Annotated in this window: 45 protein-coding genes, 2 tRNA genes and 1 pseudogene (2 of these 48 running past the window's edge); 13 read left to right on the forward strand and 35 right to left on the reverse strand. The window is 31.6% G+C overall.

Features of this window, described 5'->3' with window-relative positions; all coding sequences use genetic code 11:
• Positions 1-955 carry the 5' portion of a gliding motility lipoprotein GldJ gene (gene gldJ / locus ACSIGE_RS06830; protein WP_440882019.1) on the reverse strand. 752 nt of this gene lie to the left of the window's left edge, so the window shows 955 of its 1707 coding nt (coding positions 1-955); its start codon is at positions 953-955; its stop codon lies off the left edge, out of view.
• A gap of 234 nt (positions 956-1189) precedes the next feature.
• Between gldJ and porU the strand changes: the two genes are divergently transcribed.
• The 6 genes from porU to ACSIGE_RS06860 all read left to right on the forward strand — a co-directional run bounded on the left by porU (position 1190) and on the right by ACSIGE_RS06860 (position 11075).
• On the forward strand, positions 1190-4543 hold the full coding sequence (gene porU, locus ACSIGE_RS06835) for a type IX secretion system sortase PorU (protein WP_440882020.1): 3354 nt from the start codon (positions 1190-1192) through the stop codon (positions 4541-4543).
• 49 nt (positions 4544-4592) lie between these two features.
• Positions 4593-5672, forward strand: coding sequence for a type IX secretion system outer membrane channel protein PorV (gene porV / locus ACSIGE_RS06840; protein WP_440882021.1), 1080 nt, complete (start codon positions 4593-4595; stop codon positions 5670-5672).
• 114 nt (positions 5673-5786) lie between these two features.
• Complete coding sequence (gene cdd, locus ACSIGE_RS06845) at positions 5787-6269, forward strand: cytidine deaminase (RefSeq protein WP_440882022.1); 483 nt, start codon at positions 5787-5789, stop codon at positions 6267-6269.
• Between the two features lie 119 nt (positions 6270-6388).
• Positions 6389-7450, forward strand: a complete 1062-nt coding sequence (locus ACSIGE_RS06850; RefSeq protein ID WP_440882023.1) for a 3-oxoacyl-ACP synthase III family protein — start codon at positions 6389-6391, stop codon at positions 7448-7450.
• Positions 7451-7667: 217 nt separating this feature from the next.
• On the forward strand, positions 7668-9203 hold the full coding sequence (gene guaA, locus ACSIGE_RS06855; RefSeq protein WP_440882024.1) for a glutamine-hydrolyzing GMP synthase: 1536 nt from the start codon (positions 7668-7670) through the stop codon (positions 9201-9203).
• A gap of 42 nt (positions 9204-9245) precedes the next feature.
• Positions 9246-11075: a LysM peptidoglycan-binding domain-containing protein gene (locus ACSIGE_RS06860; protein WP_440882025.1), complete on the forward strand. Its 1830-nt coding sequence runs from the start codon at positions 9246-9248 to the stop codon at positions 11073-11075.
• Positions 11076-11152: 77 nt separating this feature from the next.
• Here the strand turns inward: ACSIGE_RS06860 and rfbB are convergent, their stop codons facing one another.
• From rfbB to ACSIGE_RS07025, 33 genes and pseudogenes are all read right to left on the reverse strand, one after another.
• On the reverse strand, positions 11153-12202 hold the full coding sequence (rfbB, locus tag ACSIGE_RS06865; protein WP_440882026.1) for a dTDP-glucose 4,6-dehydratase: 1050 nt from the start codon (positions 12200-12202) through the stop codon (positions 11153-11155).
• A 185-nt stretch (positions 12203-12387) separates the two neighbouring features.
• Positions 12388-13245 carry a dTDP-4-dehydrorhamnose reductase gene (gene rfbD / locus ACSIGE_RS06870; protein ID WP_440882027.1) on the reverse strand — a complete coding sequence of 286 codons (858 nt, stop codon included), beginning with the start codon at positions 13243-13245 and terminating at the stop codon, positions 12388-12390.
• Between the two features lie 2 nt (positions 13246-13247).
• Complete coding sequence (gene rfbC / locus ACSIGE_RS06875) at positions 13248-13802, reverse strand: dTDP-4-dehydrorhamnose 3,5-epimerase (RefSeq protein WP_440882028.1); 555 nt, start codon at positions 13800-13802, stop codon at positions 13248-13250.
• Positions 13803-13806: 4 nt separating this feature from the next.
• Positions 13807-14679: a glucose-1-phosphate thymidylyltransferase RfbA gene (gene rfbA, locus ACSIGE_RS06880; protein ID WP_440882029.1), complete on the reverse strand. Its 873-nt coding sequence runs from the start codon at positions 14677-14679 to the stop codon at positions 13807-13809.
• Between the two features lie 920 nt (positions 14680-15599).
• Positions 15600-15878: a type II toxin-antitoxin system RelE/ParE family toxin gene (locus ACSIGE_RS06885; RefSeq protein WP_440882030.1), complete on the reverse strand. Its 279-nt coding sequence runs from the start codon at positions 15876-15878 to the stop codon at positions 15600-15602.
• Positions 15875-16111, reverse strand: coding sequence for a ribbon-helix-helix domain-containing protein (locus tag ACSIGE_RS06890; RefSeq protein ID WP_440882031.1), 237 nt, complete (start codon positions 16109-16111; stop codon positions 15875-15877). The genes ACSIGE_RS06885 and ACSIGE_RS06890 overlap by 4 nt, the downstream gene beginning before the upstream one ends.
• Positions 16112-17130: 1019 nt before the next feature.
• Entirely contained in the window at positions 17131-17682 is a 552-nt protein-coding gene (locus ACSIGE_RS06895; protein ID WP_440882032.1) for a sugar transferase, read from the reverse strand.
• Between the two features lie 10 nt (positions 17683-17692).
• A complete protein-coding gene (locus tag ACSIGE_RS06900) occupies positions 17693-18619 on the reverse strand; it encodes an NAD-dependent epimerase/dehydratase family protein (RefSeq protein WP_440882033.1) in 927 nt (308 codons plus the stop codon).
• Positions 18609-19790: a glycosyltransferase family 4 protein gene (locus ACSIGE_RS06905; RefSeq protein ID WP_440882034.1), complete on the reverse strand. Its 1182-nt coding sequence runs from the start codon at positions 19788-19790 to the stop codon at positions 18609-18611. The genes ACSIGE_RS06900 and ACSIGE_RS06905 overlap by 11 nt, the downstream gene beginning before the upstream one ends.
• Positions 19791-19792: 2 nt before the next feature.
• Positions 19793-21376, reverse strand: a complete 1584-nt coding sequence (locus ACSIGE_RS06910) for a heparinase II/III domain-containing protein (RefSeq protein WP_440882035.1) — start codon at positions 21374-21376, stop codon at positions 19793-19795.
• A complete protein-coding gene (locus ACSIGE_RS06915; protein ID WP_440882036.1) occupies positions 21358-23478 on the reverse strand; it encodes a bi-domain-containing oxidoreductase in 2121 nt (706 codons plus the stop codon). The genes ACSIGE_RS06910 and ACSIGE_RS06915 overlap by 19 nt, the downstream gene beginning before the upstream one ends.
• A gap of 1 nt (position 23479) precedes the next feature.
• A pseudogene (locus ACSIGE_RS06920) lies at positions 23480-23644 on the reverse strand (DapH/DapD/GlmU-related protein); the annotation flags it as partial.
• A gap of 356 nt (positions 23645-24000) precedes the next feature.
• Positions 24001-25113 carry a glycosyltransferase gene (locus tag ACSIGE_RS06925; protein WP_440882037.1) on the reverse strand — a complete coding sequence of 371 codons (1113 nt, stop codon included), beginning with the start codon at positions 25111-25113 and terminating at the stop codon, positions 24001-24003.
• A gap of 20 nt (positions 25114-25133) precedes the next feature.
• Positions 25134-26300, reverse strand: a complete 1167-nt coding sequence (locus ACSIGE_RS06930) for a glycosyltransferase family 4 protein (protein ID WP_440882038.1) — start codon at positions 26298-26300, stop codon at positions 25134-25136.
• Positions 26301-27640: 1340 nt separating this feature from the next.
• Entirely contained in the window at positions 27641-28786 is a 1146-nt protein-coding gene (locus ACSIGE_RS06935; protein ID WP_440882039.1) for a polysaccharide pyruvyl transferase family protein, read from the reverse strand.
• A 5-nt stretch (positions 28787-28791) separates the two neighbouring features.
• Positions 28792-30132, reverse strand: a complete 1341-nt coding sequence (locus ACSIGE_RS06940) for an oligosaccharide flippase family protein (RefSeq protein WP_440882040.1) — start codon at positions 30130-30132, stop codon at positions 28792-28794.
• A 1-nt stretch (position 30133) separates the two neighbouring features.
• Complete coding sequence (gene wecC / locus ACSIGE_RS06945; protein WP_440882041.1) at positions 30134-31363, reverse strand: UDP-N-acetyl-D-mannosamine dehydrogenase; 1230 nt, start codon at positions 31361-31363, stop codon at positions 30134-30136.
• A 2-nt stretch (positions 31364-31365) separates the two neighbouring features.
• Positions 31366-32493 carry a non-hydrolyzing UDP-N-acetylglucosamine 2-epimerase gene (gene wecB, locus ACSIGE_RS06950; RefSeq protein ID WP_440882042.1) on the reverse strand — a complete coding sequence of 376 codons (1128 nt, stop codon included), beginning with the start codon at positions 32491-32493 and terminating at the stop codon, positions 31366-31368.
• Positions 32490-33812 carry a UDP-glucose dehydrogenase family protein gene (locus ACSIGE_RS06955; RefSeq protein WP_440882043.1) on the reverse strand — a complete coding sequence of 441 codons (1323 nt, stop codon included), beginning with the start codon at positions 33810-33812 and terminating at the stop codon, positions 32490-32492. The genes wecB and ACSIGE_RS06955 overlap by 4 nt, the downstream gene beginning before the upstream one ends.
• A gap of 90 nt (positions 33813-33902) precedes the next feature.
• Positions 33903-34331, reverse strand: coding sequence for an adenylyltransferase/cytidyltransferase family protein (locus ACSIGE_RS06960; RefSeq protein ID WP_440882044.1), 429 nt, complete (start codon positions 34329-34331; stop codon positions 33903-33905).
• A gap of 92 nt (positions 34332-34423) precedes the next feature.
• The gene (locus tag ACSIGE_RS06965; RefSeq protein WP_440882045.1) at positions 34424-35359 is read right to left on the reverse strand and encodes a Gfo/Idh/MocA family protein; all 936 of its coding nucleotides are present in this window, start codon (positions 35357-35359) and stop codon (positions 34424-34426) included.
• Positions 35360-35545: 186 nt separating this feature from the next.
• Positions 35546-36823, reverse strand: a complete 1278-nt coding sequence (locus tag ACSIGE_RS06970) for a nucleotide sugar dehydrogenase (RefSeq protein ID WP_440882046.1) — start codon at positions 36821-36823, stop codon at positions 35546-35548.
• Positions 36824-36982: 159 nt separating this feature from the next.
• The gene (locus ACSIGE_RS06975) at positions 36983-37219 is read right to left on the reverse strand and encodes a GIY-YIG nuclease family protein (protein WP_440882047.1); all 237 of its coding nucleotides are present in this window, start codon (positions 37217-37219) and stop codon (positions 36983-36985) included.
• Positions 37220-37258: 39 nt separating this feature from the next.
• On the reverse strand, positions 37259-37582 hold the full coding sequence (locus tag ACSIGE_RS06980; RefSeq protein ID WP_440882048.1) for a GIY-YIG nuclease family protein: 324 nt from the start codon (positions 37580-37582) through the stop codon (positions 37259-37261).
• Between the two features lie 48 nt (positions 37583-37630).
• Positions 37631-37705: transfer RNA gene (locus ACSIGE_RS06985), tRNA-Val, on the reverse strand.
• A 32-nt stretch (positions 37706-37737) separates the two neighbouring features.
• Positions 37738-37812, reverse strand: a tRNA-Val gene (locus tag ACSIGE_RS06990).
• A 138-nt stretch (positions 37813-37950) separates the two neighbouring features.
• Entirely contained in the window at positions 37951-39159 is a 1209-nt protein-coding gene (locus ACSIGE_RS06995; protein ID WP_440882049.1) for a bifunctional folylpolyglutamate synthase/dihydrofolate synthase, read from the reverse strand.
• Between the two features lie 23 nt (positions 39160-39182).
• Positions 39183-40001 carry an energy transducer TonB gene (locus tag ACSIGE_RS07000; RefSeq protein WP_440882050.1) on the reverse strand — a complete coding sequence of 273 codons (819 nt, stop codon included), beginning with the start codon at positions 39999-40001 and terminating at the stop codon, positions 39183-39185.
• Positions 40002-40005: 4 nt separating this feature from the next.
• The gene (locus ACSIGE_RS07005) at positions 40006-40398 is read right to left on the reverse strand and encodes an ExbD/TolR family protein (protein WP_440882051.1); all 393 of its coding nucleotides are present in this window, start codon (positions 40396-40398) and stop codon (positions 40006-40008) included.
• A 2-nt stretch (positions 40399-40400) separates the two neighbouring features.
• Positions 40401-41087 (reverse strand): MotA/TolQ/ExbB proton channel family protein, encoded by a 687-nt coding sequence (locus ACSIGE_RS07010; RefSeq protein WP_440882052.1) that lies wholly within the window; start codon positions 41085-41087, stop codon positions 40401-40403.
• Positions 41088-41209: 122 nt separating this feature from the next.
• A complete protein-coding gene (gene nhaB, locus ACSIGE_RS07015; RefSeq protein WP_440882053.1) occupies positions 41210-42682 on the reverse strand; it encodes a sodium/proton antiporter NhaB in 1473 nt (490 codons plus the stop codon).
• A gap of 19 nt (positions 42683-42701) precedes the next feature.
• On the reverse strand, positions 42702-43928 hold the full coding sequence (locus ACSIGE_RS07020; protein WP_440882054.1) for a Glu/Leu/Phe/Val dehydrogenase dimerization domain-containing protein: 1227 nt from the start codon (positions 43926-43928) through the stop codon (positions 42702-42704).
• A 308-nt stretch (positions 43929-44236) separates the two neighbouring features.
• A complete protein-coding gene (locus ACSIGE_RS07025) occupies positions 44237-45307 on the reverse strand; it encodes an anhydro-N-acetylmuramic acid kinase (protein ID WP_440882055.1) in 1071 nt (356 codons plus the stop codon).
• 100 nt (positions 45308-45407) lie between these two features.
• Here ACSIGE_RS07025 and ACSIGE_RS07030 point away from each other — a divergent pair, with 100 nt between their 5' ends.
• The 3 genes from ACSIGE_RS07030 (at position 45408) to ACSIGE_RS07040 (ending at position 47926) form a co-directional block, all read left to right on the forward strand.
• Positions 45408-46550, forward strand: a complete 1143-nt coding sequence (locus ACSIGE_RS07030) for an acyl-CoA dehydrogenase (RefSeq protein WP_440882056.1) — start codon at positions 45408-45410, stop codon at positions 46548-46550.
• A gap of 90 nt (positions 46551-46640) precedes the next feature.
• Positions 46641-47138 (forward strand): hypothetical protein, encoded by a 498-nt coding sequence (locus tag ACSIGE_RS07035; protein ID WP_440882057.1) that lies wholly within the window; start codon positions 46641-46643, stop codon positions 47136-47138.
• Positions 47139-47245: 107 nt separating this feature from the next.
• The gene (locus tag ACSIGE_RS07040; protein WP_440882058.1) at positions 47246-47926 is read left to right on the forward strand and encodes a GNAT family N-acetyltransferase; all 681 of its coding nucleotides are present in this window, start codon (positions 47246-47248) and stop codon (positions 47924-47926) included.
• Here ACSIGE_RS07040 and ACSIGE_RS07045 read toward each other — a convergent pair whose 3' ends face one another.
• Positions 47927-48709 carry a tRNA pseudouridine(38-40) synthase TruA gene (locus tag ACSIGE_RS07045; RefSeq protein WP_440882059.1) on the reverse strand — a complete coding sequence of 261 codons (783 nt, stop codon included), beginning with the start codon at positions 48707-48709 and terminating at the stop codon, positions 47927-47929. It abuts the gene before it with no gap.
• Positions 48710-49359: 650 nt separating this feature from the next.
• Here ACSIGE_RS07045 and ACSIGE_RS07050 point away from each other — a divergent pair.
• From ACSIGE_RS07050 to ACSIGE_RS07065, 4 genes are all read left to right on the forward strand, one after another.
• Complete coding sequence (locus ACSIGE_RS07050) at positions 49360-50640, forward strand: ammonium transporter (protein ID WP_440882060.1); 1281 nt, start codon at positions 49360-49362, stop codon at positions 50638-50640.
• A 172-nt stretch (positions 50641-50812) separates the two neighbouring features.
• Positions 50813-55324, forward strand: a complete 4512-nt coding sequence (gene gltB / locus ACSIGE_RS07055; RefSeq protein WP_440882061.1) for a glutamate synthase large subunit — start codon at positions 50813-50815, stop codon at positions 55322-55324.
• A 3-nt stretch (positions 55325-55327) separates the two neighbouring features.
• Positions 55328-56785: a glutamate synthase subunit beta gene (locus ACSIGE_RS07060; RefSeq protein WP_440882062.1), complete on the forward strand. Its 1458-nt coding sequence runs from the start codon at positions 55328-55330 to the stop codon at positions 56783-56785.
• 83 nt (positions 56786-56868) lie between these two features.
• Positions 56869-57671, forward strand: partial view of a phosphoenolpyruvate carboxylase gene (locus tag ACSIGE_RS07065; protein ID WP_440882063.1) — the 5' portion only. 1783 nt of this gene lie beyond the right edge of the window; 803 of the gene's 2586 nt are visible here — the first part of the coding sequence; it begins with the start codon at positions 56869-56871; its stop codon lies off the right edge, out of view.

Below are 57671 nucleotides of genomic sequence, written 5' to 3' on the forward strand. Positions count from 1 at the left end.
TAAAGTTAGCTAATTGATCACCTCTTCTTCTCTTATCTCTGTCACGTGTATACTTACCGTCCCAAGCATATTTCTTTCTTCCTCGAATATTATTATATTCCCTGTTTTCAAAAATTGCTTTCGCAGCGTATTCCCATTCAACTTCCGTTGGTAGTCTAAATTTCTGAGATAAAATTCCGTCAGTAGATGTAACATGTCTTCCAGTAAATGCTCCTTTCTCTTTCTTAGGTTCACCCTTTTTTCTTGTAACAGGTAATCCGCGTTTATAAATAGTAGAGTCACCTTCAAATAAGGCATAAGGATTAGTTAAATAAGCGTCTGTATCAAAGTTATTTTTTCCTTTGAATTCCAATGAATCCTCTTTGAAAATATTCGATATAATTCCCTTATCCATTAATATTTTTAAGTTAACCGCATTAGTTCTCCACTTACAATATTTATTTGCTTGGATCCAACTAACACCAACAACAGGATATTCCGCATAAGAAGGATGCCTTAAATAACTCTCTGACAACAAATTAGTATTCCCTAAACCTTTTCTCCAAACCAATGTATCAGGTAAAACAGATGCGTAAATATTTTTAAATTGAGGTTCTTCTGGTGGGAAAATATCTTTTGTGTACTGCATGAATAAACTGTACTCAGAATTTGTTACTTCGGTTTCATCCATATAAAAAGAACGCACATGCATCTGCTTTGGAGTAGTATTCCAGTCAAACATCACATCGTCTTGAACTAATCCCATTGTAAAAGTTCCTCCTTCAATATGTACCATTCCAGGCGGCACATTATTACCTTCTTTGTACTTTCCTTTCAGGTAACCACCATAACTTGGATCATTAAAGTTCCATCCAGTGAGGGAAGATTGTCCTGAACCGCTTCTTTTACTACTACAAGAAGCAAATAGCAATCCTGAGATGGCTAATAAACTAAATAATCTTAACGTACTTTTCATGTATTTTTAACTATTTTAAGGGTGTTGCAATTTACAACATTTATCACTTCTAACAACTAAATTATCTTTTATTTAAAATACAAACTCAATTAAAAACAATGTTGTTCGCTTAGTCTCAAACGATTCTTTTTAAACTTTATTATTTCAAACTGAACAAAAAACTAAAAATTAATTCTTGATATTTTTATTAACTTGTATCAAATTATGAAAGTATACACAACTCTTTTTTACCTTATGATCGTAATATCAGGTTACGGGCAATCAAGCTCTGTTTTATCCAAGGGGAATTGGTATAAATTTTCAATTTCTACTACTGGTGTTTATAAACTAGATGCTAACTTTCTTAAAAAACTAGGAATCAACACCAAGAGCGTAGACCCTAAAAATATAAAAATATTTGGAAATGGGGGTAGTATGTTACCAGAAAAACTTAGTCTGAGCAGATTTAATGGTCTAAAAGAGAATTCTATATATATAAAAGGTGAAGAAGATAGATCATTTGACAATGATGATTATATTTTATTTTACGGCAAAGGAGCTCATGATTGGCGTATTGATATAGCAACCCGAAAAGCAAATCACAACCAAAACATTTATTCTGACAAATCTTACTATTTCTTAACGATTGATACTACTCCAGGAAGAAGAATTCAAATATTAGAACAACCCAACCAAAATAGCACCAAAACCTTTTCATATTACGATGATTTTATTTTTTATGAGAAAGAATTGAAAAACCTTTTTGCTTTGGGAAGATTATGGCTTGGAGAGGATCTAAGTTTTCCGAATTCACAAACATTTAAAATTCCTTTTCCAAATCAACTAGAAAACTCTTTTTTAAGGATAAAAATCAGTGCTGTAGCCATTTCTTCGTTACCTTCAAACCTTCAGGTTTCTAATGAAGAAACTTCCCTAACTACCCTAAACTTTCCTCCCGTTTCAAACTCAGGTGTAAGCGGTCTTGCTAGGCAGAAAATAAAAGAAGTCATTGTAAAAAGTTCCAACACCAACTCTATCCCATTAAAATTGACATTTAATAATAATGGACTAGCTTCAGCGAAAGCCTATTTGGATTATATCGAAATTTCCGGTAAAAAAAAATTAATAGCTAACGGAAAGCAGTTTTGTTTTAGAAATTTCGAAGCTGCCACAACAAACGGAACTATCGAGTTTGCTATTCAAACAAATAAAAAAATTGATTTTATATGGGATGTAACTGCCCCTTTAAATCCAAAAAACATCAAAAACAATGGTAATTCGGAGGTTTATAAATTTAAAACAAATGGAAATATCTTGAGTGAATTTGTCGCCACATCAATTGATGATTATTATATACCCCTAATTGAAAATTCTTCACCTATTACTAATCAAAACCTTCATGCTTTGAAGAATATAGAGTATTTGGTGGTCACTAATAATAGTTTATTCAGTGAAGCAAAAAGATTAACAAATTACCATGAAAACAACAATCTCTCTTCAAAAGTTGTCCTCCTTGATCAAATATACAATGAATTTTCCTCTGGTTCGCCTGACGTTACAGCAATTAGAGACTTTATAAAGCATCTCTATGACAGCTCCTCGCAATCAAAAAAATTGAAATATGTTTGTTTTTTTGGAGACTCTTCATACGATTTCAAAGATAGGTTAACTCATAATAACAATATAGTTCCAACTTTTCATTCAAAACAAAGTTTCGATTTAACATCCTCCTATGTAACAGATGATTACTACGCAATGATAGAAGCGTCTGAAGGAAATATGCTTATCGAGGATAGTATTGATATCGCCACCGGAAGAATTCCTGTAACCTCTAAGCTAGAAGCCAAACAAGTTGTTGATAAAATACTAAATTACTACACCCCTAAATCATTTGGTGATTGGAGAAATACCCTAACGCTGGTTGCAGATGATATTGATCAAAACGCTGATAAAACACTTCTAACTGGCCTAGAAGAAATTGCTGATTCAATAAAAAAAAATAAACCATTTTTTAATATCAAAAAATTATATGCTGATGCATTTAAACAAGAAACCACCTCAGGAGGCGAACGATATCCACAAGTAAAAAATGCTATAAGCGACGCCATCGAAAAAGGATCTTTAATCTTTAATTATTTTGGACATGGCGGTGAGGATGGCTTGGCTGATGAAAGAATTCTTGAAATCCCTCAGATACAAAAATTTAAAAACCTAAACACTCTTCCTTTATTCATTACGGTAACCTGTGAATTTTCAAGATTTGACAACCCCTTGAGAGATACCGCTGGAGAGAAATTATTTTTGAATAAAGAGGGAGGAGCTGTTAGTATGATTACAACAAGTCGAAATATTTACATCTCAAATGGTGCTATGTTTAACAATAAGTTAAATAAGTATGTGCTGGAATTTGAAAATAAAAACCTTAGCATAGCACAAAACTTAATGGTTACTAAAAACCTTTCTCGCACGCAACAGAAGTATTTCGTCTTTTATTTTGGTGACCCAGCTATGAAACTTGCTATTCCAAATCCAAATATTAGATTAACCAAAATTAATCAGAAAGCAATTTCTGAAACTTTAGATACCTTAAAAGCTCTTTCAAAAATTTCAATGGAAGGCATTATTACGGACAATTCAGGTAATATCATCCCTAGTTTTAACGGTATTCTGAGTGCTACTATTTTTGACAAATCTGTTAATAAACAAACCCTTGACAACGATGGCTTTGGCTTTATAAATAAATTTGACATACAAGAAAGTAAACTTTTTAAGGGAAATGCCTCTATCAAAAATGGTTATTTCAAATTTAATTTTATTGTACCCAAAGATATCAAAATAGCATTTGGAAAAGGAAAAGTAAGTCTCTATGCTCATAATAACAGCTATGACAAAAGGGGCGTAAATACTGATATTATCATTGGTGGTATTGAACAAAATGCTCCTGATGATACAACCGGCCCTGAAATTCGAGCATTTCTTAATGATGAGTCTTTCGTTGACGGAGACTTAACAAATACCTCCCCTAATTTAATTATTCATCTGAAAGATTCTAGTGGAATCAACACATCACTTACTGCAGTTGACCATGATATTGTTGCGATCCTTGACGACGACGAATCGAACCCAATTAACTTGAATGACTATTATCAAACTGAGCTTGACAATTTCACTAAGGGCAGTATTTCATACAAATTAAGAGAGCTATCAGAAGGAACACATCGTTTAAGAATAAAAGCTTGGGATACTTACAATAATTCATCTGAGATAACGTTATCGTTTGTGGTTGTGAGTGACTTAAAGCTAAACATCAGTAGAGTATTAAACTATCCTAATCCGTTTGTTAATTATACTGAGTTTTGGTTTAATCATAACAAACCGAATGAGCCTTTAAAAGTTCAAGTACAAATTTTCACAGTATCTGGGAAATTGATAAAAACAATAAATGGAGTGTCTCAGACATCAGGAAACCTATCCAATATTATAAATTGGGACGGATTAGATGATTTTGGAAACAAAGTTGGTAAAGGTGTTTATGTTTACAAACTAAGTGTTAAATCAACCGTTTCTAATGATACTTTTAAAAAATTTGAGAAATTAGTAGTAATGTAATATTAGAATGTAAAATTATATATTTGCACAATCAACAAACGAAATATAAATGAAAAAATTAACGACCCTTTTGCTCCTTTTATTAGGTTTCAACTATACAGTTAAAGCACAACAAGGAATAACAACTTCAACACCTTTTCTATTAATTACTTCTGATGCAAGAGCTGGAGGTATGGGAGACATTGGCGTAGCAACCTCTTCTGACGCTTTTTCTATTTTTCACAATGCTGCGAAAACAGCCTTCAATAAAAATGAAATAAGTGTTGGTTTAAACTACACACCTTGGCTAAGAAATTTGACAGATGATATTTTTGCTGGAAACCTTTCTTATATTCAAAGATTTAAAGAGAATGCTGCTTTCGGAGTTGATTTAAAATATTTTTCTCTTGGAAGAATCGATCTAACAGATAATAGTGGTAATTCAACAGGAAGCATTAGTCCTAATGAAATAGCTCTTACTGGTACCTACGCACTAAAACTGAGTGAAACTTTCTCTATGGGAGTAGGACTTAAGTACATCAATTCAAACTTGGATGTTTCTAACAATTTGGATGCCGTTAACTCTTTCGCTGTTGATATTTCTGCATACTATAGATCAGAAGAAGAAAATTTTGGCAGTTTTAATGGTCGTTACAGGCTAGGTGTAAACATTGCTAATATCGGTCCGAAGGTTGAATATACACCAGGAGATGCCAATTTTATTCCAACTAACTTAAAACTGGGTGGTGGTTTTGATTTTATTTTTGACGATTATAATCTTTTAGGATTAAATCTTGAATTCACTAAACTATTAGTTCCATCTGACCCTAAATCGGACAAAGGATGGTTTGAAGGAATGTTTACATCTCTTGGAGATAGAAGTTTTAGTGAAGAGTTGCAAGAAGTTACTTGGGCTTTGGGTGCTGAATATTTATACAACAAAGCTTTTGCTGTAAGAGCTGGATATTTTCATGAGAGTGACGAAAAAGGTAGACGTCAATTTTTTACACTAGGTGCAGGCTTTAAAGCGCGTGCTTTTTCTTTAGACTTATCATACTTGGTTAATGCCTCAAATGTAAATAACCCTTTAGAAAACACTTTGCGTTTCTCGCTATCTTTTGATTTAGGAGAAATCTATGATGACTATTAAAAATCAGTTAGTCATTAGTTTACCAAAAAATCATAAAGCTGCCACTTCTTGGCAGCTTTTCTTGGCTCTAAGGAAAATATTAATTATTTGAATCTTTAAATTAACGATATTCATATGAAAAAAATAACAGTTGACACTTCTGCTTTCTTATTTAATGATCTTTCAGAACTACCTAAAGACGATTTAGAGCTAATGAACAGCGCTATTAAAACCAGAAATAAAGCCTATGCACCCTACTCTAAATTTAGTGTTGGTGCTGCACTACTACTCAGTAATGGTAAAATTATTACTGGAAATAATCAAGAAAATGCGGCATATCCATCGGGTATGTGTGCAGAAAGAGTTGCCATATGGAAAGCTGGATCTGATTTTCCAAATATGATCGTTAAAAAAATAGCTATTACAGCTGCTTCATCAATAACAAAAGTTAGCAAGCCGGTAGGTCCTTGCGGAGCTTGCAGACAAACACTTTCAGAATATGAAATTAACCAAAAAGAGCCCATTGAAATAATTTTTATGGGTGAGGTTGGTCAAATTGTAAAAACTGAATCTCTTTTGGCGCTACTTCCTTTTTCGTTTGATAGTTCATATTTATAATTATTCTTGCTTTTTTTTACTAAAATCGCAAAAAAAACAAAAAGGTTAAGAAATACTAGTAAAAAAGTTAATTAAAGTCTTTTCTTTGTTCGAATCACATAAGAAAGGAAGCTAAGACGATGAATTCAATAATTACTGGAACGGGAACCTATATACCAAGTATAACAAAGGAAAACATTCAATTTTCAGGCAATCGATTTTTACATGTTGACGGTACACCATTTAAAAATAATAATGCTGTTATCATAGAGAAATTTAAATCAATAACTGGTATAGAAGAAAGACGTTATGCAAAAGACAATCTTAATGCTTCTGATCTAGGTTTTTTTGCTGCTAAAAAGGCAATAGAAGATGCTTCTATTGACCCTGAATTATTAGATTATATAATTTTTGCTCATAATTTCGGAGATGTCAAAGCTAATGCTATTCAGACAGATATTTTGCCCAGTTTAGCGACAAGAGTTAAGCACTTGCTTAAAATTGAAAACCCAAACTGTATTGCTTATGATCTACTTTTTGGTTGCCCTGGTTGGGTGCAAGGAATTATACAAGCACAAGCCTATATAAAATCTGGAATTGCTAAAAAAATTCTTGTTATTGGGGCGGAGACCTTATCTAGAGTCGTTGATCATTATGATAGAGATTCAATGATATATAGTGATGGTGCAGGTGCCTGTATTGTAGAAAAAACCGAAGAATTAGATACTGGTATTTTAAGTCATGCAGCTCAAACATTTGCAAAAGACGAAGCTTATCATTTATTTTTTGGAAGTTCACATAATGAAAATGATGATAAAGATGTTCGATACATCAAAATGCACGGTCGTAAAATTTACGAATTCGCCTTAACAAATGTTCCAAAAGCAATGAAAATGGCTTTGGACAATAGCGGCGTTCCTATAGATGCACTTAAAAAAATATTTATCCATCAAGCAAATGAAAAAATGGATGAAGCAATTATAAAGCGATTTTATCGCTTATACAAAATGCCTGTTCCCAAAGGAATTATGCCCATGTGCATTCATAAGTTGGGAAATAGCTCTGTTGCCACTGTACCAACGCTTTTAGATTTAGTTTTAAAAGGAGAAATTGAAGATCAAGAAATACAAAAAGGAGATGTTATTATGCTTGCTTCAGTTGGAGCTGGAATGAATATTAACGCTGTAATTTACAAATTTTAGTAACAATTTTAGTTTTACTAAAGTAGTAATATAATTCCCAAAGAAAACAAATTTACCTTTTAGTTCATAAAAACAAAGTCAACATTAATACTCACTTCAGTTTTCTACACGTATTAAAATCGTAATAGATTAAAAACAGCATCAAAATTAAAACTATTTGAAGTAAAAAACAGGATACAAATACCTAAATTCTAAAATGTAAATACTATTTTTGCGGATGCAACAACACAACGTACTTATTTTAGATTTCGGCTCGCAATACACACAGTTAATTGCTCGCCGCGTAAGGGAGTTGAATATTTATTGTGAAATTCACCCATACAACAAATTACCTGAAAACCTAGACAGCTTTAAAGCCGTTATTTTATCTGGAAGTCCAGTATCTGTAAAATCTGATGACGCACTGCATCCGGACCTATCGAACATCAGAGGCATAAAGCCCATATTAGCCGTTTGCTATGGAGCACAATACCTAGCACATTTTTCGGACGGATTGGTTGCTTCTTCAAACACAAGAGAGTACGGGCGTGCAAACCTATCTTACATCAAAGAAAGTGAAATATTCTTTGCTAACATTTCTGAAGGAAGTCAAGTATGGATGAGTCATTCAGATACTATAAAGGAATTACCAAAAAATGCTGTACTTCTTGCAAGTACCAATGACGTAAAAAATGCTGCTTACAAAATAAAAGGTGAAACGACTTTTGCTATTCAATTTCACCCAGAAGTATATCATTCTACTGATGGAAAACAATTGCTAGAAAACTTTTTAGTTTCAATTGCTGGTATTGAACAAAATTGGACACCTGATTCTTTTGTTGATGAAACAGTTACCAAACTAAAAGCTAAGCTTAAAGATGATAAAGTAGTTCTAGGATTATCCGGAGGAGTTGATTCCACAGTAGCTGCTGTTTTACTTCACAAAGCGATCGGAAACAACCTTCATTGCATATTTGTTAATAACGGTCTTTTGCGAAAAAATGAGTTTACTGATGTATTGAAACAATATGAAGGTATGGGACTCAATGTTAAAGGAGTTGATGCTTCGGCACGCTTCTTGAACGAACTAGCAGGATTAAAAGATCCTGAGGCCAAGCGTAAAGCCATAGGAAAAGTATTTATTGATGTTTTCGATGACGAGGCTACTAAAATTGAAAATGCTAAATGGCTAGCTCAAGGAACGATCTATCCAGATGTTATAGAGTCCGTTTCAGCAACAGGAGGGCCTTCAGCTACCATAAAAAGTCATCATAACGTAGGCGGGTTACCTGATTTTATGAAATTAAAAGTTGTGGAACCTTTGCGAATGATTTTTAAAGATGAAGTAAGAAGAGTTGGTGCTTCTATGGGAATAGATAAAGATCTATTAGGGCGTCACCCTTTCCCTGGTCCGGGACTAGCTATCAGAATTTTAGGAGATATTGATGCTGAAAAAGTTCGTATCCTGCAGGAGGTAGATGCCATCTTTATAAATGGTTTAAAAGAAAATAATCTCTATAATAAAGTTTGGCAAGCAGGTGCTATTTTATTACCTGTAAACTCCGTTGGTGTTATGGGAGATGAGCGCACTTATGAAAAAGTAGTCGCTTTAAGAGCCGTAGAAAGTACTGATGGTATGACTGCCGATTGGGTAAACTTACCTTATGAATTCTTGCAAAAAATATCCAATCAAATAATAAACAATGTAAAAGGTGTTAATAGAGTTGTTTATGATATTAGCTCAAAACCACCTGCAACAATTGAGTGGGAATAACGTTCTCTAAATAAAACATTTATTAATTTATAGATAAAGTAAATGAAGAAATTACAGTTTTTAATTTTAATAGGCATATTAACTATTTCGATTTCATGCGGGCAGCAAAAACGCTATGTTTCTTATAAAGTAAAAGACGGAGAAACAATGCGAGATATAGCAAAGCGTTTGGATATGAATTCAAAAGATTTGATGCGTCTTAATCCTGATGTTGGTAAACGTCCGCTACCTAATACCATTATTGTGATACCAAACCCTAAAGTTAAAAATGGTGACTCTTCATCTACTTCAAAAGAAGGCAATTATGCTATCATTGAAGAAAAATCAAAAGATGAATTAAAAAGACCTTCAGATAAAAATAATGAGCCTGTTTTAAAGAAAAAAACAATTACTAAGTACGAAACCCATATTGTTAAGGCAGGAGAAACTGTATATCGTATTACCAAGCAATACAATATATCCAAGAAGGATTTAATTAAATTGAATCCTGATCACCCTGAATTGATCAGTAACCAATTATCTATCGGTCAAATAGTAAAGGTAAAAGCTATTGAGGAAACTGTTGTAGTCAATCAAAAAGAAATTGAAAATCAATATGTGACCCATATTGTAAAAAGCAAAGAAACGGTTTATAGTATTACGCGATTTTATAACATATCGAAAGACGACTTATTACAATTAAATCCTGATTTTCCAACTATTAAAGACAATCAATTATCTGTTGGACAAATCCTTAAAATAAAACGTATTGATGAAGTAAAAGAAGATGAAAGCCTTATTTTTTATAGAGATAGCATTCAAGAAAATTCAACGATTAATCTTGCTTTGTTACTTCCCTTTGTAATAGAAAAAAACGATACGTTAGCCGCTAAAAAAATATTTGAAAATAGATTAGCAAATTTCGTTACTGACTTTTACATGGGGGCAGAAATAGCTATTGACTCCTTGAAAAAACAAGGTGTAACTGTTAATACTGATATTTTTGATACAGGAGCTAGAGGTAATAATATTTCTCAGATCGTAGAGAATGATGTATTAAATGATCGTGATATTATTATTGGACCTTTCTATTCCGAAAAAGTGTCTAAAGTTGCCAAAGCGACTGGTGGGATAGTTGTTTTTCCTCATTATTCAAAAAATCAAGACGAATTATCAATGTCTAAAATCATAAAATCAGCTCCTAACAAAACCTTGTATGCTAATTACCTAACCACTTATTTAAGCCGTGTTTTTAATGGAGAAAAAATTTTCGTCGTTGGTGACGATACTACCGAATCAAACAAGACAATGAACGCAATTAGTACTTCTTTAAAAAAGAATGACTCTATTACTGAAGTTGTCGAATTAAAACCAGAAAAAGGTTATATTAAAAGAGAGCGTTTTACCGATAAGATGAATGAAAAGCAACATAATTGGGTCATTATTGCTTCGGAAGATAAAGTTACTACTAAAGATGTACTAAATAGCATGATTGGTTTACCTGATGATATAACAGTGCAAGTTTTTACGACTCATAAAAATAAAATTTATGAAGATATTGATAATAATAAATTAGCAAATATTAACTTCACTTATGTATCAAACACTTACTTAGATGACAATTCGGAAGATGTAAACGTTTTTTATAAAAAATTCAAAAAACGAAATAATACACTGCCCTCAAATTATGCTATTAGAGGTTTTGATGTAACTTATGATATTCTTATGAGGTATGCTTCTGGTAATGATGTTTCAAAAACATTTAAAGAAGGAATATCATTAAGAGTAGAAAACAAATTTGACTATCATAAAAAAATGTTTGGAGCTGCTGAAAATAGAGGGCTCTTTATCATAAAATACAATTCAGATTTAAGTCTGCAAAGACTAAAGTAAAATAAAAAACCTCAAACAAAATGTTTGAGGTTTTTTATTTTAATCGTAAATCGTAAAGAAATAGAAATATTATTTTTCTACTCTCCATACATATCTTGGTAATACTTTTGATAATTTCCGCTCGTAACATTATCTACCCAATCTTTATTATCTAAATACCATATAACTGTTTTTTCAATACCCTCCTCAAATTGAAGAGAAGGCTCCCATCCTAACTCATTCTTTAATTTAGTTGAATCAATTGCATATCGATAATCATGACCCGCTCTATCTGTTACATAAGTTATCAATTTATCAGAGCTTCCTTCCGGTCGTTTTAAATGCCTATCCACTGTTTTTATAATTACCTTTATTAAGTCAATGTTCTTCCATTCATTAAAACCTCCAATATTGTAAGTATCTCCAACTTTTCCTTTATGAAAAACAACATCAATCGCTCGTGCATGATCTTCCACAAATAGCCAATCCCTAACATTTTCTCCACTTCCATACACAGGTAGCGACTTGTTATTGCAAATATTATTAATAAATAAAGGAATTAATTTTTCTGGAAATTGATACGATCCATAGTTATTTGAACAATTAGAAATAACAACAGGTAATTTATACGTGTCTAAAAAAGCTCTAACAAAATGATCGGATGATGCTTTTGAAGCAGAATATGGAGAATGTGGATCATAAGGAGTGTCTTCTGTAAAAAAACCTTCGTCATTTAAGGTTCCATATACCTCATCTGTAGATACATGATAAAATAATTTATTCTCAAAATCACTATTCCAGTACGTTTTGGCTGCCTGCAATAAACTCAGGGTTCCTAAAACGTTTGTCTTAGCGAAAGAAAATGGGTCTTTTATTGATCTATCAACATGGGATTCAGCTGCCAAATGAATAACGCCATCGATATTATAGTCAGAAAAAATAGATTCCATTTTTTCATGATCACAAATATCTGCTTTGATGAACGTATAATTCGGTTTATCCTCAATATCTTTTAGATTTTCCAAATTACCTGCATAAGTTAAAACATCTAAATTATAAATGTGATAATGTGGATATGCGTTCACAAATAATCTAACGACATGAGAGCCAATAAATCCGGCTCCTCCAGTAATTAATATGTTTTTCATCTGTTTATTTTTATTATTTTTCAATAGTCAGATGTAACCTTTGATATTTAAAGTAATCGTTTTTCTTTAAATTTAATACTTATGCCATTTGTAACTTGAAATTACCGTAATAAAACGTTTTTTTTCATTTTCTCTTACAATAATTTTAAGCTCCAAATAGTATTATTTTAAACATCTCGGTTTCATTAGTTCTGTTCTATTTTTTTTATACAATCTCTTAATGAATCCCTCCAGTAAGGAATTGTAATATTAAACTCTTTTTTAATTTTTGACTTATTTAATAATGAATAATTGGGTCGCTTCGCAGGTGTTGGATACTCTTTAGTTTCAATAGGATGTACATTACAAACAACGCCGGAAATTTCCATAATTGCCTTTGCAAAATCGTACCATGAAACTACACCTTCATTTGAGTAGTGATAAATTTTAGAGAGCTTCGAAAAGTCCTTATCTATAGCATTTAAACACACCAGTGCCAAGTCTCTCGCGTACGTAGGTGAACCAATCTGATCGAAAATCACATTTAATTCATCTCGTTCTTTCCCTAAACGTAACATTGTTTTTACAAAATTATTTCCAAAACTAGAATATACCCAAGAGGTACGTATAATTAATGATTCAACTTCGGAAGTTAAAATATGTTCTTCTCCTAAACGTTTCGTTTTTCCATAAACACCAATAGGATCGACATTATCTTCTTCTTTATAAGGCTCATAACTCTTACCGTTAAATACATAATCTGTTGAAATATGAATTAGTTTTCCTCTATCTTTTAATGCCGAAGTTAAATTTTTAACGCCTCGTAAATTAATATTTTCAGCATCTCGTTCTTCAATCTCTGCCTTATCTACAGCCGTATAAGCTGCACAATTTATAACAACATTTATATTGTTTTCTACTACAAATACTTCTACTTTATCAAAATCTGTTATATCTAAACTTTTAGAGTCCTCAAAAAAAAATTTATATTGAGAATATTTAATTGATTTTTCTCTTATCTCTGAGCCTAATTGGCCAGAAGCTCCTGTTACTAGTATATTCATTTTTAATAGTTAAATGAACTTTTTAAATCTTTAAAAACTAATAGATTTGAATCCTTTTCTGATAATTTAATCGAATCGTTCTCTAATTGCCAATCTATCCCTAAATCGGTATCATTCCATATAATACCACTATCATATTCGGGTTTATACCAATTATCAACCTTATAAGCAAAAATTGCTTCCTCAGATAACACTGAATAACCATGAGCAAATCCTCTGGGAACAAATAGCTGTCGTTTATTATCTTCCGATAATTCCACAGTAACATGTTGTCCATAAGTGGGAGACCCAACCCTTATATCAACCGCTACATCTAAAACGCAACCTTTAATACAACGCACCAATTTAGCTTGAGCATATGGTGGCTTTTGAAAATGCAAGCCTCTTAATACACCTCTAGAGGATTTAGATTCGTTATCCTGAACAAAGTCAGTTTTAATGACCTTTTCATTAAAAGTTTTTAAATTGAAAGACTCAAAAAAATACCCTCTATGATCTCCATAAATTTTTGGTTCGATAATGATCACATCAGGAATTTTTGTTTTTATAAAGTTCATAATTTTATTTAATCAAATTTAACAGGTATTTACCATAATTATTTTTCTTTAAAGGCTCCGCTAATTTCTTTACTTGCATCTCATCAATATACCCCATATAAAAAGCAATTTCTTCTAAGCATGCCACTTTTAATCCTTGTCTCTTTTCAATAGTTTCGATAAATTGTCCTGCCTCCATCAAAGAATCATGTGTTCCAGTATCTAGCCAAGCAAAGCCTCTCCCCATCAACTCAACCTTTAATGCTTTATCTTCTAAATATTTTTGATTCACAGAAGTAATTTCTAACTCCTCTCTATCAGATGGTTTTACTCCTTCTGCTATACCAGTTACATTATTCGGGTAAAAATAAAGCCCTACAACTGCGTAATTAGATTTTGGTTCGATTGGCTTCTCTTCTATAGAAATAACGTTTCCTGATTTATCGAATTCTGCTACCCCATACCGCTGAGGGTCTCCCACATAATAACCAAAAACCGTTGCTTTTTTCTCTTCTTCAACATTCTTAACAGCATTTTTTAGCATCTCCGGAAGTCCATGCCCATAAAAAATATTATCTCCCAATATTAAACAAACATCATCGGTACCAATAAATTCTTTACCAATAATAAACGCCTGCGCTAAGCCATCTGGTGAAGGCTGCTCTGCATAACAAAGCTGAATTCCTAACTCTTTCCCCGACCCTAATAATTGTTCAAAATTTGACAAATCTTGAGGAGTAGAAATGATTAATATATCTTTAATCCCAGCCAACATTAATACGGACAGAGGATAATAAATCATTGGTTTATCATATACTGGTAACAACTGCTTTGACACTCCTTTGGTTATAGGGTATAGTCGTGTTCCTGAACCGCCTGCTAAAATGATGCCTTTCATATGATTTTTTATTAGATTATAATTATTCTTTTTTTAATTGCCCAAAGATAAGAAAGTAATTAATGAGAAATATGTGATACAATTTTTAAATAAGTATTTCTTGTATTCATTATAATTTATAATTAGTATTTAAATAAAGTAATAGCGAAGCGTATTTTATTTGCTTTTTTCCCTTTCATAAAAAGAACCAAAAAATCTAGTCCTAACCAGTCGGCACTCAAAACTAAACATCTTCGAACCTAAATGAAAGAAAGTTTAGATATAACCCAACCTATAACCTTAACCTTTTATTAATCAATGTTTTTAACTAAAACATCAATAGCTACAAAACTCACATCACGAAATAAAATGTTTAGTATTTTTCTTTTTCCCTTTCATAAAAAAAAACAAAAAATATAGCCTTAACCAGTCGACGCTAAAAACTGAGCATCCTCGAACCTAAATAAAAAGAACTCGCTGTGCTCAAACATCTTTTAATCTTACCCCTTCTTGAGGTGTTATTTTCGATTTGCCTACTTATGACGGGTAATTTTCTTATTAAAATGCCTAAACAAAGAAATAGTGAACGAAGAAACGGAACTGCGATGCGAAGCATCAAGCATGTAGTTTAGAAAGTGAGCGTTACCAAGTAATTTCCTAGGTTGAACTTGATTTTTTGTTTCGTTTTGTATTCAGACAAAATGAAACAAAATTTAGATATAATCCAACATATAATCTTAGCCTTTTAATAATTAATATTTTTAACAGGAATATCAATAGCTACAAAACTAACACCACGAAATAAAATGTTTAGTGTTTTTCTTTTTCCATTGATGAAAAAGAATGGCTATAAAACTTTTTATTTAATCTTCACCTCGAGTTAAATTATTTGAAATGAAAAGCAATTTAACACTTCGACTGCACTAGTAACACCTAATGATTTACTCACAGAAATCTTGATGCCCCACAATAGCAATAATTTCAATTGTACTGTCATTTATTCTGAAATAAATAGTATCTGAACCTGAAACACAATATCGATACCCTTCTCGAATATGATCTGCTCTAGGAAATTGAAAAGGATTCGTTGCTATTCGATCAAAACTATCAAAAAAAGAAGCATAATATTTATCTGCTTGAGTTTCTCCAAACGTTTTATATCCGTAACGATAAATTCTAATCAAGTCTTCTTCCGCTTCTTTAGTTAGTTGGTATGTCATCTAACCCCCTTTTTAGCTTTGGCTAAGATGTCTTCCCTTGAATTTGAAGTAAACCCACTTTGCTCTCCTTTTTCAAGTTTCAATCTCAACCAATCAATTTTATGTTGCTGCCCCCTAGCTTGCCTGATTAAATCGTTTATTAATTCACTTTTACTGCTAAATTCTTTGCTAATAATTTGCTTTTTTAGCCATTCATCATTTGGCTGGGTTAACGAAATACTTTGTCTTGCCATACTAAAATATTTAAATTTTGATGTAAATATACACCAAAAAAACACCAATTACAATAATTTGCGCTATTCAAATATAAAAATTCAGACTATTTAAGTTCAAACACCCAAAAGCTTATTTTACATACCTTTTAAAACGTTTTTAATATAGTTCTCGATACATTTTTTACTTCGTTAACCCTCATTAAAAATCACTCGAACTGACATTTCAATTTTAGGAGAATTCTCAAGAACATGCACTACTTATTTTTTAAATCATTATCTTTTTCTGTTGATGAAAAAGAACCAAAAAATCTAGTCTTCACAAGACTGCGCTCAAAACTAATACCGATTATCATTTGATGCTACCCAATAAATTCACTTCGTTTTTTATTGGCTATCAAATGTATATCGGCATTAAACGGTGTGCACAAATAAAAGTTAAAATCGTTTAAGCATCCTCGAACCTAAGTAAAAAAAACTCGCTACGCTCAAACAGCTTTTCATTTAAACACTTCTTGCGGTGTTGTTTTTGGCTTGCCTGCTTATGACGGGTAATTCTTATTAAAATGTCTAAACAAAGAAATAGTGAACGAAGAAACGGAACTGCGATGCGAAGCATCAAGCATGTAGTAGTTTCAAAAGTGAGCGTTACGAAGTAATTTCCTAGGCTGAACTTGATTTTTTGTTTCGTTTTGTATCAAGACAAAATGAAAGAAAGTTTATACATAACGCAATACACAATCTTAACTTTCTAGTAATCAATATTTTTAAAACTTGAATATCAATAACTATAAACTCACATCACGAAATAAAATGTCTAGTATTTTCTTTTTCCGTTGATGAAAAATAAACAAAAATATAGCCTTAACCATACTTCGCTCAAAATTAAACATCCTCGAACCTAAATGAAAAGAACTCGCTACGCTCAAACAGCTTTTCATTTAAACACTTCTTGCGGTGTTATTTTTGGCTTATCTGTTTAGGACGAGACCATAAATTCAAAAATAAACTCAGAAAATTTCTGAGCTACGTTATTTTTATTATTCTTTAATTCTATCACCAGCCCCTTTACCTCCAACTGTAGCCAGTATATATTGAAAATATTTTTTCGTAGTCAAATTATCCAACATCTCTGCATCAACCTCCGCTAATTGCTTTGGTGTAGACATATCTATCTCATTTATTTGAGCTAAGCCAGTTATTCCCGGCAAAGAATTATATACACCCCTCTCGCCTCTTTCTTTTATTAATTCTTCTTGATTAAAAAGATTTGGTCTAGGGCCAACGAGACTCATGTCTCCCTTTAAAACATTAATTAACTGCGGTAATTCATCCAATTTAGATTTTCGTAAAAAAGATCCTAACTTGGTAACTGAGCTACTATTTGCTAGATGAGTTGCTACAGACTTTGTATTCACACTCATTGTTCTGAACTTTAACAAAGTAAATGGTTTTTTATTTTTCCCTACTCTTTTTTGTTTAAAAATTGGAGATCCAGTATCAAACAAACCTAAAATATAAACGATTAAGCCAAAAGGCCATAAAACTAATATTCCAAATAATGAGAATATAAAATCAAAAAGACGTATCATTATTATAATTCTATTTTATAAAACTTTTAATTGTTAAATGTATACCTTCTTCTGCAGATAATGGTAATTTTTTTATTCCAATAGCATCTTTAATTTTTTTATTGGATACCATATAGTTTTCCGTTAGTTTATGTATTTTTTCTGTATTTATTGGAATTGGTAATATATCCCCAATTTTACCTAAAATAATTAGCACAGACTTTGGTAAATTTAACACCCTCACTTCTTTTTCTATTGCTTTCCCTATATTTAAAACCAGTTTTTTTGTAGAAAGCGGTGTATCATCAGCAATATTGTAAACACCAGATGGTATTGTTTTATTTTCAATCAACTCTTTAATTACGAAACATAAGTTTTTCACCGATAAAAAAGATCGTTGATTTTCATATTTCCCAAATGGATAAGGAATACCTTTAGACACAAAATTATATAACAAATTCAAATTCCCCTTATTACTTGGGCCATGAATCATGCATGGCCTTAAAATGTAAACTCTTTTATTCTTAGGCACTTCTTTACTTAAAATATACTCTTCAGCGGCCAGCTTTGATTTCCCATAAGCCGTTACTGGATTTGACTCATGACTTTCATCCAAAACTCCTTCAACTTCACCCGCAATTGCTTTTACGGAACTCATAAAAATAAAAACGTCGCAGTCACTATTTAAAAATTTATCAAATACATTTTTGGTAAGCTCAAAATTAACATTAAAATACTCTTTCTCCTGCGAAGTATTTTTTAAATCATGCGCCTTGCCTGCTAAATGGATAAAAGCTTTATTTGCATTTAAAACTTCCTTATTTAAGACATCATAAGAAATGAATTTATCTGATGTTCTCCTTGAAACTCCCTGGATTCTGTAGTCTTCTTTTAAATAATTTGATAAGTTAAACCCAACGAAACCTGTAATTCCACTAATTAAAATATTATTGGTCATTTCCAAAACTTATTATTGACTCTGTCATTCTCTTATTAATTTCCGTTCTACTATACTTCTTCTTAAATTGTTTTCTTTCCTCATTTCTATATTTGAAATTCGTCAAACTATTATAAAGTTCATCTGCATTAGTTGGTTCAAACAAAATTAAGTTAGACATATTTTCTTTCAAAAATTGTTTCGCGTATCCATCTACACCAGCAATTATAGGTTTATTAAAAGTCCCATATTCAAAAAGTTTAGATGGTAATACTCTTTCAAATGCCTTATGCTTATTCAAGTGTAAAAATAGATAATCCGCTTTTTGGTAATAACTTATTAGCTCATTTCTATTGACCGGAGGAATCATTTCAACATTTTCGATATTATTTACTCTTAATTTTTCTTCCAGTTTTTCTCTAGCTCCACCATCACCAATAATCTGAAATTTATGTGTTCTAGATAGTTTCTTAGCTATATCTGGTATAATTAAGTCTAATCCTTGTCCTTCTCCAATATTACCGCCATATATTATGGTTTTAACTTCGCTCTTTTTTTCTTCAGTATTATCTATTGGGGAGGATAAAAACAATTCGTCAATACCATTAGTAAAAAATGAATATTCTGTTTTTTTATATTTTTCAAAATAACTCTTAAATCCTTTTGAAACTAAGTTTATATGTCCAGCTCTTTTAAAAGTAAAATTCTCAACGGGTTTTAAAAATAAGTTTAATCCTAGATTAATGATCTTATTCTTATATAAATCCGTAATAGTTTCTCTGAAGATATCTCTAATATCTAAATAAAGTTTAGCCTTTTTCTTTCTAGCAATTTTTGCACCGAGATATGCCGTAAATAAACGAGACGAAGAAGCATAAACTAAATCATATTCTTCGTCCTTTATAAGCTTTAAAGCTTTAAAATAAAACTCTTTATACGATTTAATTTGTCCTATAATTCCGCTTCCATGTTCGGGGATTTTAATTCTGTTAACCACTATACCTTCTTTAATTTCCTCTTTATCTTTAGCCTTTGCTTTGAAAGAGTCATATCTGTTAGGCTGCGTTGTAATTACATGAACCGTATCATTACTATCCAGGTGATTTAAAAGCTCCTTAAGTAACGAAGTGTTTCTAAAAGACCCTGCTGACAAGTCTGGTTCGTAATAAAATGTTAGGAATAATATTTTCATAATTATATTTCGGTAATACGAGTCTCTAATTCTCTGTTAAAAAACACCATTATTTTTTTTCCTTTTCTTGTTTTATTAAAACCCATGCTAAATTCATAATCTTGAATAACAACTTTATCATACTGGCCTCTAAGGTTCAATATTAGATTATTTAGTTGGAACTGAGATTTACTAATTTCGTTTATTTTAACGTCAGGATGAAAATGTAAAATCATTTTTTTGTCCAATGAAGACTTGCCTTCCAAGGAATCTTTTATGGAGAAAGTATTTCGGTCTAAATGAAATTGTCTCGAATGAATAACTCCTCTATTTTTATATCCATCATGTTTGGCAAGCACTTTATTCTCATCTTCAATTACACCAAAAACCTTAGCTCTTTTTGCTACCCTAAACCCTCCCCAGACTTGTGTTTGTTCTAAATTACCTAATTGTACAGTATTATGATAGTGGGTACCTCTCTCTTTCTGTCTTCTCTCATTTTTTTCATAAGTAGAAACACCAGGATCCACAATAATTGGGATATTCTGAGCGTATAATTCAAAACTAAAAGTGTCTGAATGTGCATGTCCTGGCTGGTAAGATGGCTGGATATCCCCAACATCTATAACAACTTCAAATATATCTGATTTGAAGTTTCTATAACCTGAATCAGATAATTTAATATTTTTCCAATTTAGATGTAAAGATTTAGCATAACTGAATAACTCTTTTGAAGCTGGTGCTATTCCTGTAGAACTATCATTTAATAATGGGATATTACCATTTTTATAGGTAAGATTATTTAACCACGACAACATGCTAGAAGCCTTTTCTTCTAGAAAACTCAATAAATTTCGATCATTAATCTGCTCATTTCGTCTCATTAATTGAATACAATCTAAAAGTCTTCCCAATAAGATCTGATGATACATTGGAGAGAGCTCATAATGCCCTCCATCTTTCAAAATTTGTTCCTCTAATTCAGACTTTAAAATTTTTCGAGCGGTATCTAATAATTTTTCATCTTGAAAATAATATCCCCCAAAAAGTAGAGAAAATCCATTCTCTAATAAATGATTACCTAAAAGATGATATTCCAAATTATCTAATAAAATTTCATAATGGTGATAAAGTGTTCCGTCAATGATTTTATCTTTTATAGTATTCTTTGACAAAAATTTAACCCAGTTAATTCCTCTTAATGAAATAACATAAGGTTCTTTACCATCTAATAATGTCGAATCTTGATTGATATAATCTTTGATCAACTCTAAACAAGAGTCAACAGAAATATTTTTTTGATTTAAAAAGTCAAAATAATTCAAATTATAAGTCCATAATTTTCCGAATTCAGAATAATTCCAATTTATTTTTTTATTGAAACTCACTGGAATATTTAAAAACTCAAATTTATTAGCTCCTAAATAAGATGTATTATTAAAAACTTCGTCACTCCAAAGTAAATCTATAACTCGATCTATTTCCTTATTAGAATATGATTTTTTATAAAATCGATTACGTAATAAATAGTAAAGCCTGTAATAAACTTGGACAGGCTTTAAGTATTTAATTGTATCATATAACGTAATTATTTTACTTCTATCCATCTTCCTTCTTTCAAAGATTCAATAGCAGCAAAGGATGCCTTGGTTGTATTTACAATCTCTTCAAAAGGGATGATTGATTCACCACCTAATTTTTGGCTATTAATCAATTCATTAAATTGATTATAATGACCTTTATCTTGTTTAGAAGAGCATTTTGAGAATTTCTTAAATCCAAAACCTGATAATTTTCGCCAATTATCCATTACTAAAGTTCTTTCCTGAGAATATACCTCGACTCTCTCCTTAGAATAAGCTTTTGATCCATTGGCGAAGTAGTTAATTACAGCATTAGTTCCGTTTTCATATTTTAAAAGAATGCTGGCATTATCCGTATTTTCTTCTGGATTAACCCCCATGGAATTCATACATACAGATTTTACTTTACTTCCAGCTAAATATGTACATAAATCAATATAGTGGCATGCTTCTCCAATTATTCTACCTCCCCCTACTTCCATATCATGCACCCAAACATCAGAAGGGATGAACCCTGCATTCATTGTTGCTACAATATTCAAAGGAGTATTATCATTACCTAAAACTTTCTTCATTTGTTTTGCTAAAGGAGCAAATCGTCTATTAAACCCAACAGAAATTGAAACATTTCTAGCATTATATTCTTCTATAATTTCACTAAGTTCATCTCTATTTAAAGCCAATGGTTTTTCAACGAAAACACTTTTATCAGCTCGCAATGTTTCTAGAACCATTGACGCATGCATATTATGTTTCGTTGTAATAAAGACCAAATCTGTTTCCGTATCAGAAAGTATTTCCTTGTAATTTGTTGTTGAGTTAGTAATACTATATTGTTTTGCCATAGTAGTAGAGGATAATCCGCCAGAACTAGCGATATATTTTATATCTGCATTTAATTTTTTTAGGCTTGGTAAAATAGTAGCACTTGTAAAATTCCCGGACCCAACAATTCCTATAATTCCTTTATTGCCATCAAACGTTTTCTCGTTTAACTTAACTGTGTTTTTGGGTTTTTCCGTAGAATTATATTCTAAGATTGATGCTATAGATTTAGAAGAAGACATGTCTCCATAAATAGTCTCAAACTCTTCAAGAGGAACTCTTTCTGTTATCAATGGATTTACGTCTAATGAACCGACTGAAATCGCATTTAGCACAGCTTCAAAGTTTCTCTTTTCTGTCCATCGAACATAGCCTATTGGATAATCATTACCTTTTTGTTCATACTCTTCGTCATATCTTCCCGGTCCATAAGAGCAAGAAACTTGAAAAGATATTTCCTTATTATAAAAGTCTGCTCGACTAATATCCAATCCTATTACACCTACAAGAATAATTCTACCAAGTTTACGGCACATTTGTGCTGATTGTGCTATAATATCATTACTTTTACTTGAAGCAGTAATAATTACGCCATCAGCACCTATTCCATTTGTAAAGGTTTCTACAAATTTAACCTGGTCTGTTCCTTCTGATGGGTTTATTGCTGTTATACCTTTTGACTTTGCTATTTTAATTTTTTCAGGATCAAAATCAAATCCAATAACATTACACCCATTGGCTTTAAGAAGTTCTGCTGTTACTAAACCAATAAGACCTAACCCTACAACTACAATTGTTTCGCCAAATGTCGGATTCAACAACCTAACACCCTGTAATCCAATAGCGCCAATTACTGTAAATGCAGCCTCCTCGTCCGATACGTTATCTGGAATTTTTGCAACAAGATTTTTAGGAACTAAAACATATTCTGCATGATTACCATTAGATGCAACTCGATCACCAATTTTAAATTCTGAAACGCCTTTTCCTACAGCTACAACTTCTCCTACATTGCAATATCCAAGTGGTAATGGTTGACCTAATTTATTAAAAACTGCATCTATTGTTGGTTTTAAACCATCGGTTTTTACCTTATCTAAAACCATTTTTACCTTATCCGGTTGTTGTTTCGCTTTTTGAATAAAATTTGCCTTTCCAAATTCTACTAACATTTTTTCTGTACCAAGAGATACCAATGTCTTTGTTGTTTTTATAAGTACATGCCCTTTCTTAACTAAGGGCACAGGAACTTCTTCTAATATTGTATCTCCTTTCTTAAGGTCTTGTATTATTTGTTTCAATCTAATTCCTTTTTTTAATTACTTTCGCTGGAATTCCTCCAACTATGGTAAATGGTTCAACATCCTTAGTTATTACAGATCCAGCTGCTACTACTGCACCTTCTCCTATTCTAGTACCTGCTAAAATGATACAGTTAGATCCAATCCACACATCATTTGCTATTATAACTTTTTTCTTTATGTGTCCTGATTCAAATATCCTTCCTCTGTTTTCAGGAATAACGTGATTTGCTGATAAAATATTGGTTCCATAGCCCACTAAAGTTCTATCTCCAATTTCAACCCCCCCCGTTGTAGTTATAAGAACTCCCCAGGCCAAATCTACATTATTCCCCAATTTAAGGTTAATGCATGGATTAATTTTAATGCCAGGATAATAAGTAATTCCTTTCCCTATTTCAGCCCCTTGAATTCTCATATAATTACTCTTAACAAAAGTAAAAACACGATGCCTTGGTAAAGCGAATACTATCGAAGAAATTAATTCATAAGTACAAACTAGAAAGTTTTTAATACTCTTTTTCATTCTACTTCTTTTAAAAAATCTAACTGTAAATCAACCTTTTCTTCAGGATTTGGGTACAACTTCAAAACTTTTTTCGCATTCTCTTTTATCGCTTTTTGTAAATTTGGATCTTTTCTATAACTAATTATTTTTTCAGCTATTTTAACAGCATTTATTCGGTCAACATAAATTGCCGCATCCCCACAAATCGCCCTTGACCATTCTTCATCTGATATAAATAGAGGTTTCTTAAGACACCAAGATTCTATGATGTTATTACTAAAGCTTTCTAATAAACTGAAAAGTGCTACTGCATTTATTTCTTTAAATAATAGTGGAACCTCTTCAGGTTTAACAGATCCTATAAATTTAATTTTCTCTTTAACAGAAAACTTTTTTGCTACTTCTTTTAACTTCAAAGATTCAGGATGATCCTCTGGAACTGTTATTATAAAATCAATATCTTTACACTCCAACTTTGATAATTCACTTAAAACATAAGGAACAATTTCAATATTCTTATTTTTATGCCATCCAGTTAACATTAAAAAATTAAACTTAGAACTATCAATCTTTTTTAATTTTTCCTCAAAAATTTCGCTAATCTCTATACTTGGATAAGCAGATATTGAAGGTAATATCAATTTAGTTCGTTCCATAGGATAGTTAAATAAGTTTACCGCTCTCCTAAGCATAGACTCATTTTCAAAGACTATATAATCTGATTTTAATGTCGATGTTAAACGATACTTATCAATTAATTTGAGTTTTAATAGTTCAAAACCTGAATAGCCTTGCCAAAATTTAATTTCAGGAAAAAAGAGATTTGAATATGCACAACCAGTAACTGATTTTACTCCCCTATAATTCAATCCTGGACCAAACATCGTATAAATGATATTAATATTATTCTTTTTAATAATTCTTCCTAGTTTAAACAATTGAAAACTTAATCGTTTTAATAATCCTTTTTTTACAGCATACATATTTTCATATTGTTTATTCTGTAAAACCTTATGAATATACGTGTCTTTTGTAACTAGGAAAAAAGCTAAAACATCTTTTTTTTTTAAAAGCTGAATTACAAAATTTGAAGCAACTTGTTGTCCTCCCCCACTTTTAATTGGCATTAAATTGATTAAAACCTTCACTAATTGATAAATTTAATTATTTTGTCGAACCAAACTCCAGATGAATAATTTTCTATAACCTTCTGTCTAGAATTAGATATAATTTTCTGATATTTTTCTTCATTCTTTTCTAATTCTAAAATTGAATCAGCTATTTGAATCGGTTCTCTTGGCTCAACTAGAATTCCATCTTCATTATTCACAATAGTATCTGCTAAACCTCCAATATTACTAGCTATAACAGGAGTACCAATATACATAGACTCTAACATTGTTAATGATGTTGCTTCTATATAATTACCAACAGGAATTGAAGGAATAATACTCAAAGAAGCATTATTTATTAATTCTAAAGCTTCTTTATTGTCTACCCTACCTTTTAAAATTACGATTCCTTTTTCTATTTCTATTTTAAATTTCTTTTCAAGATCCTCTCTTAATGGACCATCACCGATCACAATAATTTTTTTGAATTTATTATTCTTTGAATTATTGTAATAATTCAAGAAGCCTTCAATCCCATACTCAACACCATTTTTTTTATGCAAGTGTCTTGCTATAATTATAAAATCTTCATTATGATTTTTTCTTTTATTAACAACATTATCTAATTGTAAGATATTAACTGCATTACTAACTACAACACCTTTAAAATCATTTTTTAAATCATACATACCTTGCTCTATATTTAATTGTAAGTCGTCAACTCCTATAACACCATCTACTAGTTTTGATATAGATACATCAAGGAATTTTGAAAAACCAAATAAATCTTTGTTATTTTTATTAGTAATCAAAAATTGTTCACTAAAAGGTGCATGTAAAACTTGATAAACTTCTGTTTCCTTTAATAAGGAAAACTTCACCAATATTCCTGCTAAAGATGAAAATTTGTCATGAGAAATTATTTTTAGGCTTTTAATATCTTGCTTTTTAATTTCAGCTTTCAATTTAGAGTATAATAAATATGCCCTAAAAATTAATACCAGAGGCGAAAAAGGCGTCTTCTTTAAAACAAAATCTATTATCTTATAAAATATTTTTTCAGTTTTGTTAAAACCTAAAATTAAATTAAAATCGAATTTACTTTTCGTAAATTCATAATTCATAACAGACAAATGAGTTCCGACACCTCCACTTTCAAATGTGGAATGTGTTGTAACTATGAACACTTTCTTTTTTACCATATATTATATAAAATTACTAAAACAAACATTGTGATACTTATTGTATTATTTCTTTTTAAAAGTATTTTTCTATTTTTATGAAACTCAAAAGAACAAATAAGTGAATATAAAATTAAGAACATAGTTTTATGCCTTGGTACAAGGCTTACAAAAGAAATCGAATATAAGTATAAAAATAATATCACAAAAATACTCCAAAAGTCAATGTCTGAATTTATATACTCTTTGATATTAAGAATAAATCTTGGAAAATAAATTATTAAAAACACTAAACTAATTATTGATAAAATAAACTCCCCATAAGCTTTATAATTATTTAAATATAGTATTTCATATTTAAAACTCACTCTTTTATTTACTTGATTAAACTTTTGATATTTTAAAGGAGATAATAATGTAACTATTGGTAAAAATGTAATTTGAACTAAAAAATTACTTTTAATAACCTTATAAGTAACCTGATTTTCAACATCATTACTTAACATAATATCTCTCCTTTGATTCACCATTTCGATGAGAGTAATCCCTTTAGCTGATGCATTAGAAAATCTACTTAAATAAGGACTAATAAATATAAACAAAAACGAAAACAAAGGTATTAGAGAAATCAATAAAATACTTCTAATATATTTATGATAAATTGTCTTTGTACCAAAAATTATATTTCTATTAGTAAATATGATTATAGTTAGTAAAAATAAAAAGGTATTAGCCCCTCTTATTAAAAAGCTTAAACAAACACATATTATAAAAAACACAAATCTTCTATTCAATAAAAATTGTAAACCTAATATTAAAAGAAAATAAAGCGTTAAATCTCTATATAAATGGATAAAACTTGTTTGAATAATTACATTAAAAATTAAAATTGTTGAATAAATTTTAAATTTTATTTTTCTATTAGAGAATACTTTCTTGAAAACCTTAAACGATTTTTCAATAAATTTTTCGTACAAAACCCAAGTAAAGAAATATAAAAGAAATACTTTATCCTTTAAATTTAAAGAGAATAAATCCAAAAAATTAAATATTTTATGAATTAAAAAGGAATAAAATTCTTTGAATGAAGGATTATTTAATGCTAAATCGATAAATAAACTATCATCTCCATGGGGTGACATTATGCTATTATAATTGTAATTATAAGTTAGTAGATAACATCCTCCTATCAAAATTATAAAAAGTAAATTTAACTTTCTTTGAAAACTATATTTTGTAAAAATTCCTAGAAAAGACATAAAGGCAATCATAATTAAAGATACTCCTAATGCAGTCCCTCCTGTAAAAAAATATAAAAGTAATAGTATAATTAAAATTATAAAAAACATTTACTTATCAAATTAAAAAAACTTATTCAATTGCTTCATCATTTTTGAATTCCTTTCTATCATTTTTCCATTTCTTATTTCAAATTGTTGTTCAAGCTCTTTAATATTTAGACTTAAAAGGATTGTGACTTTTGATAGTAATTCTGTTGAATCGTTTGATATATCGACAGTAGTAATTGCATCAACCTTCTCTTCATTTTCAAAATTTTTCAATTTTTGATCAATATTTATCCCAATGGTAGGAATATTCAATATTGAACCAAATACCATTCCGTGATATCTACTAGTAATAATAATATCATTTTGGTCAATTAATGAAATTACATTATAAATATTCGAACTCCTAGAGTTATATTCAAAGAAATTATCATAATAATTTAGTTGACTTTTGAATTCAAAATCTAATACATCACAAAAACTGATAACATTAATTTCAAACTCATCTTTATATGAATTTAGTTTAATGATAAAATCATTAATCATGTTGATCACATCATCATTAACCTTATTATTATGATACCAATCTCTTAATACAACACATATTCTTTTTTTAGGATGTTTTTTTTCTTCATCTCGATTCTGAGCAATGTGTTTTTTTATGTCGTTTAAAAAATATTGATTAAAACATAAATCAGCTCCTAAGATTGAATTTTTGTAATAATTAAAACTAAATTTATCTCTTAAAATTACTAAACTATTATCTAAATAATCTAAATTAGGAGTTTTTTCAAACGGGCCCAATCCTATACCTAAGAAAACCTTTTTTCTATAAATTAACTCATTCTTATTAATCTTTTTCAAAAGTGAAAAGAATAACTGAGACTTATTTTTGATTAAAAATTTGACTCTTCTTCGAAGATTTCTAAAATTATTATCATTCTTACCTGAAGAACCAATGCTAAAATGCTGATTTCCTCCTCCATAAATCAAAGTATCACAACTTATTTCATATGAATCTGATCGATCAATATATCTTACATCTTTAAATATATCTTTACAGATTTTAGGTATGTATTTTTTATTGTAGCATAGAACACCAATGGTTTTATCTTTCTGATTTTCTTTTAGAAAAAGTAATAACGCTAATAACATAGCGTCATCGCCTAAGTTAGACCCGTAACCGCCAGTGATTAGAATATTTAAATTGATTTTTTTCATACTTTTTAGTTTATATAAAGTATTAGTAATACTATAAAAATTAATAAAACAGAATGTAAATTAATTATAGAATTAAATTTTATTAGGCCCGAAATTATTGAATAAGTAATTAAGTATATTAGATTAATTAAAAAACCTAAAAGAAAAGAAGAAACCAATTTAATAACAATCCCTTGATTATTAAAAATAAAGAAATATGAAACCAAAACTATAACCATCCAAATTAAATTACTAAACAGACTTATTAAAGTTTTTGCTTTTAATGCTATAATTCTAAAAAAACTTGTTTTATATGACATTATTAAAATAATAATGACTGAACTTTTATAAATATAACTAGCCTTATAAATATTACAGTAATCATCTCCTAAATAATTAAAAACAAAATTTTCACATACTAACAAAACAGCACAGGTAATTACTGAAAAAAACAAAGTGAAATTATTGTTTAACTTTTCTTCTCTATCTCCCAAACCTTTCATATTAAGATATGAAATAACGGGGTTACTAACCATAGAAATTAAGAATACAACATATACTTGCAAAGATATCATAAATTGATACAAACCTAATTCCTTAAATCCAACATTTCTAATTGACTCACTTTCAAGATAAATTTTAACTGGTAAGAATATTAATTGTGACACTAAAAGAGGTAAGATGTATTTAAGAATTATTTTAACATATTTTAAATCTATTGATTCAAAGTCGAATGAAACTTTTATTTTTTTAATTCCAAAATAAATCTCTAAAAAAAGGTAATTCAACATGTAGTATATACCCAAACCGATGATCCCTCCATCTACACCTAAATAAACAAATAAACTCCATTGTATTGGGAATGAAATCAAAGCACTAATTATTGTAGTCTTAGATATTTGCTTATAATATTCTAGACCAGAATAAAAACCCGATTTAAAGGTATATAATAGACTAAAGACCAATGGAAAAATCAACAACTTTATCGAACGAGTTAAGTTAGCATCTGATGTAATAAAATTGGATATCGCTGTAGAAAAAAAATAAACTAATAAAGATGTTAAAGTAAGAAACACTAAACATATAAAACTAAGATTACTATAAATCTTTACGAAATCTTTACGTTTCTTAAATCTATTTGAACTATATCGTAGAGCAGCTATCGAAATTGATGAACCAGATAACACCATCATTAACCCTAATAAGTTTCTGTGGTAGGAAAATTCTGAAAATAATGTAGCTCCTAGTATTCTTGTGGCAAGAATAGTAAGTACAAATGCAAAAATGCGTGAAAAGACCATACCCAAAGCAGACCATCCAATATTTTTTATTACTCCATCTTCTAAGGATCTAAAACTAAGTTTCAAATTAAATATAATTTATATGTTTTGAAACAATACCACAAAAATCTAAAACTACCTTGTTCATAGAAATTTCTAAATTCTTGAATTCATTATGAGCAACTAAAAAAGCAATTATATCAGCCTGATTAAATGCTTTTATATAAGAAGTTAACTTAAACACCTTATGTTCTTTTATATTAGGTTCTACAATGAAATACTCTCCATTACTGTCGTTCTGTAACACTTTATTCACAATATATTTTGCTGGTGACTCCCGTAAATCGTCAATATTTGGTTTAAATGCCAATCCCATTAAAGCAACTTTTGGCTTTCGCCCATGTTCTAATTCAAACTGTAATTTCGCATTTTGAATTTTCTCTGCACACCAAAAAGACTTGTAGTTATTAACCTCTCTAGCTGTTCCAATAATTTTAGATTCCATAGGATATTCAGAAACAATGAAATATGGATCCACCGCTATACAATGACCTCCTACCCCACAGCCAGGTTGTAAAATATTAACCCTTGGATGTTTGTTTGCTAAATTAATTAACTCCCAAACATTAATATCAGCCTTATCACAAATTAACGATAACTCATTTGCGAAGGCAATTTGAACATCTCTTGAGGAATTTTCAACTAATTTACACATTTCAGCCGTACGAGCATTGGTTCTATGCAATTCACCTTTTACATATTTACTATAAAATTCTATTGCTTTTTCTGTTGAAACTTCATCAATCCCACCTATAACTCTATCATTATAAACTAATTCATACATGACATTACCAGGAAGAACTCTTTCAGGACAATACGCAATGTATAATTTATCTTTTAACTCAGGTCTCTCCTGATAGATTAAGTCCCTCATCTTCTCAGTAGTCCCTACAGGTGAAGTAGATTCAATAATGTATAAATCCTCTTCTTTTAATAATGGAATAATACCACGTGTTGCTGCTTCAACAAAAGAAATATCTGGTTCATTTTTCCCCTTAAAGGGAGTTGGAACAACAATCAAATAGTTATTCGCTTCCACAGCAATAGTTGATGCTTTCAAATATCCGTCTTCTACAGCTTTCTCAACTGCTTGTTCTAATTCTGGTTCCACAATGTGAATTTCACCCCTATTAATGGTTTCCACAACTTTTGGATTAATGTCAACACCATGGACAGTAACTTTATTTTGCGCTATTAATGCCGCTGTAGGTAATCCAATATACCCTAGACCAATCATTACAACTTCTGGTTTATTCATTTTTATAATGCTTTAATAAAGTTAACTATTTGTCCACATGCTTTACCATTTCCATAAGGGTTATGAAGTTTACTCATTAACAAATAATTCTCTTCTTTATCCAATAACTTTTGAGTTTCTTTTACAATTTTATTCTTATCAGTTCCTACTAATAACACAGTGCCTGCATCGACTGCTTCAGGTCTCTCTGTAGTATCTCTCATTACTAAAACTGGTTTCCCCAAACTAGGAGCTTCTTCTTGAACCCCACCACTATCAGTAATAATTAAGTATGATTGATTCATTAACCAAACAAATGCCGGATAAGATAATGGGTTTATTAGTTTTACATTATCAATATCATTTAACAATTCATAAACTGGCTTCTGTACATTGGGGTTTAAATGCACTGGATAAATAACTTCAACATCTTCATTCGTAATTGCAATTTCTTTTAATGCTTGACAGATGTTTATAAAGCCTTGCCCATGATTTTCTCTTCTGTGTCCAGTAACTAAAACTAGTCTTTTTGAAGTGCTTACAATATTTTTAAGCATTACAACCTCTTCATCAGAATAATTCTTTGAAGTTACTTTTTCCGAACTAAAATGTAATGCATCAATAACTGTGTTACCCGTAACTAATATTGATTCTTCAGAGATATTCTCTCTTAATAAATTACTTTTAGAGGTAATCGTTGGTGAAAAATGGTAATCACATATACTTCCTGCTACACTTCTATTTACTTCTTCTGGAAATGGTGATCTTTTGTTAAAAGTTCGAAGACCTGCTTCAACATGACATACTTTTGCTCCAGAATAAAATGCTGCAATACTTGAGGCCATAGTTGTTGTTGTATCACCATGAACATAAACATAATCTGGCTTAAATTCCTCTAAAATTGTTTTTAATCCTGTTATAATATCCGCAGTTAAACTATATAAATTCTGATTTGGCTTCATCAAATTCAGATCATAATCAGGTGTAATCTCAAAGAAATCTAATACCTGATCTAACATTTCTCTATGTTGTGCAGTAATGCAAACTTTTGTTTCAAAAATGTCTTGATAAATTTGAAATTCCTTAACTAAAGGAGCCATTTTGATGGCCTCTGGACGCGTACCAAAAACTATTAAATTCTTTTTTTTCATTTTCCTATCCTAAAATACTCTATTCCTTTCTCTTCTAGATCGTATGCTATATATTGATTTCTTCCATCAAAAATTACAGGACACTTCAACTGCTTTTTTATTTCTTCAAAATCAGGTGATCTAAACTCCTTCCACTCAGTAAGTAAAATTAAGGCATCAACACCATCTAAAACCTCATACTTGCTTTCAAAATACTCAACTCTTTCCATATCTTTTAGATAAAAATGCCTTGCCTCGTTTATTGCTTTTGGGTCATATGCTTTAATTCTAGCTCCTCTTTTTACCAACTCATTAATCACGTAAATAGATGGAGCTTCTCGCATATCATCAGTTCCTGGCTTAAAAGATAGACCCCAAATTGCAAAAGTCTTTCCAGATAAATCTTCTCCAAATTTCTTAATAACTTTTTCCGCTATTACAAACTTTTGCCTATTATTAACATCTTCAACAGACTGTATCAACTGCGCCTCATAACCATACTCCTCACCGATCCTCTTCAAAGCCTTAACGTCTTTAGGAAAACAAGACCCTCCATAACCAATTCCTGGGTAAATAAAACTGTAACCAATTCGACTATCAGAACCTATTCCCAGTCTCACATTATTGACATCAGCCCCTACTCTCTCACAAATATTGGCTATCTCATTCATAAATGAGATTTTTGTAGCCAACATAGCATTAGCCGCATACTTCGTCATCTCTGCAGAACGCACATCCATAGTTATAAAACGATCATGAGTTCGGAAAAATGGACTATACAGTTGTTTCATTTTCTTGATGGAAAAATCCGTATCCGCTCCAATAACCACTCTGTCCGGTTTCATGAAATCATTTATCGCGTCTCCTTCTTTGAGAAATTCAGGATTCGAAACCACATGAAAATTGAGATTTAGATTCCTCTTATCAAGTTCATTTTGAATACAAGCCTTTACTTTATCTGCAGTGCCAACTGGAACTGTAGACTTATCTACTATTACCAATTCTTGATTCATTTTCATTCCAATTTCTTTAGCAACCGCTAAAACATATTGTAAATCAGCAGAACCATCTTCCCCCATGGGAGTTCCAACCGCTATAAAAACTACTTCAGCATCTTCAATAGCTTCGCTTATGTTAGTTGTAAAAAAAAGATTTTTTTTATCAATATTCTTTACAACCATTTTCTCTAAACCTGGTTCATAAATTGGGATTACCCCTTGATGTATACTATTGATCTTGCTCTTATCAATATCGACACAAGTGACTTTATTCCCCATTTCAGAAAAACATGTTCCTGAAACCAACCCAACATAACCCGCACCAATTACAGCTATATTCATTTTTTTTGATGAAATGTCATTTCCTTTAGATGTTAACTAAGCAAGGTGAGATCTTATTAGTTTCTCAAATGCCAACACAACTAGAGTCTTCTATTTCTTTTCTTTTAAATTTTCTTTATCATGTACTTCTTTTCGCAAACCGCTACTAGAAAAACGATGCTCTCTTTTGTTGAAATATAATTTAATTCCTTTTTTCTCGCAGTAATCTCTTCCTGTAAATTTCTTATTTGCATACTCTTCACCAATAATTCGCACATCAATATGAAACGACTTCAATATATCCTCTAAATCTTGCTCTGTTGCATAAGGTACTATTTCGTCCACATATTTACATCCTTTCAATTGAATGTATCGTTCTACGACTGATTGAACCGGTCTATTTTTGTCTGGTCTGTCTATTGTAGGATCTGTTTGTAACCCACATATTAAATAATCGCAATGACGCTTCGCCTCTTCTAACATTTTAATATGTCCTGCATGCAATAAATCAAATGCACTGAATGTTATGCCTATTTTCATCTGCATATTTTTATTTTTTTACTGATTTGAATAAAATCAAAACTATTTAGTAGGTTTTTTCATTTGCTTTTAACTGGGCAAAGATATATTTTCTATGCTAAAAAAAAATGTTTTTCTCCTAAATTTACCTTAACAGAATTCCTTATTAGCGAAGCTAGTTCTATAGATGGCCTTGCTTCTTGCATTTTAAAGCCTTTTTTAGCCAATACTTTACCGTAGCTTTCCGTATGCAAATCCGTAAAACCATTTGTAAAACTAATTTCCTGTTTATCAACTATCATACTTCTATAAACTGGCATCCCTTTTTTTAAAATAACATCTGGCAGTGTCTTCTTATCAATGGATAAAAACCAACGAACCCTTGCCCTTTCTAACTCCAAATATCCTGCCATTTTATTTTTTTCTTTTACATGAAGGTAACTATCTTTCAATTCTCCAAACAACCATAACAGCATATCAAAAAAATGAATCCCTATATTAATGGCAATCCCTCCTGATTTGGTTTGACTCCCTTTCCATGAATTTTGATACCAATTTCCGCGAGCGGTTATATAGGTAAGATCAACGTTGTACTTTTGCCTTTTATTTTCTTGATTAATTCTTTTTTTCAATTTAATGATACTCGGATGCAATCTTAATTGTAGTATCGTATAAATCGTTCCTGCTGATTCCTTTTCAACAGCCTCCAAAATATCTATATTCGATGGATTTAAGGTCAATGGTTTCTCACATATGACGTTTGCACCTGCCCTCAAGGCCATGGAAACATGGTAATCATGTAAATGATTGGGGGAACAAACACTAAAATAATCGATTTTTTTATTTTCATCTCTTTTTAATTGCTCTATGTATTTTATAAATAATTTTTCTTCCGTAAAAAAAAGGGTATCTGGAAAATAACGATCCAGCACTCCAACGCTATCATTTTTATCTAAAGCAACTAGTAGATCATTCCCTGTTTCTTTAATAGCTTTCATATGCCTTGGTGCAACATAACCCGCGGCCCCAACTAATGCAAAATTTTTCATTTTTAAACTCTATTTTTTAAACATGAAGCCATGCCTTTTAAAATTTGATACTATTGACAAAGCACATCAAAACATAACAGAACTAGAATTCGTATTTCTGATTAAAATTCAAGAAAGCCCTTTCAGCTTCACTCGAAATAACACTATTTATCATAAATATAAAAAATAGTTCTATTCCTCCCTACTCTACAATGTTCTATCTTTACATGCTAAAAAGTTTTTAACATCATAAACAACCCCGCCTTTTCTTTTCAGCTTTTCAATTTCAAGTAGTCTAAAATTGTTATGGGAAACAGCTAGGACAATAACATCGTAGTTATTATCCATAGGTTGTTGTATTAAATCTACTTCATAATGTGACTTAACATAAGCTTTGTTTGCTATAGGGTCATAAACATCTGTATTAAGACCAAACATTCTTAATTTCTTATAAATATCTATAACCTTCGTATTCCTTACATCAGGGCAGTTTTCTTTGAAAGTAAAACCGAGAATTAAAGCATTCGCTTTCTTTATATTAATTCCCTTATCTATCAACAACTTAATAACCTCAGAAGCCACATATACCCCCATGCCATCGTTTAACCTTCTTCCTGATAAAATAACTTCTGGATAATAACCGTATTGTTTCGCTTTTTGAGTCAAGTAATAAGGGTCAGTGCCAATACAATACCCCCCAACTAAACCAGGCTTAAATGGTAAAAAATTCCATTTCGTCTCTGCCGCTTCAAGTACTTCATGAGTATCAATATTCATCAAATTAAATATTTTAGCCATTTCGTTTACAAAAGCTATATTAATATCTCTTTGACAGTTTTCCACAATCTTTGCCGCTTCTGCCACTTTAATTGACGATACTAACTGTGTTCCTTTTTTCAGAACCGATCGATATAAGTTGTCAATTTTTGATGCAGTTTCTTTAGTAGAACCTGATGTAATCTTCAAAATATTTTCAAGGGTCCTTGTCTTCACTCCAGGACTAACTCTCTCTGGAGAATACCCTACATAAAAATCTCTATTATATTTTAAATTTGACGATCTTTCTAAAATAGGAACGCAAACTTCCTCTGTAGCTCCTGGATACACAGTAGATTCATATATTACGATATCTTCTTTTTTCAAACATTTACCTAAAACTTTACTAGCTTCCAATAACGAATTCAATACGGGTTGATTCTTTTCATCAACACAGGTAGGCACAGCCACTATATAATAATTACACCTCTTTAACTCAGAAAAACTAGTAGTTAAAAATAAACCTTGTTCACCATTCAAACCTTCAACAACAACTTCAAACAATAATTTTCCATCTACTTCTAAAGTAGTATCTACACCGTTTTTTAATTCATTAATTCTTTCTTCTTTAATATCATACCCTATTACTTTATACTTAGTAGCGAAAAGACATGCCAAAGGGAGGCCTACATAACCCAGCCCCACAATACCTATAATTGGTTTACTCATTCAATATGTTTAAATAAACTAATTTACAAAAACAGCTTTGTAATTTTAAGGAAACACGCTACTTTTAAAATGTAATTATGTTGAAATTATTAACAGACAGACTCTTCTTTAAAGAGTAATGAATATTATTGGTATTAATAAAATTAAATTAGCTCTTCATTATAAATGAAAACAGAAATAAAAATCTTTTTCATTTTTTATTTTACGTTCTCGAAAAAGCGCTTCCGATTTAGTCTGAAATTCTTCTTTGTAAACAACGATCCAGTCTTTAGCTTTAGACGTGTATCCTTTATGATTGGACAAATGTTTCTTTAAACGATTTTCGACATCAGAAGTTGAACCGATGTAATAGTTACCCAAATATCTTGAGTATAAAATATAAACGTAGAATTTCATAGCTCTATAAATTAAAAAAGCTACCCACATGGATAGCCTTCATTTCTGTGGGCGCGAAGGGATTCGAACCCCTGACGCTCCCGATGATAATCGGGATGTTCTGAACCAATTGGGGTACCCCTGATTTATCAAACTCGCAATCTTCTTACTACTTTTCCATTTTTTTATTTCACGCTCTCGAAAAAGCGCTTCCGATTTAGTCTGAAATTCTTCTTTGTAAACAACGATCCAGTCTTTAGCTTTAGACGTGTATCCTTTATGATTGGACAAATGTTTTTTTAAACGATTCTCGACATCAGAAGTTGAACCAATGTAATAGTTACCCAGATGTCTTGAGTATAAAATATAAACATAGAATTTCATAGCTCTATAAATTAAAAAAGCTATCCATATGGATAGCTTTTATTTCTGTGGGCGCGAAGGGATTCGAACCCCTGACCCCTTGGGTGTAAACCAAGTGCTCTGAACCAACTGAGCTACGCGCCCTTAATTATTTATACTCACTAAGTATGAGTTTGTGGGCGCGAAGGGATTCGAACCCCTGACCCCTTGGGTGTAAACCAAGTGCTCTGAACCAACTGAGCTACGCGCCCTTATTTTTTATACTCTTTAAGGATAGAGTTATATTTTTTTGCGACTAATAATTAACTTTTCAATAACATTAATTGCTAATTGCGGGTGCAAATATATAATAGTTTTTAGAATCTACAAGACTTTTCATAAAGTTTTTTCTATATAATTTCAGCTACAACAAAAGTACTTCCTCCCACATATGCCAAATCATTTTCTTTTAAATTAATTTTCAAAGACTTATACCCATCATTAACTGAAGAATACGATTCCCCCCTCAATCCATATTTTTTTGCTTTTTCTTTCAGCTTCTCTTCAGAAAGCCCTCTCGGAATGTTAGGCCTACAGAAATAATAGACGGCTTCTTTGGGAAACATTGGTAAAACATTTTCCAATTTTTTATCAGAAACAACCCCCAAGAGTATATGAAGTCGCTTATAATTTTCTTTACTTAGTTGCGCCAATACATAAGACAACCCTTCTTTGTTATGTGCTGTATCACAAATAATTTTAGGTAATCCCTGAAGTATTTGCCACCTTCCCTTTAAATTCGTGTTACGAACTACGTTTAAAAGTCCTTTTTCTATACTTTCTTTAGATATAACATAGTCTTTTAATTCCTTTACAGCCCGCACAGCTGTTCTTGAATTATGAAGTTGATAATCTCCTAACAAATCTGTTGAATAAACCTCATGACTATCAGAAGCAAAAACCAATTCTACACCACATTCCTCTGCTTTTCTTTCAAAAACTAGAGTTGTTTCTTTTTGTCTTTCGCCAATTACTACTGGAACAGAATTTTTAATAATCCCAGCTTTTTCACCTGCTATTTCTATTAAAGTTTCTCCCAAGAACTGAGTATGATCCAAGCCTATATTAGTTATTACTGACACTTCAGGAGTAATTATATTTGTAGAATCTAACCTTCCACCCAGCCCCACCTCAACTACAGCTATATCAACATTTTTATTAGCAAATTCATTAAAGGCCATACATACAGTCATTTCAAAAAAGGATAGTCCTTGTCCTTCCAAAAAAGGTTTGTTTTTTACAATGAAGTCTTTTACAGAATCTTTTGATATTTCTTCTCCATTAATACGAATTCTTTCAGTAAAATTTTTCAAATGAGGAGACGTATAAAGTCCCACCTTATAACCAGCTTCTTGAAGTATTGAAGCAATCATATGACTTGTTGAACCCTTACCATTTGTTCCACCAACATGGATGGATTTAAATTTTCGTTCGGGGTTTCCGAGATGCTTGGCTAAAGCTATCGTATTGGTTAAATCTTTTTTAAACGCAGTTTTACCTTGTTTTTGATACATAGGTAACTGTGCAAACATCCAATCAAGTGTTTCTTGGTACGTCATTTACTGTAAAATATTTGTCTAACTTACTGTGAAAGTGAAAATTGATAAATAATTGTTCCTTTTTGCTTAGAAGGCGCATTGGGATCTGAATTCCATTTGGTTTTTAATGCTGCTTTTTTGGCTGCATCAAATAGGCAAGCTGCTGAATTTGTAGTTCCTCGGGCACCAGGAATAGCTCTGGTGACTTTCCCATTTTTATTAACCTCAATACTAACTACTACTTTTCCTTCCTCTTGACAATTTGGTTTTTCTACAGGTTTAGATAATGCTTTCCTACCTGCCAGATTATAATTACCTCCCGAGCCACTACCTCCTTTTCCGTAATACTTTGATGAATTAGGGTCTCCATTTGCATTACCCTTAGTACCCTCCTTCGCATCATCCCCCTCTCCTCCAGATGAACCATCTTTTGAAGTACCATTTAATAAACTATTCAATGCGTCTGTTGTTGCTTTTGATGGTTTTGGTTTTGACTTTGGTTTATCTTTTTTCGACGGCTTTTTAACTTCTTTTTTTTCTTCTTTACTTTTTTTAACCACCGGTACCTCATCAGTAGTTTCATTCGTTATTACTTCCTCTTCGACTTCCTCTTCCTGAACTTCTTCTTCTACCACATCTTCTTGAAAATCATCAGCAGGCTCTTGGGCGGATGCTTCCTTTGTTTTTTCAACAGGATCTCCTTTACCTACATCCGAATTACCAAAATTAATAGCTACGCCATATTCAATTGGTGGGTCCAAATACTTCATTCCAAAATTAAACACACCATAAAGAAATAAAAACAAAATAATTAATGTTATTACTGCAGATTTTTTCTTGTGTTTAGTATCTAGTATGGCCATAAAATTATTTTCCTTTAACCGCTAAAATCATTTTCAATTTATTCCTATTCGCGATATCAATGACTTTCATTACATTTTTGTATGCTACATTTTGATCTCCTCGAATTACCAAAGTTTTCTTTTTGTTAGGCCCTACCTTTTGAAGTATTGCTCTCTCTAAATTACCTGGTTTTACTTTCGTCTTATCTAGATAAAAAAATGAATTTTTAGTAATCGTAACAGCAATAGAGGTGCTATTTTCTGTTTTACCTCCTGCTTTTGGCAGCAAAACATCAATAGCACTAACGGTAACCAACGTTGATGTTAACATAAAAAATATCAACAACAAAAAAACAATGTCTGTCATCGATGACATATTAAAACTAGGATCTACTTTATTTCTTCCTCTTAAATTCATAACTAAACAGGCTCATTTAAAAGATCCAAAAACTCTACCGACTTAGCCTCCATTTGATAGACTACCTTATCTGTACGAACAACTAAGTGGTTATACGTTATATAAGCGATGATCCCTACAATTAATCCTGCTACTGTTGTCGTCATGGCCGTATATAGACCATCTGAAAGCATTTTTATATCTATTTGACCTCCCGAATTTGCTATTTCATGAATAGCTACAATCATTCCAATAACAGTCCCTAAAAAGCCGATCATAGGCGCAGCTCCTGCTATTGTAGCTAAAACACTTACGTTTTTCTCTAATTGATAAACTTCCAACTTTCCAGCATTTTCAATAGCTTTGTTAATATCCTCTAAAGGTTTTCCTATTCTTGAAATTCCTTTTCCTATAAGCCTTGCTGCTGGCGTAGTTGTATTATCGCAAAGTGATTTTGCACTTTCAAGTTTTCCATTCATAACATGATCTTTGATTTGATTCATGAAATTCTTATCAACTTTAGAGGCTGCTTTAATAGCAAAAAAGCGTTCGAAATAAATATATAGCGCTACAGCTAAAAGTACAAATAATATGGCTATGATTATTTGCCCTCCAATACCACCGTCCATTATCAGATTATAAATTGATAATGTTTTTTCTTGTGATCCCTCTTCAATTATTTCTCCTTTGTCTTGAAAATATGCTATCATTAAAATGAATTTAAGTTTTTATTACTAACGAATGAGTTGTTTTTTAATTGTTTAAAAAAATCCTGAATTTAAACAAATTCAGGATTTAAAATTATGAAATAAAATGTTTGTTTCTTAATATTTTAGATTAATATTATTTTAACCATAATATATCCAACACCACCTAAAACAATTGTATAAGGAAGTGCCATTTTAACCATTTTAGTATATGACAAATTTATTAAAGGAGCCAATGAAGAAGTTAATAGAAACAAGAATGCCGCTTGACCATTAGGTGTTGCTACACTTGGTAAGTTTGTTCCCGTGTTAATTGCAATAGCTAAAGTTTCAAAATGCTCTCTAGATATTTGCCCTGCCTTAAATGCTTCTTGTACCTCTCCAATGTAAACAGTTGCCACAAATACATTGTCGCTAATTGCAGATAGTATTCCATTTGCTAAATAGAATAATCCTGGTTGCGATGAAGGATCTTGTTCCAATGCCCAATGAATTATAGGACTAAATAAGTGCTGATCATGAATCATCGCTACAATAACAAAGAACACCACTAAAAGCCCCGTAAACGGCAGCGCTTCTTCAAAAGCATGACCAAGTTGATGTTCATCGATAATGCCCATAAATGCCGTTTGAACGATAATTAACGCTAACCCTATAAAACCAACTGGCGCAATATGTAGAGCCAGCCCTGCAATTAATAATACAGCAGATACTCCTTGAACAATAAGTCCATATTTTTGCTTGTCTGTTCTCTGTTGATCTTCTTTTTCTGTATACTTTTCAATAATTTCAGCTGCGATTTTAGGAAGCTTTGCCCCAAAACCAAACCATCCTGTTAGCTCTAAAACTACTGTAGTCGCTACACCCAATACAAGAACAGGCATTGTAATAGGAGCCATTTTTAAGAAAAACTGAATAAAATCCCAGCCCATTCTTTCTCCTATCAACAAATTTTGAGGCTCTCCAACGAGCGTACATACGCCTCCCAGAGCCGTACCTACAACACCATGCATAATCAAACTCCTCAAAAAACTTCTAAATTGCTCCAGTGTTTCTCCTGTTAATTCATCTCTATCTAGCGTCCCATCATGATCGTGATCAGAAGAGCTTGAATTTATCTTATGATAAACACCGTAAAACCCTACCGCAACACTAATTAAAACTGCTGTTACTGTTAAAGCATCTAAAAATGCAGACAAAACCGCAGACAAAAGCACAAAGAGTACGGATAAAATTACTTTTGATTTTATTCTAGTAAATACCTTACTAAAAATGTACATCAAAAGTGGCTTCATAAAGTAAATTCCAGCAACCATAAACACCAACAGCAATACAACTTCCAAGTTAGTATCCACTTCATGATACGCATTTTTAGGTGTTGTTAATCCCAAAGCCAAGGCTTCAATGGCCAACAAACCACCCGATTGTAAAGGGTAACATTTTAATGCCATTGCTAGAGTAAAAATAAACTCTCCAATAAAGAGCCAAGCTGTTACGGTCTTTCCTAAAACAAAAAAGGAAAAAATGTTGAAGATTAAAAAGCCAATCATGGTCATTTTAAACCACTTTGGGCTATTCCCTAAAAAATATTTAAACATACTACTTAATTTAAAGCTTTTAAACTAGCTCCTTCAGCGCTATTTCAAAAGCTGTTTCACTTATTTTTGTCTTTGAAGCACTTTTAGAAAATGTTTTCTGTAATGCTTTTTTTATAATGTTTGAGGTATCATTAAAAATTGCCTCATCAGTCATTTCTACTCTTCTTTCCATAAAATAGGCAAAAACTCTTGCCATTCCACAATTTGAGATAAAGTCAGGAATTAGGCTAACTTTTTTATCCGTTTCCTCCATTATTGGTCCGAAGAAAATCTCTTGGTCTGCAAAAGGCACATTTGCTCCGCACGATATTACTTCCAATCCAGTGGCAATCATTTGATCAATTTGATCTTTTTTAATTAATCTAGAAGCCGCACATGGAGCAAAAATCTCACAAGGTAAATTCCAAATTCTAGTGTTCATTTCCTCAAAAGGAATCATATCTTCAGCAATCAACGTGTTGCCGTCTTTGTTTAAAAAAAGGTTCGTAATTTCTTCAAAAGAAAAACCCTCCTCTTTAATAACCCCTCCAACTCTATCTATGATACCAACCACTTTTGCTCCCATTTGAGCTAAATAAAAAGCAGCTGCTGAACCAACATTTCCAAAACCTTGGACAATGGCTCTTTTTCCTACAACACTTCCTCCATAGATTTCATAGTAGTGCTTGACCGCTTCAGCTACACCATAACCCGTAATCATATCAGCTACTGTATACTTTCTGTCAATACTAGGTGAAAGGTTAGTATCCTCTAAAACCTTTATAACTCCATGACGCAACTGACCTATTCTATTTATCTTATCTGCCTCTGTTGGTTTAAAATGACCATTAAAAACGCCTTCTTGAGGATGCCAAACTCCACTATCTTCTGTAATAGGAATTACCTCATGTATTTCATCAACATTTAAATCTCCTCCAGTACCATAATAATTCTTTAGTAAAGGCGCTACTGCTTTATACCATCGTTCTAAAACTCCTTTTTTTCTTGGATCGTGAGGGTCAAAATTAATACCTGACTTAGCGCCTCCGATTGCAGGACCTGAAACAGTAAATTTCACTTCCATCGTTTTCGCTAGTGACATCACCTCATATTTATCCAATCCTTTTCTCATTCTTGTTCCACCTCCAGCAGCTCCGCCTCTTAATGAATTTATAACAGTCCAACCTTCAGCCTCTGTTTCTGGATCTTTCCAATTAAAAACTATTTCAGGTTGTTTTTCTTCGTATTTTTTAAGTAATTCTTTCATTTTTATTTTAGTAATATTCAACTTTATGTTTTTTCCTTTTTAGCAAAACTGTTTTAGTGATTTTCCCCTTAAGGGGAAGTTAAAGCTGATTCATCTAAATAATGTTTTAATTTCCTAATATCGCAAACTTACCAAAAAAATATATGTTTTATGTTTTTATTTTACCTAACTACTTGTATTAAGTATAACTTGTTTTAAATTGAAATTAAACTGCTCTAATTACTTAAAATTGTTCAGAATACTATTGTTTGTAATACTGATATATAAATTATTTTGTAATATTTATGTAAGAAGTATTTTGCTAATGCTTAGGAAGATTTATTAGTGTAAATTTTTCCCGATGAATGATCAGAATTCGCCCCAGTAACTGAAGCTAAACAATTTATTTTGTTTTCGACTCTTAAAACCCCTAACAAAGCAAAAATTAATGCTTCCTTATATTCAATAAGCTTCTTTTCCATCAAAACTACCCTTTGGTTAGAAAAAAAATCGATTCGACTCGTTAAAAAAGTATTAAAAACGCCACCACCTGTGTAAAGAACACTTACTTCGTTACCAATTGACTTATAAATCTGGAAAGCAGCATGTTCCACAAATGTTCTTAATATTGTTGGAGTATCATCGTTAAATTCGTTTAATAGCGAAAAAATATTTTTTTGAACCCATTCCAAACCAAGAGATTTTGGTGGCTTTTGATGGTAATAATCTATGCTATTAAGTTTTTCAAATAAATCCTCATTAAGCTTTCCTTTCATTGCAATACGTCCCCCATCATCAAAATCTCTCCCTAATTTTCTGGCATAATGATTCAAAACAATATTTAGTGGGCATAAATCAAATGCTATCCGTTTGCCTATAGCATTATCAAATGATATGTTAGCGAAACCACCTAGATTAATACAGTATTTAAATTTAGAAAATAATATTTTATCTCCAATTGGAACTAAAGGAGCTCCTTGTCCACCAAAAGCAACATCTTGTGTACGAAAATCACAAACTACCTTTTTTGAAGTTTTATTAGCAATAGTTTGACCATCTCCTATTTGCAATGTAATTCCTTTGTCGGGCTGATGAAATATGGTATGCCCATGTGATGCGATGAAATCAACATTTTTTATATTATTTCTATATATAAAATCATTAATTAGATTAGAAAGTAATTCAGCATACTCTATGTCCAAGACCAATAAAGCATCTCTTGTTAAGGATATTCCCCCACGCAACCTCTCCACCCAATCAACTGAATAAGAAATAGTTTCACTAAAAACTATCTCATACTTACTAAAATCTTTTTTTTTAAATTCAACATAAACTACGTCAACACCATCTAAAGATGTGCCTGACATTACCCCAATAACAAAATATTTTTCATCTAACATATTCAGTAAAAATAGAAAAGTCTATTGAATATTTCACATCAAAAACTTATCTTTGGAAACATATTTTACGAATTTAACAAGTGAATTAATAAAACAATAAATGAATTTCAACCTTACTGAAGAGCATTTAATGATTCGAGATGCTGCTCGTGATTTTGCACAAACCGAATTATTACCTGGCGTTATTGAACGAGATGAAAAGCAGGAATTTCCTAACGAGTTAGTCCGAAAAATGGGGGAACTTGGATTTATGGGCATCATGGTTAATCCCAAATATGGAGGGAGTGGTATGGATACTATTTCCTACATTCTCATTATGGAAGAGCTATCTAAAATCGATGCTTCTGCCTCTGTTATGGTTTCTGTGAACAACTCATTGGTGTGCTATGGATTAGAAGCTTATGGTTCAGAAGAACAAAAACAAAAATACTTAACAAAACTAGCTACAGGTGAACAAATTGGAGCTTTTTGTTTGAGTGAACCAGAAGCAGGAAGTGATGCTACCTCTCAAGCAACTACTGCTGAAGATAAAGGTGACTATTATTTATTAAATGGAACTAAAAATTGGATTACCAATGGTGGACGATCAGATGTTTACCTCGTTATCGCTCAAACAGATAGAAGTAAGGGGCATAGAGGAATCAATGCTTTTATTGTTGAAAAAAGTATGGATGGTTTTCATATTGGCCCAAAAGAAGATAAACTAGGGATTCGTGGTTCTGATACACATACGTTGCAATTCAACGACGTTAAAGTCCCCAAAGAAAATAGAATTGGAGAAGATGGATTTGGCTTCAAATTCGCTATGAAAACCTTATCTGGTGGTCGCATCGGTATTGCTGCACAAGCATTAGGTATTGCCTCTGGAGCCTATGAATTAGCTTTAAAATACGCTAAGGAGCGTAAAGCTTTTGGTACTGAAATATGCAATCATCAAGCAATAGCATTTAAGCTTGCAGATATGTATACAGAAATAACTGCTGCTCGTCATTTAGTAATGAAAGCTGCTTTTGATAAAGATGAAGGTGATAATTATGACCAATCAGGAGCAATGGCTAAATTATATGCCTCTAAAGTTGCTATGGAGCAAACTGTTGAAGCAGTTCAAATTCACGGAGGTAATGGTTTTGTAAAAGAATATCACGTAGAAAGATTAATGCGTGATGCAAAGATCACCCAAATTTATGAAGGTACTTCTGAAATTCAAAAAATTGTAATTTCAAGAAGTTTAATTAAAGGATAAATTTCTCCCTACAAAAAATATTTAAGTTTTCTCTTTTTTAAAATTGGCACGAATGTTGAAAAGTAACAATCAACTTTAAAAATTTTAAAAATGAGAAAACTATTTTTTTTTATGGCAATTGTTATTGGAACTTCAATCCAAGCTCAAAAAGGAGAATTTAATGTAGGTGTAAACGCTGGACTTCCTGTAGGGGACATTAGCGATGCTTATTCTTTCACTCTTGGAGCTGAAGCTAACTATTTATTTGATGTTGCTGATAAGTTCAAAGCAGGACCATCTGTTGCCTTCATAAACTTCTTCGGTAAAGAACAAGAAGTTTTCGGATTATCTTTAGGTAGCATAGGCGACGCCCAATTTTTACCAATCGCGGCGGCAGCAAGATATGAAGCTTCGGATAAATTTAGTATTGGAGCAGATATCGGTTACGGAGTTGGTATAAGTCAAGGTAATGAAGGAGGTTTTTATTACAGACCTATGGTTAGCTATGATGTTGCAGATAATATAGCCATTCAAGCAAGCTTTAATGGTATGTCAAATGATGCAATAAGTATGAATAATATCGGTTTGGGAGTATTATTTAGCTTATAATATTAAAAATAAATCTAAATAAAAGCTCATCGAATGGTGAGCTTTTTATTTTTTAGACATCTGAGATAAAAATAAAATTTATATTTGAGAATTATTATAAATATAAGATGTTTAGTACAGAACTTGAAAATCCTGTTTGGAAGGCACTATCTGAAACACATAAAGCATTTGCTATTAATTATAAAGGAGTTAAGTTTTACGATCCTGATATATGCCCATTTGGTAGCTTTACCGATATAAAAGACACCGACAAAGCAATGGAGCTGTATAGTGAACTATGTCATGACTTTTTCATTGTGGGAAATCAACAACCCAAACATCATCAAAGCCTAATTTTAGACAGAACTGTTGCCTGTCATCAGATGATGATCAATGAAAAAATTCCTTTTGAACATAACTATAAGATTGAAAAATTAACTAAACTACACATCAACGAACTTTATAACCTAGTTTGGTTAGTAATGCCTGGTTATTTTAAAAAAAGAACTTTTGAAATGGGTGATTATTATGGTATTTTTATGAATAATAAGCTCGTTGCCGCCACTGGTGAAAGGTTTAGAATGGAAAATTATACTGAAATAAGTGCTGTTGTAACACATCCGGATTATATGCGGAGAGGAATGGCTAAACAATTAGTAATTTACATTTCAAATCAAATTTTAAAAAAACGTAAAACGCCTATTTTACATGTTGTTAAAGAAAACACCAAAGCTTTAAAGTTATATAACAATTTAGGTTTTAAAATTATTGGAGAAATGACTTGGAGGCATTATATAAAAAAATCGTAATTATTTAAATTCAATTTCATGTAAATGAAGTCCAGAAGAGGGTGCTATTGTTTTTAGAAAATCAATATCACTATTCGGATTTAAAGATTCTTTTATAAAATCTAAATCATAGTTTCCTTTTCCTAACTCAAATAACGCCCCCATTATTAAACGTATTTGATTCCTAAGAAAACCTTCTCCTTTTACAATTAAAACGTAACTTCTTTCGGGAAAAAACGATGCCGAAAACTCAGTATTTTCTGTAATAATACATTTATCAATTACTCTTTCTACTTTGGTTTCCTTAGAAGGCTTTGTACAATATCTCGTAAAATTATGAAACCCTTCAAACAACTTCGCTCCTTTTTTCATTTTATCAAGATCAAGTATTTGTAAAACTCCTGTTAAAAAAGCAGCACAATAGGGATGATTTTTTTCTCCATGAGAAAAATAATATCGATATTCTTTTAACTTGGGATGCTGAATAATATTAAAAGCGTTATCTGTTATTCTTTTAATAGTCAAAGCTCTAATATCAGATGGTGAGTTTTTATTAAAACTTTCAATAAAATCTGTTTCTTTAAGCTTTTCATCTATAAACAACTGAAAAACATAATTTGTTGAGGAAACCATAGCGTCTGTTCTCCCGACTCCAATGGACTTATTTCTGATCCCTTTACAAACGAACTTTAATGTTTTATCTATGGCCCAATGGACTGTTTTTAATCCAGGTTGCTTTTGCCACCCATGAAATCTAAAACCAAGATATTGAATTCTGATACAGTAAGAATAATTATAATTCATTTTTCAAATCTACGATCATTTTACAATTTTACCTCATTAACAAGCAATTAAACAAATAAATAAAATTCAATAAAAAATTGATTTTAATGAAAAAACAATTAAAAAAAGACTTAAAAAATAAACAAAAAACACCTTTTATGTGTTTTTATTAAAAAAAATTCATTTTTATTATATTCGTATTTTTTTTATCTTTATTTGAGTACTTATTATTTTAGTTAAAGTTAACTAAAGCGCTTTTATCATATTAAAATTTTTACCCCTTATTTTTTGAATCGTATATAACTCACGAAAACGTTTTTAAGCGGTAATACACTATATGTCATTTGTTTATATCCGTAAAAAAATGAAACTTTGTAATCTATTTCAACCAAAATTAGAAGCATAATTGATGATATACAACCTACAATAATCGTGTTTTGAAACATATTTTTTTGTCTTTATAACTATAAAGTATCACTCAATAATTATAAATGTTAAGCATTATATAAATACCCTAATTAAATGCTGTTTTTTGGAAGCTAGGTGTATCTAAAAATAGTTTAACCCTTGGAAAGAAACAAGTAAATCATCTAAAGGTTATACAAAAGTATAAACTAATATAAAATAAGATTCTGTTAAGTATTTTCAATTAAATCTACAATAAAAATGATATGAATGTAATATATACAACAATTCAAAATAATGATGCCTCTTCATTAGCAATAGAACTAGGAAAAATAAAAGAGGATTTGGGAATGTTATGGATGCTACTCTCTGCAATCTTAGTTTTTTTTATGCAAGCTGGATTTACTTTAGTTGAATCTGGTATGACAAGATCTAAAAATGCTGTAAACATAGCAATGAAAAACTTACTTGATATTTGTGTTGGTTCTTTAACCTATTGGATAATTGGATATTCTTTAATGTATGGTAAAACATCAAATGGGTATTTTTTTTGGGGCGGTCTTTTCCTTGGTGAAGGAGTTGATCTTTTATTTCAAACAATGTTTGCTGCTACTGCTGCTACAATAGTATCTGGAGCCATTGCTGGAAGAACAAAATATTCAACATATGTTATATTTTCAATAATAATAACTGCATTTATATATCCAATATCAGGTGGATGGCAATGGCAAGGTGAAGGTTGGTTAACAAAAATAGGATTTATTGACTTTGCAGGATCTTCTGTAGTTCATTCAGTTGGAGGATGGGCTGCATTGGTAGCAGCAATATTAGTGGGACCTAGAATTGGTAAATTTGTCGGAAATAAAGTTATTCCTATTCCTGGTCATAATCAAATATTAGCAACTTTAGGAGTTTTCATTTTATGGTTCGGTTGGTTTGGTTTTAATGGAGGTTCTCAGCTTGCATGGGGAGGACAAGATGCCATTTCTGCATCGAATATTGTATTAATTACTAATTTATCTGCTGCAGCTGGTGGTCTAGGTGCTTTAATAACAACATGGATCTGGTATGGAAAACCGCATCTAGCACAAACATTAAACGGCGCTTTAGCTGGCTTAGTAAGTATTACTGCTGGGTGTAGCTACCTGACTGAAACTGGGGCAGCATTAGCTGGGTTAATTGGAGGGGTTTTAGTTGTTTTTTCAATTGAATTTATAGAAAAAAAATTAAGAATAGACGATGCTATCGGAGCAGCTTCTGTTCATGGTGTTGTCGGAATATGGGGCACGTTAGTGATAGGTCTATGGGGAGTTAATGGAGATAAAGGAATTGGGCTCTTTAACGGAGGAGGACTTTCTCAACTGGGTATTCAAGTAATAGGAGCTATTGCCTACGCTTTATGGGCTACAATACTAGCATTTATTGTACTGTACACACTAAAAAAAACCATAGGTCTACGTGTTTCTAAAGAAATTGAAGAAAAAGGACTAGATCTTGCTGAGCATGGAACAATTGCGTATCCAGGTAAAAGAGATCGAGGCGAATAATTTGTATGCTCGAAAACATAAAAATAAATAACCAATTCAATACTACTAAAATATGGTGTTTTAGTTTAAATATCTCTCGATTTGTTAACAAATTATCAATCGTGAGGTTTCAAAACTAACCGTTCAAACGTGTTAGTTGTAATTAACTTAAATATAATTAAATAACCAACAAATGAAACAACAAGGATTATATTACCCAGAATTTGAAAAGGATAATTGCGGTGCTGGGTTTATTTGTAACTTAAAAGGAAAAAAATCAAATACAATCATTCATAATGCCCTAGAGATTTTAGTTAAACTAGAGCACCGAGGGGCTGTAAGCTCAGATGGACGAACAGGTGATGGTGCGGGTATCTTAATTGATATTCCTCATGATTTTTTTAAGAGAGTTTGCTCTTTCAACATTCCTTCTCCTAAAGAATATGCCGTAGGAATGGTTTTTCTACCCAAAAGCACCAACCAATCAAACTATTGTAAAGCTATACTTGAAAAAGAAATTGTAGAGCAAGGTTTGTGTATAATAGGATGGCGAGATGTCCCCGTTGATAACTCCTTTATGGGGAAAATAGCTTCTAAAACAGAACCCAAAATAAAACAAGTCTTTATTGGCAAAGGAAATTCCATTGAAACAGACTTGCAATTCAATGCAAAGCTGTTTGCTGCAAGAAAAATTGCAGAGCATACAATTAGCAACTCGAAACTATCTCAATCAGACTATTTCTATCTTCCAAGTCTCTCAACAACCACAATAATATATAAAGGTCTTTTAATTCCTGAAGACATCGGTAGGTATTTTAAAGATCTTAGAGAAAAAGATGTTGTTACAAGACTAGCCCTTGTACATCAGCGATTTTCTACTAATACATTCCCTTCTTGGAGTTTAGCACAACCGTTCAGATATATGTGTCATAATGGTGAAATTAATACACTTAGAGGAAATGTAAGTAGAATGAGAGCGAGAGAGGAGTTAATGAAAAGTGATTTATTTGGTCAAGATATTCAAAAACTATTCCCAATAGTAAGTGATGGTAAATCAGATTCTGCATCAATGGATTTAGTTGTTGAACTTTTATTAATGACTGGACGATCACTTCCTGAAGTTATGATGATAATGGTTCCTGAAGCTTGGGAGAAACATCGAACTATGGCTGATAACAAAAAAGCTTTTTATGAATATAACTCTTGTATTATGGAACCCTGGGACGGTCCTGCATCGATTCCTTTTACAGATGGTAATTATATTGGTGCTTTATTGGATAGAAATGGTTTAAGACCCTCACGCTATACCGTAACTAAAGATGGATTCGTTATCATGTCTTCTGAAATAGGTGTCGTTAAAATTGAACCTGAAAACGTAGAAAGACATGGACGATTAGAACCAGGAAAAATGTTCTTGGTTGATATGAATGCTGGAAGAATTGTTGAGGATGAAGAAATAAAGTCTGACATCATCTCTAAAAGACCTTATCAAAAATGGGTTCATAAACACACACTTGCCTTATCTGAAGTTCCTTACACAAATAATATGTGTCCTATCGAGCCAACTAATTATAAGACAAGACTTCGTGTTTTTGGATATACGAAAGAAGAAATTGACACTATCATAACACCCATGGCAACACAAGCTAAAGAAGCGATTGGTTCAATGGGGAATGATACTCCCCTAGCAGTTCTGTCAGATAAACCTCAATTACTATACAACTACTTCAAACAGCTATTTGCGCAAGTAACAAACCCTCCTTTGGATGGAATCCGAGAAGAACTTATTACTGATATTAGTCTTGCTATTGGAGGTGATGGAAATATATTCGATATCATTCCGGAGCAAGCAAAAAAATTAAGAATACAAAATCCCGTTATTTCAAATGACGACTTAGATAAAATAAAAAATATAGATCATCCGGATTTTAAAGCTGTTTCTATTCCTATGTTATACCCCATAAAAAATGGGGTAAATGGTTTAGAAAAATCCTTAGATGATATAATTATGTCTGTTGAAAAAGCGGTTTTAAAAGGTGTTAATATCATCATACTCTCTGACAGAAATATTGATAAAGAATACGCGCCAATTCCAGCATTGCTTGCCTGTTCTTATGTTCATCATACTCTAAACAATAAACAAAAACGTTCAAAATTTGGAATTGTAATTGAAACTGGAGAAGCAAGAGAGCCACATCATTTTGCCACATTATTCGGATATGGCGCAAGTGCTATCAATCCCTACCTTGTCAACGAAATCATTAGAGAACAAGTTAGAAATAAGGGAATAAAGATTATAGACGAAGAAACAGCCGTAAATAACTTCAATAAAGCTATTGGAAAAGGGTTGCTCAAAATAATGAATAAGATCGGAATATCAACACTTCACTCTTACAGGGCTTCGCAAATATTTGAAGCTCTCGGTTTGAAAAAATCTTTTACTAAAAAATATTTCCCTTACACTACTTCAAGAATCGAAGGTGTAGGACTTGTAGTTATTGAAAAGGATATTCAAACCAGATTTGACAAAGCATTCAAAATTGAAAATCATCAATCTTTACTAGATCTTGAAATTGGAGGGGATTATAGATGGCGAAGAAATGGAGAAAAACATATGTTTAATCCAACAACTATTGCGAAGCTTCAACAAGCTGTTAGAAGTAAAAATGAGGAAAGCTATAAATCATATGCGGATAAAATCAATGAACAGAATAAAAATTTAATGACGCTCAGAGGACTTTTAGAGTTTAATAACTTAGATCCTATATCTATTGATGAAGTAGAACCTTGGACTGAGATTGTTAAAAGATTTAAAACTGGTGCTATGTCCTACGGCTCAATTAGCGAAGAAGCGCATGAAAATTTAGCCATTGCAATGAATCGAATTGGAGGAAAAAGTAATTCAGGAGAAGGTGGTGAAAATAAATTACGATTCATAAAAGAAAGTAATGGCAATTGGAAAAATAGTGCAATCAAACAAGTAGCTTCTGGTCGTTTTGGTGTTTCAAGTAATTATTTAACAAATGCCAAAGAAATCCAAATAAAAATGGCTCAAGGAGCAAAACCTGGTGAAGGAGGTCAACTACCTGGTCCAAAAGTACTCCCTTGGATAGCAAATGTTAGAAAATCAACACCTTATGTTGGATTAATCTCTCCTCCTCCACATCATGACATTTACTCTATTGAAGATTTAGCACAATTAATTTTCGATCTCAAAAATGCCAATCGAGAAGCTAGAATTAATGTGAAATTAGTCTCAAAAATTGGTGTTGGGACAATTGCTGCTGGTGTTGCTAAAGCGAAAGCCGACGTAATATTGATTTCTGGATATGATGGAGGCACAGGAGCTTCTCCTCTGACTTCATTAAAACATACAGGACTACCTTGGGAATTAGGATTGGCTGAAGCACAACAAACACTAATTTTGAATGGATTAAGAAATAGAGTTGTTCTTGAGGTCGATGGGCAGCTAAAAACAGGAAAAGATGTTGCTATCGCTGCTTTACTAGGAGCTGAAGAATTTGGATTTGCAACAGCTCCCCTTGTGGCCTCTGGTTGTATCATGATGAGAGCTTGTCATTTAAATACCTGCCCAGTCGGTATTGCTACTCAAAATCCAGAATTACGAAAAAACTTTAAAGGAACTCCTGAACATGTTATTAACTTCATGTACTTCGTTGCTGAAGAATTAAGACAAATTATGGCCCAATTAGGTTTTAGAACTTTAAATGAAATGATTGGGCAAAGTCATAAATTAAATACCTATAAAGCTATTAAGCATTACAAAGCGAAAGGGTTAGACCTATCAGCAATACTTTATGAACCTAATAGCGAAAAAGAAACAATTAAATATAACACGGAAAAACAAAATCATAATTTAGACAATGTTCTAGATTTTAAAATTTTAAACGATGGAAAATCTGCAATTATCAACTCAAAAACAACAACACTCGAATACGCAATTCAAAACACAGATAGGACTATTGGTGCTATTTTAAGCAACGAAATATCGAAAATACATGGTGAAAATGGTCTTCCAGAAAACACCTTAAATGTAACTTTTAAAGGCTCTGCAGGGCAAAGCTTCGGAGCTTTTTCTACCAAAGGACTTACCCTTAAAGTAGAAGGCGAAACCAATGATTATTTAGGAAAAGGACTTTCGGGAGCTACCTTAATTATTAAAAAACCTGATTCAGCTAGCTTTGACGCTTCAAAAAATATTATTACTGGAAATGTAAGTCTGTACGGGGGCATCAAAGGGAAAGCCTTTATAAATGGTATTGCCGGAGAGCGGTTTGCCGTAAGAAACTCAGGAGTTACTGCTGTGGTAGAAGGTATTGGTGATCACGGTTGTGAATATATGACAGGTGGTAAAGTTATCATTCTTGGAAAAACAGGTAGAAATTTTGCTGCCGGCATGAGCGGAGGAATCGCTTATGTTTTCGATGAGGATAAAGAATTTATTTCAAATCTCTGCAATAAAGAAATGGTTGATCTTGATCCATTAAATACTGATGATTTTCTTGAGTTAAAGACACATATTGAAGATCATTATAAACATACAAATAGTAAGCTAGCTCATATGCATCTTGATAATTGGGATACCATAAAAACAAAATATGTCAAGGTGTTCCCTAAAGATTTCAAAAAAGCACTGAAAAAATTATCTGAAGAAAAATTAGTTTTAAAAAAAATTACAGCTTAAAGTATGGGAAAATTAGGAGGATTTATAGATATTGAAAGACAGAACGAATCAAACATATCAGTCAAAAAAAGAATACAAGATTATAAAGAATTCACAATTGCGCTAAAAGAATCCGAAATTAAAAAACAAGGTGCTCGCTGTATGGATTGTGGTGTTCCTTTTTGCCATAGTGGTTGCCCTCTTGGTAATCTTGTTCCCGATTTTAACGATTTAGTATACAAAGGAGAATGGCAAAAAGCATCATTGATCTTGCATTCAACCAATAACTTTCCAGAATTTACCGGTCGATTATGCCCTGCTCCTTGCGAAAAAGCATGTGTATTAGGCTTAGTAAGCGATCCCGTTTCTATTGAAAATATTGAAAAAAACATAGTCGAAAAAGCTTTTTCAAATGGTTGGATACAACCAACTCTACCTAAAATTAGAACTGGAAAAACCGTTGCTGTAGTTGGTTCTGGCCCTGCTGGATTAGCTGCAGCACAACAATTAAATAGAGCTGGTCATAACGTTACTGTTTTTGAAAGGGATGACGAAGTGGGTGGATTATTAAGATATGGTATTCCTAATTTCAAACTTGAAAAAGGAATTATTGACAGACGTGTAAAAATATTGGAAAAAGAAGGTATTATTTTTAAAACAAATGTTAATGTAGGTGTAAATTATGATATTAAAAATCTTAGTTATTTTGATGCTATATTATTATGCGGAGGTGCAACAAAAAGAAGAAATATACCTGTAAAAGGAATCGAATCAAAAGGTGTTCATCAAGCAATGGACTTCCTAACACAACAAACAAAATTAGTATTTAATAAAGAAATTGAAGGAGAACCTATTTCAGCAGAAGATAAAAATGTAATCGTTATCGGGGGCGGAGATACAGGTTCAGATTGCGTAGGTACATCGAATAGACAAGGAGCTAAATCGGTAACAAATTTTGAAATTATGCCAAAGCCGCCTTTGCATAGAAGTCCAAATACACCATGGCCATATTGGCCGCTTCAGTTAAAGACAAGTACCTCACACGAAGAAGGTTGTAATAGAAATTGGTTAATTAATACGAAAGAATTTATTACTGATAACGATGGTAATCTCACTGCTCTTAAAACTGTCGAAGTAAAATGGGATGTTATTCCTGGTGAGCGTCCAATGCTAGTTGAAAAACCAAATACTGAAAAAATATGGCCTTGTGATTTGGCCCTTTTGGCTCTTGGTTTTACAGGACCTGAAACAACTTTAAGTGATCAATTAGGCGTGGCTTTAGATCATAAAAGTAATTACAAAGCTAATAATTTTCAAACAAATATACCTCATATATTTACTGCGGGAGATATGAGAAGAGGACAATCATTAATCGTTTGGGCTATTTCTGAAGGAAGAGAGGCTGCTATTAGTATTGATAAATATTTATCTAATTCGAGTTATCTATTAACAAAAGGTGATGGAGATCTTCCGAAAGTTTAACTAAAAATTGTTTTCAAAAAATATCTATCAAATATAGACGTTTTTTGAAAACGTTTTTTAATTTCCAATCTCAAAAACATACCATGTCCAAACTACCCAAAATAAAAAGGTTTGAAGAAAGTGTAGAAGCAAAATATAAGATATACAATAGTATTTTTATGACACTTCCTTTTGATAGTATTACTAAAACAGGCGTGCTTCTCCCTTTGTTTCAAGAAACCTGTAAACAAGGCTTCGAAAAAGGAGATGATCCATCAGATATTGTAAAAGATTTTTTTGAAAAATATCAAGGTCGAAGAGATAAAAAAAGTCAACTAAACTTATTATTTCGATTTATTCAATATATAGAAAGACAAGTTGTTCTTTTTGACGCTATTGAAGATGCAGCGTTTCCTATAGTTAATAATATGGACGGTATTGGTACCCTCAGAAATTTAAAAGAATTCGCCTCTTCAAGTAATCAAATTAAACAGCTGAGACAATTTTTACAAGATTTTAAAGTAAGAATTGTTTTAACCGCACACCCAACACAATTTTATCCGGGTTCAGTACTTGGAATTATTACGGCTCTTTCTGAAGCTATCAAAGAAAATGACTTACAAAAGATTACTCAGCTTTTAGCTCAACTTGGAAAAACTCCATTTTTTAGACAAAATAAACCTACACCCTACGATGAAGCCATAAGTTTAATTTGGTATTTAGAAAATGTATTTTATCATTCCTTCGGAAACATATATGATTACATAAAAGAAAATATATTTGATAACGTAGAAAATATTATCAATAATATTATAAATATTGGTTTTTGGCCAGGGGGAGATAGGGATGGAAATCCCTTTGTCACGCCAGAAATAACATTGAAAGTATCTCGTAAACTAAAGGAAGC

Source organism: Tenacibaculum profundi (genome assembly GCF_052050075.1).
Taxonomy (GTDB): domain Bacteria; phylum Bacteroidota; class Bacteroidia; order Flavobacteriales; family Flavobacteriaceae; genus Polaribacter.

Bases quoted from the DNA above. Each gene is read 5' to 3' on its own strand.
- porU (WP_440882020.1), top strand. From the start codon at position 1,190: ATGATCGTAATATCAGGTTACGGGCAATCAAGCTCTGTTTTATCCAAG.
- porV (WP_440882021.1), top strand. From the start codon at position 4,593: ATGAAAAAATTAACGACCCTTTTGCTCCTTTTATTAGGTTTCAACTAT.
- cdd (WP_440882022.1), top strand. From the start codon at position 5,787: ATGAAAAAAATAACAGTTGACACTTCTGCTTTCTTATTTAATGATCTT.
- ACSIGE_RS06850 (WP_440882023.1), top strand. From the start codon at position 6,389: ATGAATTCAATAATTACTGGAACGGGAACCTATATACCAAGTATAACA.
- guaA (WP_440882024.1), top strand. From the start codon at position 7,668: ATGCAACAACACAACGTACTTATTTTAGATTTCGGCTCGCAATACACA.
- ACSIGE_RS06860 (WP_440882025.1), top strand. From the start codon at position 9,246: ATGAAGAAATTACAGTTTTTAATTTTAATAGGCATATTAACTATTTCG.
- rfbB (WP_440882026.1), bottom strand. From the start codon at position 12,202: ATGAAAAACATATTAATTACTGGAGGAGCCGGATTTATTGGCTCTCAT.
- rfbD (WP_440882027.1), bottom strand. From the start codon at position 13,245: ATGAATATACTAGTAACAGGAGCTTCTGGCCAATTAGGCTCAGAGATA.
- rfbC (WP_440882028.1), bottom strand. From the start codon at position 13,802: ATGAACTTTATAAAAACAAAAATTCCTGATGTGATCATTATCGAACCA.
- rfbA (WP_440882029.1), bottom strand. From the start codon at position 14,679: ATGAAAGGCATCATTTTAGCAGGCGGTTCAGGAACACGACTATACCCT.
- ACSIGE_RS06885 (WP_440882030.1), bottom strand. From the start codon at position 15,878: ATGACATACCAACTAACTAAAGAAGCGGAAGAAGACTTGATTAGAATT.
- ACSIGE_RS06890 (WP_440882031.1), bottom strand. From the start codon at position 16,111: ATGGCAAGACAAAGTATTTCGTTAACCCAGCCAAATGATGAATGGCTA.
- ACSIGE_RS06895 (WP_440882032.1), bottom strand. From the start codon at position 17,682: ATGATACGTCTTTTTGATTTTATATTCTCATTATTTGGAATATTAGTT.
- ACSIGE_RS06900 (WP_440882033.1), bottom strand. From the start codon at position 18,619: ATGACCAATAATATTTTAATTAGTGGAATTACAGGTTTCGTTGGGTTT.
- ACSIGE_RS06905 (WP_440882034.1), bottom strand. From the start codon at position 19,790: ATGAAAATATTATTCCTAACATTTTATTACGAACCAGACTTGTCAGCA.
- ACSIGE_RS06910 (WP_440882035.1), bottom strand. From the start codon at position 21,376: ATGGATAGAAGTAAAATAATTACGTTATATGATACAATTAAATACTTA.
- ACSIGE_RS06925 (WP_440882037.1), bottom strand. From the start codon at position 25,113: ATGCCAATTAAAAGTGGGGGAGGACAACAAGTTGCTTCAAATTTTGTA.
- ACSIGE_RS06930 (WP_440882038.1), bottom strand. From the start codon at position 26,300: ATGGTAAAAAAGAAAGTGTTCATAGTTACAACACATTCCACATTTGAA.
- ACSIGE_RS06935 (WP_440882039.1), bottom strand. From the start codon at position 28,786: ATGAAAAAAATCAATTTAAATATTCTAATCACTGGCGGTTACGGGTCT.
- wecC (WP_440882041.1), bottom strand. From the start codon at position 31,363: ATGAATAAACCAGAAGTTGTAATGATTGGTCTAGGGTATATTGGATTA.
- wecB (WP_440882042.1), bottom strand. From the start codon at position 32,493: ATGAAAAAAAAGAATTTAATAGTTTTTGGTACGCGTCCAGAGGCCATC.
- ACSIGE_RS06955 (WP_440882043.1), bottom strand. From the start codon at position 33,812: ATGAATATAGCTGTAATTGGTGCGGGTTATGTTGGGTTGGTTTCAGGA.
- ACSIGE_RS06960 (WP_440882044.1), bottom strand. From the start codon at position 34,331: ATGAAAATAGGCATAACATTCAGTGCATTTGATTTATTGCATGCAGGA.
- ACSIGE_RS06965 (WP_440882045.1), bottom strand. From the start codon at position 35,359: ATGAAAAATTTTGCATTAGTTGGGGCCGCGGGTTATGTTGCACCAAGG.
- ACSIGE_RS06970 (WP_440882046.1), bottom strand. From the start codon at position 36,823: ATGAGTAAACCAATTATAGGTATTGTGGGGCTGGGTTATGTAGGCCTC.
- ACSIGE_RS06975 (WP_440882047.1), bottom strand. From the start codon at position 37,219: ATGAAATTCTACGTTTATATTTTATACTCAAGATATTTGGGTAACTAT.
- ACSIGE_RS06980 (WP_440882048.1), bottom strand. From the start codon at position 37,582: ATGAAATTCTATGTTTATATTTTATACTCAAGACATCTGGGTAACTAT.
- ACSIGE_RS06995 (WP_440882049.1), bottom strand. From the start codon at position 39,159: ATGACGTACCAAGAAACACTTGATTGGATGTTTGCACAGTTACCTATG.
- ACSIGE_RS07000 (WP_440882050.1), bottom strand. From the start codon at position 40,001: ATGGCCATACTAGATACTAAACACAAGAAAAAATCTGCAGTAATAACA.
- ACSIGE_RS07005 (WP_440882051.1), bottom strand. From the start codon at position 40,398: ATGAATTTAAGAGGAAGAAATAAAGTAGATCCTAGTTTTAATATGTCA.
- ACSIGE_RS07010 (WP_440882052.1), bottom strand. From the start codon at position 41,087: ATGATAGCATATTTTCAAGACAAAGGAGAAATAATTGAAGAGGGATCA.
- nhaB (WP_440882053.1), bottom strand. From the start codon at position 42,682: ATGTTTAAATATTTTTTAGGGAATAGCCCAAAGTGGTTTAAAATGACC.
- ACSIGE_RS07020 (WP_440882054.1), bottom strand. From the start codon at position 43,928: ATGAAAGAATTACTTAAAAAATACGAAGAAAAACAACCTGAAATAGTT.
- ACSIGE_RS07025 (WP_440882055.1), bottom strand. From the start codon at position 45,307: ATGTTAGATGAAAAATATTTTGTTATTGGGGTAATGTCAGGCACATCT.
- ACSIGE_RS07030 (WP_440882056.1), top strand. From the start codon at position 45,408: ATGAATTTCAACCTTACTGAAGAGCATTTAATGATTCGAGATGCTGCT.
- ACSIGE_RS07035 (WP_440882057.1), top strand. From the start codon at position 46,641: ATGAGAAAACTATTTTTTTTTATGGCAATTGTTATTGGAACTTCAATC.
- ACSIGE_RS07040 (WP_440882058.1), top strand. From the start codon at position 47,246: ATGTTTAGTACAGAACTTGAAAATCCTGTTTGGAAGGCACTATCTGAA.
- ACSIGE_RS07045 (WP_440882059.1), bottom strand. From the start codon at position 48,709: ATGAATTATAATTATTCTTACTGTATCAGAATTCAATATCTTGGTTTT.
- ACSIGE_RS07050 (WP_440882060.1), top strand. From the start codon at position 49,360: ATGAATGTAATATATACAACAATTCAAAATAATGATGCCTCTTCATTA.
- gltB (WP_440882061.1), top strand. From the start codon at position 50,813: ATGAAACAACAAGGATTATATTACCCAGAATTTGAAAAGGATAATTGC.
- ACSIGE_RS07060 (WP_440882062.1), top strand. From the start codon at position 55,328: ATGGGAAAATTAGGAGGATTTATAGATATTGAAAGACAGAACGAATCA.